The sequence below is a fragment of the Alteromonas sp. IB21 genome, from assembly GCF_016405965.1.
Classification (GTDB): Bacteria; Pseudomonadota; Gammaproteobacteria; order Enterobacterales; family Alteromonadaceae; genus Alteromonas.
Genome location: NZ_JAEFCD010000011.1, coordinates 9,394 through 67,064, shown reverse-complemented (window position 1 = coordinate 67,064; position 57,671 = coordinate 9,394). Strand labels below are relative to the sequence as shown.

51 protein-coding genes and 1 pseudogene (1 of these 52 running past the window's edge) are annotated in these 57,671 nt (G+C 45.3%); 22 read left to right on the top strand and 30 right to left on the bottom strand.

The window, feature by feature from the left end:
• Both JC525_RS09550 and arfB read right to left on the bottom strand, forming a co-directional pair.
• Nucleotides 1-181, bottom strand: the 5' portion of a protein-coding gene (locus JC525_RS09550) for a SurA N-terminal domain-containing protein (RefSeq protein ID WP_198815631.1). Its footprint begins 497 nt before the window's first position; the window shows 181 of its 678 coding nt (coding positions 1-181); its start codon is at nucleotides 179-181; its stop codon lies beyond the left edge, outside the window.
• A gap of 126 nt (nucleotides 182-307) precedes the next feature.
• The gene (gene arfB / locus JC525_RS09545) at nucleotides 308-724 is read right to left on the bottom strand and encodes an alternative ribosome rescue aminoacyl-tRNA hydrolase ArfB (protein ID WP_198815630.1); all 417 of its coding nucleotides are present in this window, start codon (nucleotides 722-724) and stop codon (nucleotides 308-310) included.
• Nucleotides 725-866: 142 nt separating this feature from the next.
• Between arfB and JC525_RS09540 the strand changes: the two genes are divergently transcribed.
• The gene (locus tag JC525_RS09540) at nucleotides 867-1,802 is read left to right on the top strand and encodes an alpha/beta fold hydrolase (RefSeq protein ID WP_198815629.1); all 936 of its coding nucleotides are present in this window, start codon (nucleotides 867-869) and stop codon (nucleotides 1,800-1,802) included.
• Nucleotides 1,803-1,805: 3 nt separating this feature from the next.
• Here the strand turns inward: JC525_RS09540 and JC525_RS09535 are convergent, their stop codons facing one another.
• The 4 genes from JC525_RS09535 to JC525_RS09520 form a co-directional block, all read right to left on the bottom strand.
• A complete protein-coding gene (locus JC525_RS09535; protein WP_198815628.1) occupies nucleotides 1,806-2,240 on the bottom strand; it encodes a hypothetical protein in 435 nt (144 codons plus the stop codon).
• Between the two features lie 76 nt (nucleotides 2,241-2,316).
• Nucleotides 2,317-2,760 (bottom strand): hypothetical protein, encoded by a 444-nt coding sequence (locus JC525_RS09530; RefSeq protein ID WP_198815627.1) that lies wholly within the window; start codon nucleotides 2,758-2,760, stop codon nucleotides 2,317-2,319.
• A 122-nt stretch (nucleotides 2,761-2,882) separates the two neighbouring features.
• Complete coding sequence (locus tag JC525_RS09525) at nucleotides 2,883-3,446, bottom strand: CBS domain-containing protein (protein WP_198815626.1); 564 nt, start codon at nucleotides 3,444-3,446, stop codon at nucleotides 2,883-2,885.
• A gap of 46 nt (nucleotides 3,447-3,492) precedes the next feature.
• Nucleotides 3,493-3,813 (bottom strand): hypothetical protein, encoded by a 321-nt coding sequence (locus tag JC525_RS09520; protein WP_233095091.1) that lies wholly within the window; start codon nucleotides 3,811-3,813, stop codon nucleotides 3,493-3,495.
• A 286-nt stretch (nucleotides 3,814-4,099) separates the two neighbouring features.
• On the opposite strand from JC525_RS09520, the gene JC525_RS09515 reads away from it, so the two are divergent.
• Both JC525_RS09515 and JC525_RS09510 read left to right on the top strand, forming a co-directional pair.
• On the top strand, nucleotides 4,100-4,627 hold the full coding sequence (locus tag JC525_RS09515; protein ID WP_198815625.1) for a cytochrome b: 528 nt from the start codon (nucleotides 4,100-4,102) through the stop codon (nucleotides 4,625-4,627).
• Between the two features lie 22 nt (nucleotides 4,628-4,649).
• Nucleotides 4,650-5,216, top strand: coding sequence for a YceI family protein (locus JC525_RS09510; protein ID WP_198815624.1), 567 nt, complete (start codon nucleotides 4,650-4,652; stop codon nucleotides 5,214-5,216).
• Nucleotides 5,217-5,332: 116 nt separating this feature from the next.
• Here JC525_RS09510 and JC525_RS09505 read toward each other — a convergent pair whose 3' ends face one another.
• On the bottom strand, nucleotides 5,333-6,625 hold the full coding sequence (locus JC525_RS09505; protein WP_198815623.1) for an NAD(P)/FAD-dependent oxidoreductase: 1,293 nt from the start codon (nucleotides 6,623-6,625) through the stop codon (nucleotides 5,333-5,335).
• A 193-nt stretch (nucleotides 6,626-6,818) separates the two neighbouring features.
• The gene (locus JC525_RS09500; protein ID WP_198815622.1) at nucleotides 6,819-8,888 is read right to left on the bottom strand and encodes a TonB-dependent receptor; all 2,070 of its coding nucleotides are present in this window, start codon (nucleotides 8,886-8,888) and stop codon (nucleotides 6,819-6,821) included.
• A 312-nt stretch (nucleotides 8,889-9,200) separates the two neighbouring features.
• Here JC525_RS09500 and JC525_RS09495 point away from each other — a divergent pair, with 312 nt between their 5' ends.
• Nucleotides 9,201-9,644, top strand: a complete 444-nt coding sequence (locus tag JC525_RS09495; RefSeq protein WP_198815621.1) for a DUF2721 domain-containing protein — start codon at nucleotides 9,201-9,203, stop codon at nucleotides 9,642-9,644.
• Nucleotides 9,645-9,922: 278 nt separating this feature from the next.
• Nucleotides 9,923-10,807, top strand: a complete 885-nt coding sequence (locus JC525_RS09490) for a LysR family transcriptional regulator (RefSeq protein ID WP_198815620.1) — start codon at nucleotides 9,923-9,925, stop codon at nucleotides 10,805-10,807.
• Between the two features lie 117 nt (nucleotides 10,808-10,924).
• Here JC525_RS09490 and JC525_RS09485 read toward each other — a convergent pair whose 3' ends face one another.
• Nucleotides 10,925-12,280 carry an OmpP1/FadL family transporter gene (locus tag JC525_RS09485; RefSeq protein WP_198815619.1) on the bottom strand — a complete coding sequence of 452 codons (1,356 nt, stop codon included), beginning with the start codon at nucleotides 12,278-12,280 and terminating at the stop codon, nucleotides 10,925-10,927.
• A gap of 386 nt (nucleotides 12,281-12,666) precedes the next feature.
• Here JC525_RS09485 and JC525_RS09480 point away from each other — a divergent pair, with 386 nt between their 5' ends.
• Nucleotides 12,667-13,665, top strand: a complete 999-nt coding sequence (locus tag JC525_RS09480; RefSeq protein ID WP_198815618.1) for an NADP-dependent oxidoreductase — start codon at nucleotides 12,667-12,669, stop codon at nucleotides 13,663-13,665.
• 62 nt (nucleotides 13,666-13,727) lie between these two features.
• Here the strand turns inward: JC525_RS09480 and JC525_RS09475 are convergent, their stop codons facing one another.
• From JC525_RS09475 to glmU, 8 genes are all read right to left on the bottom strand, one after another.
• The gene (locus JC525_RS09475; RefSeq protein ID WP_198815617.1) at nucleotides 13,728-14,792 is read right to left on the bottom strand and encodes a GGDEF domain-containing protein; all 1,065 of its coding nucleotides are present in this window, start codon (nucleotides 14,790-14,792) and stop codon (nucleotides 13,728-13,730) included.
• A 95-nt stretch (nucleotides 14,793-14,887) separates the two neighbouring features.
• Nucleotides 14,888-16,789 (bottom strand): ATP-binding protein, encoded by a 1,902-nt coding sequence (locus tag JC525_RS09470; RefSeq protein WP_233095090.1) that lies wholly within the window; start codon nucleotides 16,787-16,789, stop codon nucleotides 14,888-14,890.
• A gap of 43 nt (nucleotides 16,790-16,832) precedes the next feature.
• Entirely contained in the window at nucleotides 16,833-17,855 is a 1,023-nt protein-coding gene (locus tag JC525_RS09465) for an ABC transporter substrate-binding protein (RefSeq protein ID WP_198815615.1), read from the bottom strand.
• 124 nt (nucleotides 17,856-17,979) lie between these two features.
• A complete protein-coding gene (locus tag JC525_RS09460; RefSeq protein WP_198815614.1) occupies nucleotides 17,980-18,966 on the bottom strand; it encodes an LLM class flavin-dependent oxidoreductase in 987 nt (328 codons plus the stop codon).
• Nucleotides 18,967-19,267: 301 nt separating this feature from the next.
• Nucleotides 19,268-21,100, bottom strand: a complete 1,833-nt coding sequence (gene glmS, locus JC525_RS09455) for a glutamine--fructose-6-phosphate transaminase (isomerizing) (RefSeq protein ID WP_198815613.1) — start codon at nucleotides 21,098-21,100, stop codon at nucleotides 19,268-19,270.
• Nucleotides 21,101-21,102: 2 nt separating this feature from the next.
• Nucleotides 21,103-21,918 (bottom strand): DeoR/GlpR family DNA-binding transcription regulator, encoded by an 816-nt coding sequence (locus JC525_RS09450; RefSeq protein WP_198815612.1) that lies wholly within the window; start codon nucleotides 21,916-21,918, stop codon nucleotides 21,103-21,105.
• Nucleotides 21,919-22,118: 200 nt separating this feature from the next.
• Nucleotides 22,119-23,159 (bottom strand): Gfo/Idh/MocA family oxidoreductase, encoded by a 1,041-nt coding sequence (locus JC525_RS09445; protein WP_198815611.1) that lies wholly within the window; start codon nucleotides 23,157-23,159, stop codon nucleotides 22,119-22,121.
• Nucleotides 23,160-23,410: 251 nt separating this feature from the next.
• A complete protein-coding gene (gene glmU, locus JC525_RS09440) occupies nucleotides 23,411-24,769 on the bottom strand; it encodes a bifunctional UDP-N-acetylglucosamine diphosphorylase/glucosamine-1-phosphate N-acetyltransferase GlmU (protein WP_198815610.1) in 1,359 nt (452 codons plus the stop codon).
• A gap of 233 nt (nucleotides 24,770-25,002) precedes the next feature.
• On the opposite strand from glmU, the gene JC525_RS09435 reads away from it, so the two are divergent.
• On the top strand, nucleotides 25,003-26,424 hold the full coding sequence (locus tag JC525_RS09435) for a sensor domain-containing diguanylate cyclase (RefSeq protein WP_198815609.1): 1,422 nt from the start codon (nucleotides 25,003-25,005) through the stop codon (nucleotides 26,422-26,424).
• 1 nt (nucleotide 26,425) lies between these two features.
• Here JC525_RS09435 and JC525_RS09430 read toward each other — a convergent pair whose 3' ends face one another.
• From JC525_RS09430 to JC525_RS20230, 3 genes and pseudogenes are all read right to left on the bottom strand, one after another.
• Entirely contained in the window at nucleotides 26,426-27,310 is an 885-nt protein-coding gene (locus JC525_RS09430) for a DMT family transporter (RefSeq protein WP_198815608.1), read from the bottom strand.
• Nucleotides 27,311-27,385: 75 nt separating this feature from the next.
• Entirely contained in the window at nucleotides 27,386-27,877 is a 492-nt protein-coding gene (locus JC525_RS09425; RefSeq protein ID WP_198815607.1) for a methylated-DNA--[protein]-cysteine S-methyltransferase, read from the bottom strand.
• Nucleotides 27,878-28,152: 275 nt separating this feature from the next.
• Nucleotides 28,153-28,320: pseudogene (locus tag JC525_RS20230) on the bottom strand (Ada metal-binding domain-containing protein); the annotation flags it as partial.
• A 246-nt stretch (nucleotides 28,321-28,566) separates the two neighbouring features.
• On the opposite strand from JC525_RS20230, the gene JC525_RS09415 reads away from it, so the two are divergent.
• Nucleotides 28,567-29,715: a serine hydrolase domain-containing protein gene (locus tag JC525_RS09415; protein WP_198815605.1), complete on the top strand. Its 1,149-nt coding sequence runs from the start codon at nucleotides 28,567-28,569 to the stop codon at nucleotides 29,713-29,715.
• A 64-nt stretch (nucleotides 29,716-29,779) separates the two neighbouring features.
• On the opposite strand, the gene speA is transcribed toward JC525_RS09415, so the two are convergent.
• From speA to JC525_RS09390, 5 genes are all read right to left on the bottom strand, one after another.
• Nucleotides 29,780-31,690, bottom strand: a complete 1,911-nt coding sequence (gene speA, locus JC525_RS09410; protein ID WP_198815604.1) for a biosynthetic arginine decarboxylase — start codon at nucleotides 31,688-31,690, stop codon at nucleotides 29,780-29,782.
• Between the two features lie 156 nt (nucleotides 31,691-31,846).
• Nucleotides 31,847-32,272, bottom strand: coding sequence for an arginine decarboxylase (locus JC525_RS09405; protein WP_198815603.1), 426 nt, complete (start codon nucleotides 32,270-32,272; stop codon nucleotides 31,847-31,849).
• Nucleotides 32,273-32,460: 188 nt separating this feature from the next.
• A complete protein-coding gene (locus tag JC525_RS09400) occupies nucleotides 32,461-33,849 on the bottom strand; it encodes an NAD(P)(+) transhydrogenase (Re/Si-specific) subunit beta (RefSeq protein WP_198815602.1) in 1,389 nt (462 codons plus the stop codon).
• 11 nt (nucleotides 33,850-33,860) lie between these two features.
• Entirely contained in the window at nucleotides 33,861-34,142 is a 282-nt protein-coding gene (locus JC525_RS09395) for an NAD(P) transhydrogenase subunit alpha (RefSeq protein ID WP_012520065.1), read from the bottom strand.
• A 2-nt stretch (nucleotides 34,143-34,144) separates the two neighbouring features.
• Entirely contained in the window at nucleotides 34,145-35,302 is a 1,158-nt protein-coding gene (locus JC525_RS09390) for an NAD(P) transhydrogenase subunit alpha (RefSeq protein ID WP_198815601.1), read from the bottom strand.
• 541 nt (nucleotides 35,303-35,843) lie between these two features.
• On the opposite strand from JC525_RS09390, the gene JC525_RS09385 reads away from it, so the two are divergent.
• The 5 genes from JC525_RS09385 (at nucleotide 35,844) to JC525_RS09365 (ending at nucleotide 42,269) form a co-directional block, all read left to right on the top strand.
• Nucleotides 35,844-38,750 (top strand): TonB-dependent receptor, encoded by a 2,907-nt coding sequence (locus tag JC525_RS09385; RefSeq protein ID WP_198815600.1) that lies wholly within the window; start codon nucleotides 35,844-35,846, stop codon nucleotides 38,748-38,750.
• 84 nt (nucleotides 38,751-38,834) lie between these two features.
• On the top strand, nucleotides 38,835-40,403 hold the full coding sequence (locus tag JC525_RS09380) for a tryptophan halogenase family protein (RefSeq protein WP_198815599.1): 1,569 nt from the start codon (nucleotides 38,835-38,837) through the stop codon (nucleotides 40,401-40,403).
• 27 nt (nucleotides 40,404-40,430) lie between these two features.
• Nucleotides 40,431-41,174 carry a SapC family protein gene (locus JC525_RS09375; RefSeq protein WP_198815598.1) on the top strand — a complete coding sequence of 248 codons (744 nt, stop codon included), beginning with the start codon at nucleotides 40,431-40,433 and terminating at the stop codon, nucleotides 41,172-41,174.
• Entirely contained in the window at nucleotides 41,153-41,854 is a 702-nt protein-coding gene (locus tag JC525_RS09370; RefSeq protein WP_071960221.1) for a DUF6445 family protein, read from the top strand. Before JC525_RS09375 ends, JC525_RS09370 begins: the two co-directional genes overlap by 22 nt.
• 232 nt (nucleotides 41,855-42,086) lie before the next feature.
• Complete coding sequence (locus tag JC525_RS09365) at nucleotides 42,087-42,269, top strand: DUF6435 family protein (protein ID WP_020746822.1); 183 nt, start codon at nucleotides 42,087-42,089, stop codon at nucleotides 42,267-42,269.
• Nucleotides 42,270-42,306: 37 nt separating this feature from the next.
• On the opposite strand, the gene JC525_RS09360 is transcribed toward JC525_RS09365, so the two are convergent.
• Complete coding sequence (locus tag JC525_RS09360; protein WP_233095089.1) at nucleotides 42,307-45,471, bottom strand: TonB-dependent receptor; 3,165 nt, start codon at nucleotides 45,469-45,471, stop codon at nucleotides 42,307-42,309.
• A gap of 210 nt (nucleotides 45,472-45,681) precedes the next feature.
• On the opposite strand from JC525_RS09360, the gene JC525_RS09355 reads away from it, so the two are divergent.
• The 3 genes from JC525_RS09355 to JC525_RS09345 all read left to right on the top strand — a co-directional run bounded on the left by JC525_RS09355 (nucleotide 45,682) and on the right by JC525_RS09345 (nucleotide 48,296).
• On the top strand, nucleotides 45,682-46,272 hold the full coding sequence (locus JC525_RS09355) for a sigma-70 family RNA polymerase sigma factor (RefSeq protein ID WP_198815597.1): 591 nt from the start codon (nucleotides 45,682-45,684) through the stop codon (nucleotides 46,270-46,272).
• Nucleotides 46,265-47,371: a FecR family protein gene (locus JC525_RS09350; RefSeq protein WP_198815596.1), complete on the top strand. Its 1,107-nt coding sequence runs from the start codon at nucleotides 46,265-46,267 to the stop codon at nucleotides 47,369-47,371. The genes JC525_RS09355 and JC525_RS09350 overlap by 8 nt, the downstream gene beginning before the upstream one ends.
• Nucleotides 47,372-47,549: 178 nt before the next feature.
• A complete protein-coding gene (locus tag JC525_RS09345; protein WP_198815595.1) occupies nucleotides 47,550-48,296 on the top strand; it encodes a hypothetical protein in 747 nt (248 codons plus the stop codon).
• A gap of 151 nt (nucleotides 48,297-48,447) precedes the next feature.
• Here the strand turns inward: JC525_RS09345 and ppiC are convergent, their stop codons facing one another.
• The 4 genes from ppiC to JC525_RS09325 all read right to left on the bottom strand — a co-directional run bounded on the left by ppiC (nucleotide 48,448) and on the right by JC525_RS09325 (nucleotide 51,658).
• Nucleotides 48,448-48,729: a peptidylprolyl isomerase PpiC gene (gene ppiC / locus JC525_RS09340; RefSeq protein ID WP_198815594.1), complete on the bottom strand. Its 282-nt coding sequence runs from the start codon at nucleotides 48,727-48,729 to the stop codon at nucleotides 48,448-48,450.
• 135 nt (nucleotides 48,730-48,864) lie between these two features.
• Nucleotides 48,865-50,502 (bottom strand): chaperonin GroEL, encoded by a 1,638-nt coding sequence (gene groL, locus JC525_RS09335; RefSeq protein WP_198815593.1) that lies wholly within the window; start codon nucleotides 50,500-50,502, stop codon nucleotides 48,865-48,867.
• A 40-nt stretch (nucleotides 50,503-50,542) separates the two neighbouring features.
• Nucleotides 50,543-50,833 (bottom strand): co-chaperone GroES, encoded by a 291-nt coding sequence (locus JC525_RS09330; RefSeq protein ID WP_012520088.1) that lies wholly within the window; start codon nucleotides 50,831-50,833, stop codon nucleotides 50,543-50,545.
• Nucleotides 50,834-51,136: 303 nt separating this feature from the next.
• Nucleotides 51,137-51,658 carry an FxsA family protein gene (locus JC525_RS09325; RefSeq protein WP_198815592.1) on the bottom strand — a complete coding sequence of 174 codons (522 nt, stop codon included), beginning with the start codon at nucleotides 51,656-51,658 and terminating at the stop codon, nucleotides 51,137-51,139.
• A 211-nt stretch (nucleotides 51,659-51,869) separates the two neighbouring features.
• Here JC525_RS09325 and cutA point away from each other — a divergent pair, with 211 nt between their 5' ends.
• The 6 genes from cutA to accC all read left to right on the top strand — a co-directional run bounded on the left by cutA (nucleotide 51,870) and on the right by accC (nucleotide 57,551).
• Nucleotides 51,870-52,184: a divalent-cation tolerance protein CutA gene (gene cutA, locus JC525_RS09320; RefSeq protein WP_198815591.1), complete on the top strand. Its 315-nt coding sequence runs from the start codon at nucleotides 51,870-51,872 to the stop codon at nucleotides 52,182-52,184.
• A gap of 66 nt (nucleotides 52,185-52,250) precedes the next feature.
• A complete protein-coding gene (locus JC525_RS09315; RefSeq protein ID WP_442859537.1) occupies nucleotides 52,251-54,122 on the top strand; it encodes a protein-disulfide reductase DsbD in 1,872 nt (623 codons plus the stop codon).
• A gap of 124 nt (nucleotides 54,123-54,246) precedes the next feature.
• Nucleotides 54,247-55,026: a M23 family metallopeptidase gene (locus tag JC525_RS09310; protein WP_198815669.1), complete on the top strand. Its 780-nt coding sequence runs from the start codon at nucleotides 54,247-54,249 to the stop codon at nucleotides 55,024-55,026.
• Nucleotides 55,027-55,273: 247 nt separating this feature from the next.
• Nucleotides 55,274-55,714 carry a type II 3-dehydroquinate dehydratase gene (gene aroQ, locus JC525_RS09305; protein ID WP_198815589.1) on the top strand — a complete coding sequence of 147 codons (441 nt, stop codon included), beginning with the start codon at nucleotides 55,274-55,276 and terminating at the stop codon, nucleotides 55,712-55,714.
• A 14-nt stretch (nucleotides 55,715-55,728) separates the two neighbouring features.
• Entirely contained in the window at nucleotides 55,729-56,193 is a 465-nt protein-coding gene (gene accB / locus JC525_RS09300) for an acetyl-CoA carboxylase biotin carboxyl carrier protein (protein ID WP_014951276.1), read from the top strand.
• A gap of 14 nt (nucleotides 56,194-56,207) precedes the next feature.
• Nucleotides 56,208-57,551 carry an acetyl-CoA carboxylase biotin carboxylase subunit gene (gene accC, locus JC525_RS09295; protein ID WP_198815588.1) on the top strand — a complete coding sequence of 448 codons (1,344 nt, stop codon included), beginning with the start codon at nucleotides 56,208-56,210 and terminating at the stop codon, nucleotides 57,549-57,551.
• The last annotated feature ends 120 nt before the right edge of the window (nucleotides 57,552-57,671 follow it).

Sequence of the window (57,671 nt, the reverse complement as noted above, 5' to 3'; positions counted from 1 at the left end):
TATCAGTCAAAATAGACTGAAAACGATCGACGTCAGCCTGTGATGGCTGAAGTTCGGAATTTGAAATAGATGTATTGAACAACCGAGCGATGATCTCGTTTGCGGCTTGCGGTGTGTTAATCCCAAGCGAAACCACTATGGCTGCAAATAGCACCATAGGAATAACGTTCGAACGCGTCACTTTGTATGCTTCCCTAAGTTCCAATATTTAGCATAAACACAAGACACATTCATTTATTGTTGTAAGAATTTTCCGTTGTCTTGCGAAATGACCTTTTGTGAGCCTCATACTTTAGATTAGTTTTGATTAAAATTCCACTTTCTTACGCATAGATTTTTTAACGCCCTGTTGTTTTTTTACATCAACCCGACGTGCTTTTGCCGCTCGGCTTACCTTGGTTTTTATACGCGGCTTTTGCTCAATCGTTGCTGCTTTTATCCAAGCGACAAGTCGCGCCAACGCATCTTCTCTATTTTGCTCTTGAGTACGGTAATTCTGCGCTTTTAATACAAATACGCCTTCATTTGTAACCCGCTTGTCGTTTAACTGAAGTAATTTCTCTTTTAACCTTTCAGGCAAAGAAGAACTATAAATATCAAATCGTAAATGGATGGCACTGCTAACTTTATTAACATTTTGCCCTCCACTGCCCTGCGCTCGAATAGCTTGTAAATCCGCTTCACTATCATCTATTGTGATACTTCGCGTTATTTGTAATTCCATCTTAATTCCTAATTATCACTCGCTTTTTATAGCAATGCATAACCGTATGCATCTAAACTATAAGTCATCATCACCAAGGCTTACTTGACCATTATAGAGTTAACCGCTAGGTTAAATTTCACTCTTAAACAGGAAGCGCTACATGATTGTTGTTCTGGTATTCGTAATTTCTATCTTTGTTGGACTGATTTGGTTTACTACAAAAATGGACAACAACATTGAATCAATATTCACACCAACTGGAAAACTCACTACTGTGTCCGGTGGAATCATTCACTGGCAAAAACAAGGCAATGGACCTGCCCTGATACTTATTCACGGTTTACTAGGCAATAGTAACAATTTTAATGCGTTAGCAAAAACGCTCGCCGACCGCTATACGGTTTACTCTATTGACCGGCCTGGCAGCGGATTCTCCACACGCTACAAAGGCACTTCAGCAAGTTTTGAACAACAGAGTAAAATGATTTTGGAGTGGATGCACAAAGAAAACATTGTAAGTGCGAGTGTTGCTGGACATTCAATGGGTGGAGGGATTGCGCTACGAATGGCTATCGATGCGCCGGAAAAAATTACGTCAGTCTCGCTTCTGTGTCCACTCACTACGCCTTTACAGAGTGGCGCGGGCCCTTTATCCGTGCTTTATATACCTAACGAGTTCGTGCGAAAGAGTGTGTCAAAAACCATTTCAAGTCCGTTAAGAGCAAGATTTGGCCGAAAGCAAAGTGCACAAATATTTCATCCCGAGGCAGTTCCGCCTTCATTCTCAGTGGATGGAGGGGGCATTTTGGCGCTTCATTCGCGTAGCTTCTATGAAGGTAGCAGGGATACAGTGTCTGCGCAGGGCAGTTTATTTAGGCAACAATCTAGATACAGCGAAATCGCTTGCCCAGTAGGTATACTGTACGGTGAAAATGATGTGATACTAAAGCCTGCCGACCACATAAACACCATTACTAAAGCGATTCCAAGTGCTAAAAGCAATATTATTCCTAATGCAGGTCATATGATCCCCGTAACACAAGTTCAGGCTTGTGCAGACTTCATCTGCGCTATCGACGCTAGGAATATCGCTTAAAGGCTAGTGAACACTTGCTCCTTTCCTGACGTCCCTTTCTTGATGGGCAAATTCAACGATGGCCAGTGCACTCTCGCCTCCCGAGTAAGATTGCTTTAATTTGCGTAGCTGATCAGCCACTCGCTCAACGCCGTCATATTCTTTGCACATGTTTAGTGGTGACATCTCAAGGCTTACATTGTAGCTAGTGAACCACACCTTCATTTGTTCAGTGTCCCCTTCTGACAATGTAATGAGTAAATGGTACATACGAATGAACGCAAGCTGCTTACGATACTCTATTGTTCCGCTTTCAAAACCTAATAGCGTAGTTTGAGCAAGAGAAGACGGAGAAATACCTAATATTTCAGAAGCTTGCTTGATACTCAAACCCAGTTCCTGGTATGCCCATGTAAATGCTTTTGTCACAACACTGGTTGGAAATAATGATCTGTTCATGGTATCGCCTCGTTTAAATGCACAATGTAACGTTTGTGTAATGGTTAGTTGCGAAATGCGTACCAATTTTATTCTGCTATTTTAAAGCCACTCTCTTTAGATGATCAGAAATGCCTTCTTGTTCAATTGAAAAACCTTTCTCTGTTAACCATTCAACAGCTTGGGTAAGCACATTTACAAAAAAAGTATCAATATTAAGATCTCGATACACACGTTTAAGTTGAGCTGTCGTGGTCGCTTTCACGCTGGAATCTCCCATCACTAAAGCAATGTGAGTAAGGCCGAGTGGATGCATAGCAGCCGTACGCTCGCGAAGTGAAGCCTCTGCGTCAGGTACAAGCAGCGACTCTCCAGATACGCAAACGATATTACACCAAGTCTGACCAAATAGGCTCTCAGCTTTCTCACGATAGTCCTTTGCAAAGAGTGTGACACACTCTCTATTCCAAGGACCATAAGCCTGCGTAACAATCGCGCTTCCACATCGAGTAACGATAAATTCGCCATGAGCATACTGCATAAAACTACTTGCCTTTTGTCACGATTTACAGATTAGGGATATACCTATATACGTTTTTCACTGCGCATTGCTAAATGACAATGCGCAGTGAAAGTATGGTTCAAAATTGGCGGAATTAAAAATTAAGCAGCAAGAATAGTGATAAGTTCTGCAAACGTCGGGCGTCCCTGAATATCAAGAGGTAAGCGCAACTCTCTAGCAATATCACTGACGCTAATTACGCCGCGAATTTCATGACTATCCCTGTCCATGACAAGACAGTGATGCTGACCATAGTCTTTCAGCGTTTCAATCACATCTCCCACCGATGAGTGAGTGAGCTCGGTAAAGTCGAAAGACATTAAAGACGTCTTCGGGCGCATGAAGTCATAAACGGTCAATTCATCGCGGTTTATTTTAAGCTCACTAAGGCGCTTGATAATACTCTGCTCGCCAACATCGTGACTTGTAACAATACCAACAAAACGGTTATGACTATTAACCACAAGCATCATTCGCACGTGAGATTGGCGCATAATGGATTCAACTTTAGTGGCCGGAGTGCGCCCATCAATAACGTGCGGCAAGTGTTGTTTGAAGTCAGTAAATACCGCCATTGCAGACGAGTTTAGAGTAATGGTGTTTTCAATAACCGGCCATGCCAACGTGTCGATAGCTTCGGTTTTGTATAGATTTAAGGCGTGCATACCTTCTCTCCTAATCAAAAATAAAAATAGTTTTTTTTAAAAGTGATTAAGTATAAGAAGGGGGTCCTCGTATGATGTTAGCGCGCAGCCTTGCGTACGATTTTGCATCAGCAATGTTGCCAGTGCAAAAAACATACTTTTCTACGCTGACATTAATGTAGAGAGACGCTAAACCGTCATCCAGGTCGTCATCAACATCATGAACTGACCGTTCCCACTCTTCAGCAAGGGTTGCTAATGCTGTGGTTTTGCTGAACTCGTTGACACTATTTTGCACACCTCGACTCTCTCCCAATGCAGAGACGGTAACCAGTGATGAAAATAGCGCTGGCAATATGACTGCCAACAAAACGTATGAAACGCGCAAAGCGTGAAACCTCAACTGTAAAGACTAGTTCTATGGGTGGTCAGCCACCTTTGTGGCTCCCTGTTTAAACTATAAGTGTATTTTGCACGTTTAATAGAGGCGCTTGGCGCATTTTATCCTCCATTAAACGACACAATATTTGAATTTAGTAAATTATGAGTCGTCGCTGTGGTCGCCTACGGCATTCTTTATTCTATAAAAAAGAACAAATGCTCTCGTTAAAAGTGATGTTTGATCGAAGAAATTGGAATTACACTAGTGACAACTTTCGTTATATGGAAATGAAATGAAATCTAGGTGGCCCCGACTTATTGTATTTTTTCATTGGATAAGCGCATTAACTGTAATTGGTATGTTTGCATCTGGCTTGTGGATGGTCGACCTTACCTATTACAGCGACTGGTATAAAACCGCTCCTCATTGGCATAAGAGTGTTGGCTTGCTCTTGCTAGCCATCACTTTACTTCGTTTAGTCACTCGGGCTTTTATTTCACGTCCTCCCTCATTTGGTACAGCCACGGAAAAGAAACTGAGTCACCTAGGCCACATACTTCTATATACGTTAATGATTGCGCTGTTTGCCAGTGGCTATTTGATTTCAACCGCCGACGGAAGAGCCATCGATGTATTTAACTGGTTTGCAGTTCCTGCCGTTGGCGAACTATTTAACAACCAAGAAGATCGTGCCGGAGATGCACATTTTTATATTGCATGGTCCGTTATTATATTAGCGGTAGTTCATACGCTGGCCGCCTTAAAACACCACTTTATTAGCAAAGACGATACACTGAAGCAGATGTTACGGCTTCGATGACATTAAGGAAACAGGAGAGATTATGAAGAAGTTAACACTTGCCCTAGCCGCTGCGCTGTCTTTAAGTACTGCTCAGGCCGCAGATTATGTAATTGATAGTAAGGGCGCACACGCATCTATCAATTTTAAAATTCAGCATTTAGGTTATTCATGGCTTGCGGGTCGCTTTAATGATTTCAAAGGCACTTTTAGCTACGATGATAGCTCACCAAGTGCAGCAAAAATCATGGTGTCTATTGATACAGACAGTATCGACTCCAACCATGCAGAACGTGACAAGCACCTAAAAAGCGACGACTTTTTGAATGTGGACGACTTTCCCCAAGCAAAATTTGTAAGTACGAAGATTGTTGATAAAGGCAATGGCATGATGGATGTGATCGGTGACTTCACGCTACACGGCGTGACAAAACCCATTACTATTGAAGCTAAAAAAATTGGTGAAGGTCAAGATCCTTGGGGCGGCTATCGCGCTGGCTTTATGGGCACCACCATTATTGCCCTCAAAGACTATGGTATCGACTATGACTTAGGTCCGGCGTCGCAAACCGTAGAACTTGAACTTCATGTTGAAGGTGTGAAGCAGTAATAGATCGTGTAGACATTTTTTGAAGTAAACGAAAGCCCCTAGTGAACAAGGCCCCAGAGTTTTGCTACTTAAACCCTGGGAGGAATCACATTTCGGGGCTTATCGCTGTATAGCGCTTAGTGCAGTTTCAGTTTTGGGCTTATCGCCTGGCTCAACTTTTTCACAATGAGCTTAAGCGCCCCTTTTATTTTCCCATGGACCGCAAACTGGTGCATGTTGTACAGAGAAACATAAACCAGCTTTGCTAAGCGCCCTTCGATAAACATACTGCTATTTGATAGCGAGCCCATTAAGCTTCCCACTGTACTGTACTTGCTCAAATGAACCAGCGAGCCGTAATCTTGATACGTAAAATCTTTGGTCTCTTTTTGATTAAATAACGATGTTATATTATGAGCGACGATATCGGCCATTTGATGCGCCGACTGGGCACGGGGTGGCACCCATTTACCATTGTCTTGCTGGAAACCGCAGCAGTCGCCTAGTACCCATATATTCTTATGCGTAGAGCTTCGCAGTTGCTTATCAACTAAAATTTGATTGGCGCGATTGGTTTCAAACAAATCTAATTTCGTAATAAAGTCGGGGGCTTTAACCCCGGCAGCCCATACCATTAGGTCAGCATCAATACGGCTGCCGTCTTTGGTGATTAATCCTTTTGAATCTGCCTCAGCAACCATGGTTTGCTCTTTTATATCTACACCCAACTTGTGTAGCGCTTTTCTGGCTGAATTAGCAATGCGCTCTGGCAATGCAGGCAATATACGCTCGCCGGCCTCTACGATCGTAATTTTCAATCGTGATGCGGACATATCAGGCATTCCATAGGCTTTCGACAAGTTAGCCACATGGTGAAGTTGAGCAGCAAGTTCAGTACCCGTGGCACCCGCTCCCACAATGGCAACATCAATTCTTGCATCTTTGTCTTCTTGCTGGTTTATGCGAATAAGCTGATTGAGCAGCGCGCGGTGAAAGCGCTCGGCTTGCTTTAGAGAGTCGAGAAAATAGCAATGGTCTGCCACACCCGGTGTACCAAAATCGTTGCTTACACTTCCAATAGCTAGCACCAGCTGATCATAGTGTATCTCACGTTCGGGCAAGACCTGTGTGCCTTCATCGTCAATCAGTGGCGATAAGGTTATGGTTTGCTCTTGCGCATTAAGCGAGCACATTTCACCGAGTTGAAAGCGATAATGGTGAGCCGCAGCATGGATTGCATAGTCCACGCCGTCTGAATGTTTATCTATTACACCGGCGGCCACTTCATGAAGTAGCGGCTTCCATATATGAGTTCGACTGCGGTCGACAAGGGTGATTTCGGCTTGCTTTTTTCTCCCGAGGGTGCGGCTTAAGCGACTGGCTAACTCGAGGCCTCCAGCACCGCCACCAACAATTACTATTTTTTGCATGGGTATACCTATTAACAATCATTCCATGTATATCGCCTGCTTCGTATGTACAATAAAGCGTTATATATGGCGTGACTGCGACCCATGCCGATTATTACAGACTACGCCCGAAGCTTTATAGGCACAAGCTAATCGCGGCCATAGTCTGTATTTTCAAGATTAATAGTTACTTATTTATAAAGCTTATTTGGCGTTACAACATAAATGATGCGGAAAACATAAAATTGCGGGGTCTACCAGGGAAGTAGCGTGGGCCTGAAAAACTTGTAAAATCTGCGCGCTCAGCGTACTCAGTGTTAAGCATATTGTTGATGCGCGCATATAGGGTAATGCTATGTGTTAACCCCCAGCTTACTCGCGCATGGATTAAGTCATGACCGTCATACTCATTAAGGTTTTCAGCGTCAGTGTAATAGCTAGCCACATGCTGCCATTCCAATTGAGCCTGCATTTCCTCTGTAATGTCATAGCTTAAACGGGTATTAAATAAAACATTAGGTGCCGTATCAATGTCGTTACCCTTGATATCGAGTTCCCCCGATAGTTGACTGTGCTCGTAAGTATGCCTTGCGTAAGTCCCCGCAAAATCAACGCGCAAATTGTCACTCAGCTTCTGGTCAAAAGTAAGCTCAACGCCTCGATGCCATGTCTCTCCATTGCTAACGTTAAAAAAATCGCTGTCGCGGTAGATTACATTGTCTTTTTCCAGGCTATAAAACGACAGCGTATAGCCACCTTTAAGCAATGGCCCCGTAATACCTAGTTCAACATTATCTGCTGTAACTGACTCAAGTTCAGCCAACGTTTGAGCACGCTGTAAGCGATAGAGTTCGGTAGCTTGGGGCGCGCGATAACCGCGAGCTATCCCCCCGAATAGCTGAATTCGGGGGGATAGCTGATAGCGCAATGAGAGTTTGGGGCTGAAATTGTTATAATTATCCTCACTGTCTGCTGGTCGAGTGTACCGGCATCCGCCAAATTCACACTCAGTTCCATCTTCTCGTACACGACCTGTGTTCATGTTATTGGCGTAGTCGTACTGCATAGTTTCAAAGCGTCCGCCTAACTGAATCGCCCACTTATCATCCTGCCAATTCAACGCGAAAAACGGCGCGAGTAAGGTTGCGTCTACGTCATAATCGTAATGTTTACCCTCAGGTATGGTTTCGACTAAAAACGCTGAACCTTCGGTAGCACCCTGTTGAGCTTGCGTTAACTCTCCCTCGGTGTATTCCGCATCAACGCCAACATCTAACGATATCCTGTCGTTCACCACATAGTTAAACTGTGACAACACGCCCACGCCTTTTTGAGCGTTCTCTTCAAGGGGCTTGCCCGGGAGAAAGTGCATACGAAAACGCATATCCTGATTGCGTATGTAGGGTGTCACTGATAATCGGTGGCCTTCCTCAAACGTTGTATCAAATTTGCTCCATAGCCTTAAACTTCGGGCTTTTCGAAACGCTTCAGGGTTGGGATTACCTCGTGCTATTTCCGTGTCTCTATAACTTTCAAACCCCTCTATATATCCCGCCGTTTCTTGGTCTAAGTGTGTGTAGGTCAGGCCGCTAGTGATAATAGTGTTATCCCCTTCTATTCTATAACGCAAAGACACTTTTTCTTGATCTACACCTTCGTCATCTCTATAACCCGTATCCCGGGTTAAGCTAGCCGCAATACCTACGCCGCTGTAGCCAAAATCTTTACCTTCTTGGATCTTCACCCGATGAAAGCCGTATGAACCATAATCAAAACTCAACGACCCATCGCCTCGCGTTGTATCTGGGGTAATGACGTTGATAACACCGTGTATTGCATTTGAGCCATACAGCGCAGATGCAGGACCTTTGATGACATCAATACGCTGTGCCACTTCGCCATGAGCTTCAAAAAGTTCGTTAATGTTACAAAAGCCTGCCGCACGTAACGGTATTCCATCTTCCGCTGCTAATATTCCCCCGCAGGCGCCAGCCCCTGTAAGAACAGGTGAGCGAAGGGCAGGCAAATACTCTTGCCCGTTCCCTCGCTGAACGCCAGCTCCAGCAATATAGTTGAGCGACTCTTGAATGTGTTGGAAAGAGAGCAGTGATAGCGTTTCCTCTGAAATTGAGGAAACGGCGTAACCCGAGGCAGTTATATTGCCTTGAATACGAGAAGAGGTGGTTTCTATTCTTTCTATTTCTAACATGTTCTGCGCCCCAGCTAACAATGGCGAAAGAGAAACCGTTAATAATGAAAGTGGAACCAATGGGGAAACGCGCATTATCTATCCTTGTGCAAAAGAAAAGGTGTCGTAAGGAGTAAACACTATTGTACCGTTAATCGAGTCTTGAATGGGTTAAAAAGGGCTAAACTTAAGCAAAGTACTAAGTTAAACCACCGTTATCTGTTATAAGCATTGGCTTACACTTTGCTTTTACTTTAATTTTTAGATACGGGTTTTGCTTCTACCTATATCGTTCTGCGCTTTTGTGTTAATGAAGTAAACCATAAATATGAGTTTACGATTGGGTAGAGGCATAAACGCTTTTTACCTCATATAAATTTGAATTTGCCTAGATCTCTGGAGGAATTGTTGGACACGCTTATACCTAGCCTTTCACAACTTATCGAATTTGCCGTGGCACCTGTGTTTCTACTTACCGGTATTGCGGGTTTCCTTAACGTCATGTCGTCACGACTGGGGCGCATCTCTGACCGGGTCAGAGTAGCAGAAAGACAAATTCATACTCTTTCAGACCCGCACATTGTAGACCGCTCTAAGAAAGAAATTAAAGTACTGTGGCGCAGAGTGAAAGTCATTAACTGGGCTATTGGTCTTTGCGTTGCGTCAGGGCTATTGGTGTGCACCGTAATCATGGCCTTGTTTTCCGGGTCACTTTGGGTTGTTGACCTTAAAACACCCATTATTGTTTTGTTCATTTTGGCAATGATGTTTCTAATCAGTGCGCTTATTGTTTTCCTTGTTGAAGTGAAACTTGCAACAAACACCATTAATATGGTTAGGACCATTCGGTAGTTTGACTGCTTATGGCACAAGACTGGTGATGTAAAAGTACGTAAAAAGGACGGGGATAGAAGCCTATCTATCTTCTTTACCCGTCTTTTTACTATTTAGTTTAAAACTGCTTACTTCGTCGTAAAGCCCATAAGTAGTAATGTAAGTATTGAGTAAAACATCACTTGAAAAACGATCATTAACTTTTAAATAAGATAGACTTCGCCCCTTCACGTCATTAATTTGCTAAAAATGTCCACTTCAAAATCTACGGCCAATGGAAAGGATTAAACTGCGCCATGAATACTAAATTACTTCGCTCTCTTCAGGTATTTACCGCAGTGACAGACAGTGGGAGCATGAGTGTCGCCGCGCGAGAACTTCACATGACGGTCTCTGCTATCAGCCAACAATTAAGAAAGCTAGAGCATGATATAGGTTTGAGCCTTTTCAATCGGAATACGCGAAGTTTGAGCTTAACCGAAGCGGGACGCATCTATTACGAGACTAGCAAGCAAATGCTACAAACCGCAGAGCTTGCTCAGCAAAAGATAGAAAGCCTTCAAGACGATCCTACGGGAAAAATTAATATTGTTGCGCCAGAAGGTTTTGGTGGCGGCCTACTTAGTGAGCCGTTGAAAAAGCTTTGCGAGGAATTCCCTAAAATAACGATTTCTCTTACCGTCACCGACGAGCCTAAGGATATTATTGCGTCGAGCGCCGATTTAGTCCTTTGCTTCGCCCCAGTTTCCGATACTAATTTCAGTAGCTTACAGCTAGCTACATGGGCGCGTATTTTGTGTGTATCTGCAGAACACCCACTAGCGAATACGAAGCTTTCAAGCCCAGAGCAACTGGTTGATCACGCTTATATTGCTCATCGACATGTTGAAGATTACGTAATGGCTCATAAAGACGGCAGAGATTATGAACTCGACACTCAGCGTATTGATGTGAACTCGATGCAAACCCTCATCAAGCTTACGCAAGATGGGTTAGGTTATGCAGTACTACCAGAACCTGAAGTAAGACATCTTCTGAGATCGGGCGATATGAAGCAACTCTTTGTTGATTGGACGCTACCTGATTACACGGTTTATGCAGTAACGCCAAAACGAGATTTAGTCCCTGCTAAAATCAGCGCAGCAATTACTTGCCTACAAGGCTTATTTGCTCAAATTTAAGCATTAGCACTATTCACTTCGATAAGCTATTTGTAGCAGTCCGCATAGATAATTACCGAGCTTTAAACAACAATGGCAGCGTAAAAGCTGCCATTTTTTTGTGAACAAGGTTACTTATTAGAAACGGGTATTAAGCTGAACACTAAGAATATGTGCAGTCGCTGACTGAGTACCTGTGAAGTTAGTGGTGAAGTCAGTCCCAGGAAGTACATCGCTTAAGATGGTTCTATCTTTGTTGATGTCAGCTTCGCGGCCATCAATAAATACGTACGCCACATCAACTGAGGTGTCTTCACTCATGGTGTAAGTCATACCACCAGAGAACCAGTGACGGTCTGTATCAGGAATACTTAGCGAGCGGTTCTCTACCGAAACTACTCCATCGTCGTAAGCATAACCTGCACGAAGTGTGATTTCGTCGTTCAAAATGTAAGTCACGCCAATTGACGCGCGCCATGAATCATCGAAGTTCTCTTCCTTGATTAAGAAATCGACGCCATCTTCTAGGTTGGCTTCAAGCTTTTCGAACGTACTCCAATCGGTAAACGTTAAGCTCGCTTGCACAGACCATTGGTTATCGATTTTCTGATCAACCGCTAATTCAGTAATAGCAGCAAGATTCAAATCAAGGCTACCAGGCTGGTTAAGATTAATAGGAAAAATAGGCGTTTCTGAAGATACTGCACCTTCAAGCTCTAGTTTTGTTTCAGCGCGGTATGAAAGCGCGATATTAGTCATGTCAGTTGGCTGCCAGAAAACACCTGCGTTCCAACCGAAGCCTATATCATCACCTTCCATGCTAAACAATGAATTACCAGTAGTAAGCTGTGGCAATGTAACGCCTAGCGCGTCTGCGCTTGGTGCGAAAGCAACCAATGTGTCAACAAGGGTGTTTGAAACGCCAGAGCCAATTTCAGCCTCTGCATACGTAATATTCAAACCAAAGCCAACCATAAGCTGCTTGTTTAATTTATATGAAACAGCTGGGTTTACCGTTACGGTTTTCACTTCTGCTGTGTCAGCGAAGTGAAGCGCACCGAAGTCATCCGAATAGTCTGAACGAAGGCCATAGGTAGTGAAAACGCCAACACCTGCAGACAGTTTATCGTTGATAGGCGATACATAGAAGAAACCAGGGACAATTGCTGTATCAGCAATGTTGTCTTCTTGCGCAGCATCACCACCAACGGTATTGCCGCCGAGGTCATAGGTAACTGCACCATTGATATCTACATTGGGGTCAATAAAGCTGACTGATGCACTGAACTCAGCGTCTTTAAATACACCAATTGCTGCTGGATTGGTTGCTAAGATAGAGGCGTTCTCTGGCTTTGCCGCCTGACCAGCCATGGCGCGGCCTAGGCCGTTCGCACTGTGTTCGTTAACTTGGAAACCAGCTGCCAGCGCAGAAGAAGAGGCTAAAGTAGCAAGCGCTAGGCAAACTGAGGCACGTAAGGAAAACTGTTGCTTCATAAGATACTCATTGTAGTAGGGGAAAATTGCAGCCGGCATTCTACGGATGTGAGTAGTTATGTTCAATGCAAGTAAACGCCATTTACGCACATTTATCGCATTTTTTACAATTATAGCAACAGTTTCGCCGCATTTATAAGCAACATTGATAATTCACAGTTAATATAAGATCACAATATTGTTAATAGCTTTTTGCAATTATCACTAACAATCATTGGAACTAATCTAATATTTAATTCAAATTCATGAAAAAGTGGCTTGAACGGTTGAGTTAGTTCCAGCAAGCCCCACCCTTTACCAAGTAAGTGATAGCGCCAACAAACTACGGCGGTGTAACTTAATATGCCAAGAAGGCAGACACTTTTTAATTGTTACTGGAGGATACAATGTCAACATACAAAGCAATAACGCTGGTTCAACGTCCCGACGATAGGAAGATTGGTCCCCACCTCTTTGAAACCAAAGAGCTAGAAATCCCTGCCCCGAAAGACGGTCAAATTCTAATAAAGCAAACGCATATGTCCTTAGACCCTGCGATGCTTGGTTGGATGAGCGAAGACAGAGAAAGCTATATTCCTCCGGTAGAACTTGGCGACGTAATGCGTTCAAGCGGCGTGGGTGAAGTTATTGAGTCGAAAAATCCTGACTTCTCCGTTGGCGATAAAGTCATGGGTATGACTGGCTGGAGCGAATATGTGCTCAGTGACGGCTCTGGATTTAATAAGCTTCAGGACGGCGTGACAGAAGAAATGGCGCTATGTGTGTTTGCATTGCCGGGTTTAACCGCCACCACTGGGCTTTATAAGTTTGGCGAGCCTAAACAAGGCGAAACACTTATTGTAACTGGCGCAGCAGGCTCAGTGGGTTCGATGGTAGGCCAGCTTGCAAAAGCTGACGGCTTGCGAGTTATAGGTGTAGTAGGTAGTGATGAAAAAGCAGACTGGATAGTTAACGAGCTTGGCTTTGACGGTGCAATCAACTACAAGACAGATGATTTAAAAGAAAAACTAGCAGAGCTTACGCCAGACAAAATTGACGTGTTCTTCGAAAATACCGGCGGCCCTATTCAACATCACATATTTAACAGAATGAACGCTCATGGCCGTATTGTTGTATGCGGCATGATTGCCGATTATCAGTCCGAAGAACCTTCACCGGGCCCAAACTGGATCCCATTAATTAAAAAACGTATCAATATTCGCGGGTTTGCTATGCCTGATCACTGGGGTGAAATTCCTCAGCTATTACAAAAGCTCACGCCCTACGTACAGCAAGGTAAAATTAAGTACCGCGCACATACGATAGAAGGTTTAGAAAATGCTGAGAAAGGCTTAAACATGCTTTTCGAAGGTAAAAATACCGGCAAAATGATTGTAAAACTTTAGTAAGCACGGGCAATAGAATTGGTGGGCGTGGCGCACGTCGTTTCGCCCCTCTTTCTGTAAAACTAGGCCTCTGTTAACACGAACTGAGCTTTACCTCTTTCCTTAGCGTCATAAAGCGCTTTATCCGCTTCATCAATAAGCCAGTCGATGGAGCAATTATTAACAGACTTCGCAAACACCACACCAATCGAACAACTTACAAGCGGGTGCTTCGCATCTTGTGCATGTTTTATCGCTACTTCTTTCCATTCATTTAATAACGCCTGACAGTGCTTTACCACTTGGTCTTTTTGGATATCGCTGAGCACGATAATAAACTCTTCGCCGCCATATCGCCCCAAGATATCTGTCTCGCGCTTAAATACCTGCTTCATAATGCGCGCCTGTATTTTAATTGCCTCATCACCCTGCTGATGGCCAAAAGCATCGTTGTATTTTTTAAAATCGTCTAAATCGAGCATTAATACTGCCATTGAAACCTTGTGCCGTTTACTTAACGCCAACAGTTTTTCGCTTTGCTCTCTTAAAGCACGCCGATTCAATAAGTCAGAGAGCGGGTCGTATTTACTCAGCTTAAGCAGTCTGTCGTTGGTGTGTTTTAGCATTTGCACACTCCGGTCTAAACGGTAGCGAGCATATACACAAATAAATAGCGACCCCGAGACAAATGCTGCGGAAATTGGCACCCTATCCCCATAAACAGGCGCTATCCACATCAGACCGAGAAAACCCAGTATATTAATAAGGTTGACAGTTATCGCTAATTTAAAGGGAATACCCAGTGCAAAAACACAGAAGAAGGCATATAAGATAGTCCCCTCGTAGGGAAAAATAAAATCATGCTCGGCCCAACATACCCATATGAGCCAATAGTTGCTATATGAAAGAGCGAAAAGCAAGGTTGCAAAGACGATAGCTCTATATTGAATAAACTTGCGCCAATAGGATATCGCTATGACAGTAAGTATGATGGGGAGTTGGATGAGTAAACGGTCAAATATGTACACTCGATGCATGGTGCTTGGTAGTAACATCAAGTCAGCGGCCATGAAGATGAGCACGAGTGCAGCGCCGATAATGAGCGCAATACGCAGGCGCCTCAATTCACTTGGTTTATTAAATCGCACACGCCATCCTATGCATCAAGATTGAATGTAGACCTAAGCGCCCTATTCGTTATGCGTTCATTCACTTATGAAACCTACAAAGACACTCAGTAACTCTACTTATTATCAGCGACTTCTTGCTCGAGCGCCAGTTTTACTAAGCTTTCTTGTAACGCTTCAACAGTGACAGGTTTGGTTACAATATCGTCCATTCCTGACGCCTTAAATACTACATGGCGCTCTTTGAACGCTTCTGCAGTCAAACCTATCACCGGCGTTTGGCCTAAGTCGCCATTCAGTTTACGAATGCGCTTCGTCGCTTCTATCCCATCCATCACTGGCATGTGAACATCCATAAAGACTACGTCAATACCACCGTCCTCAACCCGTGCCGCCGCTTTAAGTCCATTGTCAACGTGCTCAACAACACAATTGAGTTGCTCTAGAAGCGCTTGTGCTACTACTGCGTTAATCGCGTTATCTTCTGCCAGTAGTACTTTCAATCCCGCTGGCAAACCCCCATCGCGAGCCTTTTTTACAAGGCATGAAGCAGCTGAAGACTCAACGTTTAACCGAGACTGCACATTGGCAGTAACGGTAAAACACGACCCTTCGCCTACCTTGCTTGCAACTTTGATATCTCCACCTAATAACTGAGCGAGCTGTCTCGCTATGGCAAGCCCAAGACCTGTCCCTCCGTATTCTCGGGTAATTGAAGAATCAGACTGTGTGAACTTATCAAAAATGTGTTCTAACCTATCTGGTTCGATACCAATACCGCTATCTTTTACAGCAATGACCAAGCGGTTCTCGCTCACTGTTTCCGTTGACGGCTTTTTTAGCTTAGCGGAAATACTCACCGTGCCTTTATGCGTAAACTTGATGGCGTTGCTTACCAGATTAATAATGATTTGACGGAGCTTGGTGATATCACTCGTTACCACCACAGACTCAAGGTTTTTACTTGTGTATACCAAACGCGTATTGTTACTGCTGGCATTGGTACCAAGTAGCGTGACCAGTTCTTTCAACATAACGTTAAGATCAAATTCAGTAACGTCTACTTCCGACATGCCAGACTCAATTTTAGACAAATCCAGCACATCGTTTATTACCGTTGCAAGAATAGACGCCGATGACTTCAAATCACTTGCATATTGGTGTTGTTTATCTGAAAGCGGCGTGTCCAGCAGCAATGTTGCCAACCCTTGAATTCCGTTAAGCGGAGTACGAATTTCATGGCTCATCACAGCAAGGAAATCGGTTTTTGCTCTATTCGCCTGCTGCGCTTGAGCGACATACTGCTCTATTTCACCAGACATTGCCTCAACATCGCGCGCAAGGCCCCCTAGTTCATCGTTTTGCTGTAAATCGATGGTGACCTTTTTATGGTCTACCGCAATTCGGCTAGCGGCCGACTTTATTTTTTCAATGGGCGATACAACCAAAATCTGGGTTACGCGCCCCATTAGAAGGCTAACAATAACAACGGCAAACAGCGTTACGAGAAAAGTGAGCCACGCTATCGTAAACAAGGAAGACTGCAAAGGTTCAGCTGGCTGTAACACAGTGACTTTCCAGTTCCACGGATTGAACTCTGAACAGGCAAAAAGTACGTCTATATCGTTGACGTTAGACTCTCCAAACGCCACCGTGCGATTGGCAATCGTAGCAATGCTGGCGCCCTCTACATTTAGCAACACGGGGGCGTTCATAGTGCTGAAAACAAGGGTTTCGGTACTTTTATCACTTATCGCAAAGTGTCGGTTGGTTGCCTGCTGTAAGGATTCAAGCTCTTCAAATACCTCTTTTTGATAGGCATCTCTGAACACGGGTACGTTTTCAAGACCTGACTCAATAAGTAATTCACGTCGTTCGTTGATAATTTCCAAAACGTTCAATGTGAGTGTTTGAGTAAGAAGCTGATATTCTCGTTCACGCACTGAATCATAGGCTGTTAAATAAGCCCAGTAGCCTGTCACTGCCATTCCAATTAGCAATATTGGAATGTATATCATCAATAGTTTCGTTTTAATCCGCATATTAACTTTTTATCTGACCCTACTGATAGACATGTTGTTTCGCGAGTTTGAGGTAATTTGAGGGGATCGGTAGTTGCAGTTTTATGGCTGTAGAAACATTTACTGCCACCGTATACGTATCCATTTTTCCAACAGGCATATCTTTCGCCGAACTGTTCTCAAGTATCAACTTAGCTTTTCTTGCCGCTGATTTCCCGATACTAACTGGCTCGGATACCACCCCAATGAGCGCCCCCTCTTTCACAGATGAAATACTCTCTGCAAATAAAGGAAATAAACCTGTTCTTTCTTTTACTTTAGCCACCAGCCCATTTGCTTCAGCAAGGGGCCCCGAAGAAAGCCAGTAACCGTCTAATTCGGATTTTCTTTGCTGCAATTTTTCAACAATGTTACCAGTCATTGCCACGAGCCCTTCATCGCCCTCTAAATAAGGAGTATTAATGGCTACAAGATTAATGTGTTTGTAGGTTCCGTTAAGCGCAAGCAGCTGGTTAACTAAGCTGCTCGAAGATGGATAGGTCGAATGAATTAGTCCAATGGTCAAAGGCGTAGTCGGGTTGGACGCCTTAAGTACCCCTTCTAACATGTCGAGTTTCACTTTTGCATCGAGTACGTGTGACTCACCCGTTATGTTGCGTTTGCTGCTTGCGCCAATGGCAGGCACAATGCCTTCTTCTACGGGCGAAGAAACCGCCATAAAAAGTTTTGGTACATCAAGAAAATGGTTAGACCCATTAAGTGCTCGTGTAGCGAGCGTAGCGACCGAAACAATTAGATCGGGGGCAGGTTGTTTAGCTAACTCGGCGAGTATTTCCGTAGCGCGAAGTTCCGAGCCCTCTGCATCGTAGGTAGTCACCTTAATGTCGTAGTCGGGCATAATACGCACCAACTCTTTTTCAAACTCAATGCGTGACTCGGTAACAATCGGGACAGGTAGAGTTTCAACTATAACGACATTATACACTTCTTTAGCCAGCGCTAAGCCCGTGCTCAGCGTCGCTGCAACAACGGCAAATAACGTGCAAACTATGATCCTTGCCATTCTCTACGACCTGCTATAACTCACTGAGAAATCACTACTAAAGTAGTATCATAAGGTTATTCGAAAGCAATGCATAGAAGAAGTTATAGCCAACTGTTATGAAAGAGTAATAACGTGACAAATACTAAGACGCTAACTCCGCAAAAGTTTTAACACTAAACAATCTGGCGTCTATATCGTAAATGGGCATAGACACAATAATTTCATCAATTTGTGTCGCATCTACAAACTTACTGAGCTTTGTTTTGACCGTTTCTTTTGAACCCACCAACGCATACCTCAGCACATTTGATAGCATAGCTTCATCCGTTGCTGTGCAATACTCGTTGAAGTTATGCATAGGCTTGGCAAAAGGCTTGTTAAGGCCACGTCGCATGTTCATAAATTGCTGTTTTACCGACGTGAACAACAATTCTGCCTCCTCGTCAGTATCGGCGATCACTACCATTACGCCCGCCATCGTTTTTGGTGTTGATAATTGCGCTGAAGGTTGGAACATACTGCGGTACACATGCAGGGCATCAAACAAGGCATCGGGTGCAAAATGAGAAGCAAACGAATAGGGCAAACCCATTCTCGCCGCAACCTGCGCACTGTATAGGCTAGAACCTAAAAGCCATAAAGGCACATGGGTATTTGCTCCAGGTACTGCGACAATGGGCTGCCTTTCTTTCGGCTCACCAAAATAGTGTTGTAACTCTTTGATATCTTCTGGGTAGCTGTCAACGTCACTTTGTAAGTTTCGACGAAGCGCTCGAGCCGTTGCCATATCCGTGCCCGGCGCTCTACCCAGCCCAAGTTCAATACGGTTAGGGAATAACTCAGCCAAGGTGCCAAATTGTTCAGCAATAACCAAAGGCGCGTGATTAGGCAGCATAATACCGCCCGCACCAACCTTAATTATAGATGTGGCATTAGCAATGTGCGTTAACACTACCGACGTGGCGGAACTAGCTACACCACGCATGCCGTGATGCTCCGCTAACCACACACGTTCATAGCCACTGCGCTCGGCTTCCATAGCCATCAACGTTGAATTGTTCAACGCGTCTTTTACGCCAAAACCTTCAGATATCGGCGCTAAATCTAGCAGTGAGTAAGGTATAGCCATTTTGCCTCGCTTGCGTATTAAACCATCTAAAGAGATGTAAGTATGAACTAGCTGCCGCTTTACAACCACTAGCGTGGATAAAGTAAGATGAATGAAGACGCGTTAGCGATAAGAGGATAAGAGGATAAGAGAGCCAGATTTCTCCGTCATTTACATGCTTTCCACAAAAAGCAAAAAGGCCTGATTTCGACATATTATCGATATCAAGCCTTAGCAATCGCTTGTAGATGAACCCAGCTTATGAAATCACGTTACAAGTTAGTGACATTAAGCGTTTTTCAAAAAGCGTTCAAAACTAACCCTATTCCACCGTAACAGACTTCGCCAAGTTACGCGGTTGGTCAACGTCCGTACCTTTAATTAACGCCACATAGTAAGACAACAACTGGAGCGGCAGCGTATAAATGATAGGTGCAATAGCCGCTTCGCAGTGAGGCACGTCGATAACACGCATGGTTTCGTCACCCGCAAACGCCGCGTCTTTATCAGCAAATACATACATGATGCCGCCACGGGCGCGCACTTCTTCAACGTTCGACTTTAGCTTTTCAAGCAGTTCGTTATTTGGTGCAACCACAATTACCGGCATTTCGTCATCGATAAGCGCAAGGGGGCCGTGTTTCAATTCACCTGAGGCATAGGCTTCAGCGTGAATGTAAGAAATTTCTTTAAGCTTTAACGCCCCTTCCATAGCAATAGGATATTGGTCGCCACGACCTAAGAATAAGCTGTGATTTTTATCAGCAAATTCTTCGGCTAAATCTTCAATACCGCCAGTAATTGCCAGTGTTTCTTCTAGCTTCGCCGGCAAGCTATGAAGCGCAGAAATAATGGCCTTACTGTCGGTTTCTGTCATGCCGTTCTCTTTACCCAGTGCTAGCGTAAGCATTAAGAAAGCAGCGAGCTGTGTGGTAAAGGCTTTGGTAGACGCCACACCTATTTCTGCGCCCGCGCGGGTCATAAACGCTAGGTCAGATTCACGAACCAGTGACGAGCCCTGAACGTTACAAATGGTCAAACTAGACATATAACCCAGCTCTTTTGCCAAGCGAAGCGCCGCTAACGTATCGGCTGTTTCGCCTGATTGAGAAATAGTAATAAGCAAGCTGTTTGGGTGTACCACTGACTTGCGGTAGCGAAACTCTGAAGCAATTTCTACGTTACAGGATATATTGGCATACTGTTCTAGCCAGTACCGTGCTGTCATACCAGCATGATAGCTAGTACCGCAGGCAATAATTTGTACGTGTTGAACTTTTTTGAATATCTCGTCAGCACCTTGACCAAAGACATCAACGGTAAGTCCGTTTTCATCAATACGGTCTTTCAATGCGTTGCGCACTACCGTTGGCTGCTCGTGAATTTCCTTAAGCATATAGTGGCGGTAACCCGCTTTATCGCCAGCATCGTGCTCGATGTTCGACTCAATGATTTCGCGCTCAACGGCATTGCCGTCTTTATCGAAGATCTTAACGTCGCGACGTGTGATTTCCGCCACGTCGCCTTCTTCTAAGAAAATAAAACGGCGTGTTACTGGCAACAATGCCATTTGGTCTGACGCAATAAAGTTTTCGCCAAGTCCTAAGCCTATAACTAGCGGGCTGCCCGAACGTGCAACCACTACGCGGCTTGGATCTTCCTTATCCATAATCACTGTGCCGTAAGCACCATGGAATGTCTTAACCGCACTTTGTACTGCATCTAGAAGGGGCTTACCCGCTTTAAGCTCTTCATGCACGGTGTGTGCAATGGTTTCCGTGTCGGTGTCGCTAGTGAAGGTATAGCCTTTTTCTTTTAACTGCGCTTTTAGATTTACGTAGTTTTCAATAATGCCGTTGTGAACAACGGCGACGCGCTCGGTAGAGAAGTGAGGGTGAGCGTTTGCTTCAGTTACACCACCGTGGGTCGCCCAGCGAGTGTGCGCAATACCTGTTGAACCTAGCGCTGCACCTTCTGCTACCGCGTCAGCCAGCTCTTGTACCTTACCTGTACGACGAATACGGGTGAGGGTACCGTCGTTTTGCAATAGCGCCACACCGGCTGAGTCATAGCCGCGATATTCGAGTCTTTTTAACCCTTCTAGAAGAATTTCTACCACGTTACGTTCAGCAACAGCGCCAACAATTCCACACATAATTATTCTCCACTCGGCGCTGCAATAAGCACGGTCACGCCCTGATTTTCAATATTAAGTTTGTCTTCATCACTAATGCCTTCATCAGTGATTAAAACAGAGATGTTTTTCCAGCTCAGCTCTAGGTTAGGCATTTTATGGGTGAGTTTTTTTGAGCTGGCTAATACCACCACTTTACTGGCCGCCGCGGCCATCGCGCGAGTAACACCAATTAGCTCGTTAAAGGTGGTGGTGCCTCTGTTTACATCTATGCCCGCAGCGCCAATAAACGCAATATCAAAACTATAGGCACTAACTAACTGTTCAGCCATGGCGCCTTGAAAGGACTGAGACTGTGCATCCCAGGTTCCCCCCACCATCAAAACAGTAGGTTCATTCTCGCATTGGGTAAGAAAATTGGCGGTAGATAGTGTATTGGTCATTACCACCAAGTCATCGAATTGTGATAAATGGGGCAACACTGATGCGGTTGTAGAGCCGCAATCTATAACTAACTTGCTGCCTGGTTTCACCAAGCTTGCTGCTCGTTGACCTATGGCATTTATTGTCGAGCTAGCAGCCTGATTCGTGAAACCATTTAAGGTGGTGGATTGATAAGATTCAGTGTGTGCGGCTGTAGCTATAGCCGGTACGGGTACTGCGCCACCAAACTGACGAATAAGCAAACCTTGCTGGGAAAGGGCGGCTAGATCTTTTCGGATAGTCACTTCAGACGTAGCAAAACGCACGGCCAAATCTTCAACGTGCGATTGGCCATGTTCTTTTACCCACGCCACTATCTGCTGGCGGCGCTGTTCAACTGACTTACTACTTTTCAATACAACCTCGATGCTCTTGCGGACTTCTCGTTAAACCTTCCCGTAAGCATTGCTCCAATTGAGCACAAGCCGTTGAAAAGTCGACCGAAGCCGCCGCAAACACGCTTTCAACCTTCAAGCCATAACTTTCAAAACGAAAGATATAAATTTTAAAGTGAAAGCATCGTAAGTTAAATTGAAATGTTGATCAAGGTAATTGTTTAATTAAACGTCAGCGATACCTTTTGGGCACTCGCTGTTATAGCTAGCTCGATAACTTTGATAACAGGTATAACCGTACTCGCATCTGCTGGCGAGAATTTACCGTCTTCAATAGCATGAGCAAGACGATTGAAGAACGTGATATATTCGCCTTTTAGCGTTGCAACCGTTTCTTCCACTAGCTCGCCGCTTTCGTTGGTAAAAGCTAATACGCCATTTTCCTTGTTATTGGTTAGGGCCCAATTCTCATCATCAAAAGACAGACCTGCTCGCAGCTGATCTTCTTGAGGGTCTAAATAGAATTTTCGAAAGCTGCCTTTTGTACCTTGCAAATCGTAACGCAGTGTTGCCCCCGCTTGGAAGGCTGAGCTGCCTAGCTTCACAACCTTGTCACTGTAATGAAGCGTCACATCGAACGTATCATCTGATTGCCCATTTTCGCGCAATGTCTGTATGCTTGCCGACACTTCTTTCGGCTCGCCAAAAAGCTGCAAAGCTTGGTCGATTAAGTGGGGGCCCAAATCCCAGAATATGCCGCTGCCAGGCCCTGCATTTTCACGCCATCTGTTGCGTGGAATGGGGCGAAAACGATCAAAACGGCTTTCAAGGCGTCTAATTTCACCAAGACGTCCATCATCAATTAGCTTTTTAATAGTAAGAAAATCACCGTCGAAGCGCCTGTTGTGATACACACACAGCTGTTTATTCTGCGCGTTAGCGAGGTCAACCAAGGCTTCTGCTTCTTCACTGTTTAATGTGAAAGGTTTTTCTACCAACACATGACAACTGTGCTCTAACGCTACCCTCGCTTGCTGGCTATGAAGATGATTAGGGGTGGTAATGATCACTAAATCAACATCGTGAATTTTTAATGCTTCTTCTAACGAACTGTAGATTTCTGCGTGAGGCAGCACCGCTTTGACCGCATCCGGTTTTGACGAAATAACCACATCTACAGAAAACTGCGGTAGATAATTGAGAAAAGGTAAATGAAAGGTGGTTGCAGAAAATCCAAAGCCAACCAGTAAAGTAGATATCATTGTAGCTCCTTTTTAGATAGCTATTTAAAGGTAAGTGAATACACACTATAAAAGAGATAGAGTGATACATCGGCCAGAGGTTCATTATTTTTCAGCACCGCACTTGCGAATGCCTGTGAAAAATAGAGGGGACGATACTCTTGACTGGATTGCGGGCTAAACCAGTTTGTTTTTAAATAATAATGCTGGGGAAATGGGCTAACAGAATGTTTTGTACTTCTGTTAAGCCCATTAGAAAGCGAGGGGTGCTTTTATTTTTTCGTCGGACGCGGCCAGTTCGGAATATTGCGCTGTTTACCACGTGCAACAGCCAAAGCGTCGTCGTCTACCGTTGAGGTGATCACTGAACCCGCCCCCACTGTTGCTCCTTTACCGATGTTTACAGGTGCTACAAGTGACGAGTTCGAACCGATGAAAGCATTTTCACCGATCACTGTCTTTGATTTATTCACGCCATCATAGTTACAGGTGATGGTGCCTGCACCGATATTGGCTTTAGCACCTACTTCGGCATCGCCCAAATAGGTTAGGTGATTAGCTTTTGCGCCTTCACCTAATACCGCTTTTTTCATTTCAACAAAGTTGCCTACTTTGGCATTTTTTTGCATAACGGCGCCTGGTCGTAGTCTGGCGTATGGCCCTACTGTACAACCCTCTCCAACACTCGCTTCTTCGACTATAGAATTTGGTTCTATAACAGCGTTATCGGCAATAGTGCAGTTGCGTAGAATACAATTAGCGCCAATGATAACGTTATTGCCAAGAGTAACCGTACCTTCAACGATGACGTTCACGTCTATAACCACATCGTTGCCGTTATCTAACTGTCCGCGCAAGTCAAAACGAGCAGGGTCTAATAGTGTTACACCATTAGTCATTAATTCGTCAGCGTGGCGACGTTGAAGTGCACGTTCCAGGTTTGCCAGCTGTAACCGGTTGTTCACACCTTCCACTTCAACTGCAGATTGAGGCTGAGCAGACTGGATACGCTTGCCTTCTGATGCTGCCATTGCAATTACGTCGGTGAGATAGTACTCGCCTTGCGCATTATCATTACTTAATTCACCTAACCAACGTTTGAGGTCTGATCCGGACATCATCATCATGCCCGTGTTGATTTCTTTGATTTCACGCTGTTCATCAGTCGCGTCTTTGTGTTCTACGATAGCCGTTATATTGTCGTTTTCACGAATGATGCGCCCCATACCTGTGGGATCATCCAAGTTCACGGTAAGCAACGCTAAATCGCAGTTTTCTTTTGCAGCCTTCAACGCACTCAGGGTTTCTTCACGAATAAGTGGTGCATCTCCTACAAGAATCAATACATCTTCATTGTCTTTGATATGCGGAGCCGCTTGTTGCACTGCATGGCCTGTTCCCAACTGCTCGGCCTGCAAGCACCAGTTCAGATTCTCCTCAACGACCGTTGCCTTTAGCTGGTCGCCGCCATGACCGTATACTAAATGAATGCTATCAGCGCCGAGCGACTTAACCGTATTAATAATGCGCTGTACCATAGGTACGCCGCCTACCTTGTGTAAAACCTTAGGTAACGAAGACTTCATGCGAGTACCTTTACCCGCCGCTAAAACAACCACTGAGAAAGCCATATAATTCCTTTATTTCGCAAAGAGAATGAAAATCGGAGCATAGTGTAACCAAGGCCCACCAATATGTCAGCGATTGATTCACTTCGAGGTCCGACCGGACGACTTCACATTGCGCTTTTACGCTTCGTTATTTAGTCTAAACTTACGGTGAGCCACCTAGTAGTTCATAATTGCAACGGGTATACTCGCAGTCTTAGGTAAGGTTCAGTCAGGCAAGGGAGCATGCGCAGTCTGTGAACACATTTCGTACATTACATAGAAGTATTTTGGTGTTATTTGCGGTAGTGGTTATCGCAATCGTAACACTTGTCCATTTCAGTATTTCAAAAATTGTTGCCGAGCAAAGCCGCGCGCAACAGCAGTCGTTGTCGCCTGCAATTTCATTAATTGTAGAGCAATTGCTGAAACCTCTGCACATATCAGACGCCCTTGGTCACTCTACCGAGTTGGTAGAACTTATGAATGGGGAAACCATTGATAAAGACGCGGTATTCAAAACATTGGATCGACTTGAAAATGAGTTTGGCCTATCGTTTTTTATCGCTGCGGAAGCCGATAGAAAACAATACAATTCTGACGGCAGCATTATCAATCTCATTGAAGGCGAAGTTAGCTGGTATTTTAAGTATCGTGATTACCCGGCAGATGCGGTAGCAGACATTGGCAAGTGGGAAGACACCCATTTCTATATCGATATTAAAATTCACGATGAAGACGGACGATTCTTAGGCTTTTTCGGTGTAGGCAAAAGTCTGCGCAGCTTTATCGAGATATTTGACACTTACAAGCAAGAGTATGGCTATGACTTTTTGTTTGTAGACGGTCAGGGAGACATTATGTTGTCCTCCGATCCCAGCCTAATCGCCTCCTATTCAGACTTTACCAATTTATCTGAGTTACCATGGTATGCGAGCCTTCCACTTGTTGTTCAAAACGAACAGGCGTTAAACAATAAGCTCGTCACAATCGACCAAAAAGACTTCCTCATTGCAGAGGTAAAACTCAACCAGTTTGGTTGGACCGTCTTCCTGTTGAGCCCGCTTGAAGATCGCCAAGCAGAAATTTCTCAAGCCTTTATTTTCAGCGTGGTGACCTTATTAGTTGTCGTGTTTTCGTTATTCCTGCTGATTTACAACTTGCTCTATTACTTCAGAAAAGACATGCAGCCAGATCTGGTAGTTCGTCACAGCAACCGGCTACCAGAAAAAGACAATTTGCAGCTTATCTATAAAACCTTGTTAGCTGAGCACAAGTCATTGAGCGTAATGCTGATTAGCGTAGATGAATTTTCAGATATCGTTGATGCGCATGGACGCAACGTAGGTGATGATATACTCGATAAGCTAGTCTCTTACTTGGCAGAACATTTAAGAGAGCAGGATATCTTAGGCAGGTGGAGCAGCGCTGAGTTTCTTATTTTACTGCCGCAAACAGGTCCTCATGTAGCGTTTGATATAGCTCAAAACCTTCGCCACGGCATAGCGACATTACCACCATTACAAGAGTTACCGGACCTCGTGATCACGGCATCTATTGGGCTTTCCTTTACTGCATCGCCTCGGGCTATGCACGAGGTCACGGCTCACGCTGAAGACGCGCTGTATCAGGCTAAACGCGACGGAAGCAATCTAGTAAGAATGCAGCTTATCGACTAATTCACGCAGGCTTTACTTTAAGGCGTTTTCGTTTGAGAACGCCTGTTGTTAACGCTACACCGAATAAAATCATTAAACCGCCCACAATGGTCTGCAAAGACAGATGTTCTTGTAAAAAAAGTACGCCCCAGATAATACCAAACAGCGGTACTAAGTAAGCCACTGTAATGGCCTTGGCTGGGCCGATATCGGCAATGAGCTTAAAATATAAAATATAAGCAATGCCTGTTCCACCTACGGCCAATGCCACGGCATTTAGCCACGCATTAGCGCTTGGCATAGCTTCAGGTAAAGTAGCAAGAGCAAAGGGCGCGAGCATTACGCTGGCCATGGCCTGACTTCCCGTCGCCACCACCAAGGGCTTTACCCCTTGCAGCCATTTTTTCATCATACAGGCCGCAATACCGTATCCCGTCGTAGCAAGAAGTGCCGTAAGAATAGGCAAAAAGCTGACATCTCCCTCGCCTAGCTTTTGCTGGCTAATCACAGTAACACCGATAAAACCCACAAAAAGGCCAGCTATTGCTGATTTATTCAGTTTGTCACCGAGCCAAAGCCAAGCCACAATCGCGCCGAACATGGGCGCTGTAGCGTTTAAAATGGCGTTGACTCCAGCCTCTAAATGCAAACTACTATAGTTAAATAACACAAAGGGAACGGCGGTATTTGCCATTCCTACTAGCGCTATGGCAAACCAATGATGCTTAATCTCTCGCACCGAGCCGCGTATCAACAGTAAAGGCAATAACACCGCAGTTGCTAGCAAGGTACGTATTGCCACCAACACATAGATGCCAAATTCTGGGGCAGCCACCCGCATAAAAATAAATGAGCCGCCCCAAATACCCGCTAAAACTAAAAGCGAGATAATGTCTCTTATTGCCATTCTCTTGTCACCATTCTTTTATGACTCACTCTCTTATGACCATTCTTGTATGGCCATTCTCTTATGACCATTCTTTTATGGCCAGAGCACCCCTTGGGCCCCTTCTAAATTCAATAAGTATTGCTTACGCGGTAAACCACCTGCGTAGCCGGTTAGGGTTTTGTTGCTACCAATTATACGATGGCAAGGCACTATAATCGCAATAGGATTGCGACCATTTGCCATACCAACGGCACGCACCGCTTTTGGATTGCTTATGGCATTCGCAATATCTAGATAACTGGCCGTTTCCCCATAAAGTACTGACTGCAACGCTTTCCACACTAAATGCTGAAAACGGGTTCCGTCAGGAGCCAGAGGTAGGTCAAACTCACGTAATCTTTTTTCAAAATAGGCGTTAAGTTGCCTGCACGCTTCTTTCGTTATGGCGTTACTATTCTCTTCGGTGCCAAACGCTACGTCTTCGTCTTTATGTGACGCTACAAATTGAACGCCGGTTATTCCCGAGTTATTGGCATTTACTCTAATCGGCCCTTCGGGACTGTTTACAAAGCTCGTAAATATCATGGTTATAATTCTTTTTGCTGGTTACTTAGTTGCCACAATTGAAGGGTTAAATAACTGCGCCATGGCGCCGCTTTATCCGGTTCAATTGGATACTGGGCTGCCATTTTACGTACGATCAAATCACCATTCAGATAAATATCAGGGTTTCGCTCACCCCGCATCTTTAAATAATCGAGAGTCCAATGCCCAACTCCCTTGATTGCTAGTATCGCTTCGTGGCTTGGGTTATTGCCGTCTAAAAATAAACCTGCAAAATGGCGTACCGCCTCTTTTCTCGCCTGCGTGGCATATTGATAGTAGGTGACGTTCTCTTCAAGGGGTAAACGTGCTGGGCAGATAGGCCTGCAAAAAATGCCGGTTGTTTTTACCGCAACGAAAAAGCGGCCATCAAAGCGAGGATCACGACTAAGTCTGGCTTTTGAGAAAACACTTTCATCTAACAGAGATGTTATTGAAGCAGCACTGTCTGCCATAAACTCGCCATGTGTTGTTACAGGTTAATCAATGCAGATAAGTGTATCGTCAATTAAGAAATTAAGTGCGACAAAATCAGAACTGAATAAAAAACTAATTAGTGACCACGAATAGCGACATTTGATCATTAGAGCGGCTAAACGCATAATAACGCGATAATAATAATGAACGCCTGGTGGATTTCTTTTTAACCCGCTGGCATAACGAGTGACTGTATGCTGAACTCTCTGCGCTTCTTGCTGTTGCGCCTGTCTCATTGCTGGCTAGTAGTTATGCTGCTGGTTGCTTCACAAAGTGTAGCCGCTGACTGGCTGGATGATTACGCCAGCCATGTGCAAAAAGAAGCGGCCAAATACAATGTGCCCGGGTATGCTTTTGTTTTTTATGAGCAGGGCAAAGCCCCACGGGTTTATGTATATGGGAAGACCCAAAAAGCTGGGGGTGAGAAAATTACGCCAGACACCGTATTTCGCTTAGCCTCGGTATCAAAAACGTTTACGGCATTACTTTCCGCAAAGCTTGTTGAAAAAAAGCAGCTAAACTGGGAAACGCCCATCACCACATTGCTACCTGATATTCCTTTCAAAGGAAAAGGTATGGGAGCACTACAATTACAACACATTGTTGGCCAGTCTAGTGGCTTCATGCCAAACGCCTACGACAACCTTATCGAAGCAGACTACTCACTAGAACGGGTTCTCAAGTCATTAGGTGAGCTTGAACCCTTATGTGAGCCAGGCGAATGCTACACCTATCAAAATGCCCTATTTGGTGCATTAGAGTATTACTTTAGTAACAACAACACCTCTTATTCTCGTCAGCTTCAAGCCAACTTGTTTGCGCCACTGGGGATGAAAACTGCTAGCGTCGGCAAGGGAGGGTTGCTTGCCTCAGACTCCTGGGCTCATCCTCATATCGCCATCGCAAGAAACAAATGGCGTGAAGGAAAAGTGGAGAGTAACTACTACCGGTTTTCTCCAGCGGCGGGCGTGAATGCCAGCATTTCAGACATGACGATATATTTACAGGCGTTGCTTGGAGAATTCCCCACCGTTGTTTCTGAAGAGATGGTCGACTATGTCACCACCGAACGGGTAAAGACAAAAAGGGAAACTTACAGAAGAGGCTGGCGCGGTTTGATTGATGATGCGCACTATGGATTAGGCTGGCGTGTTTATGACTTAAATGGCGTGAAGCTCAATTATCACGGCGGTTGGGTGAAAGGTTATCGCGCCGACGTAGCATTTTCACCCGAACACAAAGTCGGTTACGTAATGCTAATGAATGCAGAGTCTAATATGATTAATTCAACGACTGCCGAACTGTGGAAACGCTATTTGAAAGAAGCCGATACAGATATTTAATATCAGTATCGGCTCAATAAGCCTGTTGACCCTATACGCAGTAACAGAGCACAATCCACGGTTGTTACTGTTTAAGGTAAGTGTAACCTTCTAAACAACTTTCGTAGAAGTCAGTCCATCGTACGCCTTCTCGAGGGTTCAATTTTCCATCCCACACTTGCTTGTCGATAAGACGCTTCACGTCTGACGCCATTGCGCGTGGGTTGTACTGCATGATGTTCAATACATCTTCTACCGATGAGCCCTTCACCACTTCTTCAATATAAAAGTCTTCAGGGTCATCATCATAGCTGTAAATATGCACCTCATTTAACCGACCAAATAAGTTGTGCATATCACCCATTACGTCTTGATACGCGCCCGTTAAGAAAAGCCCCACATAGTAAGGTTCGTCTTTCTTGAGCGGGTGCATAGGCAGTATGTCGGTAATTTCACGACCGATGGTAAACTGGTCAATCTTACCGTCACTGTCACAGGTAATATCCACTAACGAGCAATTAATCGTGGGCTCTTCGTTCATGCGCGTTAACGGCACTACGGGCAGAAGCTGGTCGATGGCCCATGTATCCGCTGCCGACTGAAAGACAGAGAAATTACACAAATACTGAGACGACAGGCTGTAGTCTAGTTCTTGCAACTCTTCTGGTACATACTCTGCGTTGCGATACCACTGCTGTAACCGACCCATAATTTGCCAGTACAAGGTTTCTATTTTTCCGAGTTCTTCTAGCGACAACACTCGCAGCTTAAACGCATCAAGCGCTTGCTCTTTATACTGAGACGCGTCGTTATAAATCTCATGCATATTTGTTTGTTCATCAAACGTATCTGCAAGTTCACGCATGTTTTTCAGGAAGAAGTGCTCGCCCTCGGCTGCCGATGTGTCCATGTGCGATGCGTTAGACTTAATCTCACCCACAATCTCAGTGATAACACAGCTATGGTGTGCAGTGATAGCCCGACCGCTTTCGCTAACAAGGTGTGGATGTGGCACACCTTCTAAATCACACATTTCTTTCATGCCGTAGACCACGTCTGCAACATATTCTTGCATGCTGTAGTTGCGTGAAGACTCATTGGTTGAGTTACTGCCATCGTAGTCGATGCCCAAGCCACCACCTACGTCTACATAGTCGAGCTCGAAGCCCATTTTATGAAGATCGGCATAAATACGCGCACCTTCGGTGATCGCTTCTTTTACCGCGCGGATATCAGTCAACTGGCTACCAATATGGAAGTGAAGAAGCTTCAAGCAATGCGCCATGCCTTGCTCTTCTAAGTAGCGCGCTGCGTTGATAATTTCCGTGATAGTCAAACCAAATTTCGCACGTTCGCCACCAGAACTTTCCCATTTACCACGACCTTTCACTGTCATTTTCGAGCGCACACCAATGATAGGATCGATGTCTAGCTCTTTTGCTATTTTTACCAGCAGAAGAAGCTCGGTGTACTTCTCGACAACCACGACAACCCGGCGGCCTAGCTTTCTGCCTAATAGGGCAAGACGCATTACTTCATCGTCTTTATAGCCATTTAATATCGTCAGCGACTCTTCGTTAGTGTTCATAGCAAGCACAGTGAGCAACTCGGCTTTTGAACCCGCTTCTAAACCGTAGTTAAAAGGTTTACCGGCATCGACGATTTCTTCAACGACTTCGCGCATTTGGTTAACTTTAACCGGGTATACGCCTTGATACTGGCCTTGGTATTCAGCTTCTTCAATAGAACTTCTGAATGCTTTATTTAAGCCTGCAACTTGCGAACGTAGGATATCGTGGAAACGAACAACGACGGGGAATTGAACGCCTTCTTTGCGGATATCTTCAATCACCGAATTAAAGTCGATTTGAATGCTAGGATCTTCAGGAACAGGGGTTATATGGACATTGCCGTTTTCACCAATTTGAAAATAGCCACCACCCCATTGAGATACGCCATAGACGCGCTCCGCTTCTTCGATGCTCCAATCTGACAATTTATTCACCTATTTGTAAGTGGGCTAGGCTACTACCTAGCAGAGAAAGTGCGAAAATAAGCTGCGTATTATAGACAACGAAGGACTGAACGCGATAGTAGTTGCGACGTAAAATATCTATTGTCGCGACTAATTTTGTTTATCGAACAAGCGCCTTTAAAGCGCTATCCATGATCGAACATACTCCATAACCACGTCATCCGCTTTATCTTCACAGTGCGTTATAAAATCTGAAACGTTCTTAGTACGGAATAGTGTAAATCCCAGTTTAGTCGAAGGTGAATTAAAAAACCTTCTAGCAATATGTTCGGCGTCTGTCTCATCATTTTCTAACCACAGTTCGCTTAACTGGTTTCGCCTATCTAACGTTATGGATGATTTAATTTGGTTGAAATTATCTGATTTAGGTATTTGCCAGCCGCGCATATCTACGAATAAGTGAAAAGGCCTACCTTGCCGAGCTTTTAAGCTTTCCGAGAGCTTGGCAAGATATTGGATGTTGGTAGACATTGTCCACTTACCGCGAAGCGCCACCAACATACAGTTTCTAAACTGCTCTATCTGAAAGGGAGTCGTAGACATGTCTTCCTGAACCTCTTCGTCTCTATGCCGTGTTTCACTACTTCGCTAGCGACATACTAGAGATGAAAGGTCTGGATCTCAATTAAAGATGTATACTTTACAGTTAAGTTTAATACACTTTAAAAATAAAAGGCCTGGTTTTGAGCAGGCCTTTTAAATCACATTAATAATGTCAGAAGCACGTAGTTTTAATCGTCTCCAAACTCGCGAATGATGCTGTTAATAGTGTCTTTCGCGTCACCTAGCACCATGCGCGTGTTGTCTTTGAAAAACAGCGGGTTATCAACACCAGCAAATCCAGCATTCGCAGAGCGTTTTAATACAAAGACGGTCTTAGCACGGTATGCCTCAATGACCGGCATTCCATAGATGGGGCTGCCTTTCATTTCCTTCGCGGCTGGGTTAACAACGTCGTTAGCGCCAATAACAATGACCACATCGTAGTTTTCCATGCGTGGGTTAACATCGTCCATTTCGTATAGCTGATCGTAAGGAACGTCGGCTTCGGCAAGCAACACGTTCATGTGCCCAGGCATACGCCCTGCTACCGCGTGAATAGCGTAATCAACCGTACAGCCGTTTTCTTCTAGCAACGATTGAAGTTCGCGCACAGCATGCTGCGCTTGCGCAACCGCCATACCGTAACCCGGTACAACCAGCACCGCTTGCGCTGCTTCCAATACGTAGAAGGCATCTTGTGCAGACAGTACCTTAATTTCACCTTCAATCTTTTCACCCGCCTCCACTGGCTTAGCAAAGCCAGACAGAAGCACATTCATCAAGGAGCGGTTCATCGCTTTACACATAATGTTGGTAAGAATGAGCCCTGAAGCCCCTACTAATAAGCCCGTAACGATAAGTATGGTATTGCCTGTAGCAAGACCCGCTGCACACGCCGCCACACCTGAATAGCTATTTAGCAGCGCAATAACCACCGGCATGTCTGCCCCGCCAATGGAGATAGTAGCCCACAAGCCGAAGCTTAAAGACAACGCAATCGCACAGTAAATCCATACGGGGTTACTTGGGTCGGTAGTAAAGAAGTAACCTATAACCACCATACCGATTAAGTGCAAAACACTAAGTTCGCGAAGCCCGGTGAAAATCACCGCTTTTGAGCTCATTTTGCCCGACAGTTTACCCCACGCCACAACCGAGCCAGAGAAGGTAACGCCCCCCACTAAAATAGTGAAAAACAGGGTGATAAAGGTAAACGCGCTTTCGGTTTTAAGGGTGATCAGACTCATGCCTGCTAACGTAGCCCAACCCAAAAGCAATGACGCTGCGCCGCCAAAGCCGTTAAATAGCGAGACCATTTCAGGCATCGCCGTCATTTCAACGGTCTTGGCTTTCCACGCACCAAATGCACCACCAATAACAAAGCCTAAAAGGATAAAGTGATAACTGATGATTTGCTGGTCGAGAAGGGTAACAACTACAGCAACCAGCATACCAATAGCCGATATAAAATTACCTTTTTTCGCCGTATCAGGATGGCTAAGTAATTTAAGGCCCAGTATGAATAGTGCCGCTGCCACGACATACGCAAGATTTATTACGGTTACGATATCATTCACTTGCGTACTCCTTATTTTTGTTTTTTCTTAAACATGCCAAGCATGCGGTCGGTCACAAGATAGCCACCCACCACGTTTATGCTCGCCAGCGCCACAGCTGCCGTACCCAGTATCGTAGTGAGCAGGTTGTTATCGCTACCCGACGCGGCTAATGCGCCAACCAGCGTGATACCAGAAATGGCATTAGAGCCCGACATCAAGGGCGTGTGCAGCGTTGCAGGCACTTTTCGAATTAACTCAAAACCCAAAAACGCTGCCAAAAGCACAATGAAAAGTAGGTAAATGATTTCCATGATTAGGCTCCTTTGTATGCGTTGTTGAGCATATCGTTGATAATATTGCCGTCGTGAGTTATCACACAACCTGCGAGAATGTCGTCTTCTAAATTCAAACCAAAGGTTTTGGTTTCATCGTCAAAGAATTCGTCAATCAAGTTATAAATATTGTTGGCATACATATCGGTTGCAGCTCTGGCAACAAACTGACTCCAGTTGCCGTTACCAATAATGGTCACACCATTAATTTCAACGGTTTCGCCTGCCACAGAGCCTTCTACGTTTCCACCTGACGTCGCCGCCATATCAACCACCACACTGCCAGGCTTCATGAGTGCGAGCGTGTCTTTCGAAATAAGCACCGGTGGTTTGCGACCAAATAACTGTGCCGTAGTAATAACAATGTCTGAATCGGCAATAGCGTCGCGCTGTGCTTCTTGCTGCTTCGCTTTTTGTTCGTCAGTCAGTTCTTTCGCGTAACCGTCTTTGGTTTGACCGGTTTCGCCAATATCAATTTTTAAAAATTTCCCACCCAGCGACTCTACCTGCTCGGCAACAACCGCTCGGGTGTCGTAAGCAAGCACGTTTGCCCCTAAGCGCTTCGCGGTTGCAATAGCTTGTAGACCCGCTACGCCTGCGCCAATGATAAATACCTTCGCTGGTTTTATTGTTCCAGAGGGCGTCATCATCATAGGTAATATTGATGGCAGCTTATTCGCTGCCTGCATTACCATCACGTAACCAGCAAGGCTTGCTTGAGAACTTAGTGCATCCATTTTCTGAGCACGTGAAGAACGGGGGATCATCTCTACAGAAATAGCGGTTAATCCCTTCTCTGCAATAGACTCTATCAGCGGTTGCTGAAAGAAAGGGTCAAGATGGCCTACCACGACGGCCCCTTTTTTCATCAACGCTAACTGCGCATCAGAGGGTTTATTCACAGCGACCAGCATATCTACGGTTGATAACGCCACATTCACGTTATCAATAATAGTTGCACCAGCTTCTTCGTATTCTTTATCTGAATAACCTGCGTGCAACCCCGCTCCTGCTTCAAGCAGTAGCGTTGCTCCCTTTTTCACCAGGCGTTGTGCGCTGCTTGGTGTAGCTGCGCATCGCTTCTCCACATTATTTAGCGGATCTGGCGCTTTTGACTCATTTAAAATTATGATTTTCACACGCTTCTCCTCACATTCCGGCTATCTGAGAATGACACTCTTTAAACACGACCAAGTCATTTTATTCACTTATGCCTAGCATTCCCTCACGAAATTAAAAGCAAATCACGCAATGTTTGCTTTTATTTCACCTTAAATAACACCGCTTGTTTCGCTTATTTTTCAAGCGAGAGTAAGGCAAAGCTACGCTATAAGCACATACACCACTAGTATCTTTTGCTTACGAGTCATAACTAATATTTATATAGAAATGGCATACATAAAATAAATGGAGCAGATTATTATACATTAACCTTATGAATATGAGTTTATTTGTACAAAATTCAAACAAACGTAAAGGTGAGAAGTGTCTGTCTCCGGTTAACAAACAACGTCACGAGAGCACCTTTAACTTAACAATTTAAAAAAATGTTAAATAAATTTGGGGGATTTTACATATTGCGTCGTCTTGATGAATTAACAGCGACATGCTGCGAAATAAAGCGTTGTGGGGTGCACACCACAAAGCACATTAAAATTAACCATTAGGACACACACCATCATGTATAGGAAAACCAAGCTTGCATGCTCAGTGGCAGCAGTTTTAGCGTCGGCTATTTCTGCCAATAGTGCATTTGCCCAAGACGCGCAACCCAATAATGACGTAGAAGTGATTGAGGTAAGTGGTATCCGTTCATCGGTTGCAAAATCAATGGATGTTAAACGCAGCTCCGCCGGCGTAGTTGATGCCATAAGTGCCGAAGATATCGGTGACTTCCCTGATACCAACTTAGCTGAATCACTACAGCGTATTACCGGCGTCTCTATCGACCGCTCTGGCGGTGAAGGTCAGCTTATTACCGTGCGTGGCTTTGGCCCCCAATTTAATACGGTATTGGTGAATGGCCGTCAAATGGCGTCAGAAAACGACTCGCGCGCTTTTAGCTTCGACACGATAGCTTCTGAGTTAGTAAGCAGCCTAGATGTACATAAAACGTCAACAGCGACTATGCAGTCTGGTGGTGTGGGCTCAACGATTAACATAAATACCGCACGCCCATTTGCGTTAAACGGTTTTAAAATGGCGGGTTCGGTAAAAGGCGTGTACGACGAAAATAGCGAAGAAACCACGCCCCAATTCTCTGGCCTTATCAGCAATACTTTTAACGACGATACCTTCGGTGTATTGCTTGCCGTCTCACACCAAGAGCGTGAAACTCGCTTAAATCAGGCGCAAATGGACGGCTGGTTAGAAAACGTTGGGGTGCCAAACCCCGTTACTCAGTCAGGCGAAGCCTGGACAGGCAATGTATTTTCACCGCGCAACTACGATCACAAAGTGACGTTTGAAGAACGTACCCGCACAAACGCTAACCTTGTATTCCAATATGCGCCTAACGACCAACTGGTTGTAACTGCAGACGCACTGTACTCAGATTTTGACGTAGAATCTGAAGCGACGTCGTACGGCCACTGGTTTACTGCACCAAATCTTCAAGGTGTGGGTGATGATGGAAGCTTGTTCGATGAAAACGGCAATCGCCGCAGCCCAACAGTGGATGCAAACGGTACTATTGTCGACTTGTACCAAGAGGTGGGTTTGGCGACAGATATGCACGCCAAAACGTTCGATCGTCTAACTGATACTTATGCCATAGGTCTGAACTTTGATTATCAGTACTCAGATAACTTAAACCTATCATTCGATTTAAGTCATTCAGAAGCCGAGCGCGAAGCCAACAACGGCGGCGGCGATCAGCTATCACTTATTGGCTATGCCAACCGCGTACGTTTCCAAGTAGACGACAATATCCTGCCTGTTGCAAGCATGTTCGCCTCGCCTAATGGCAATATTTATAGCGGCCAACAAGAGCTAGATGGCGCGATTGTTACAGGTCCTGACGGCTTCCCTATTTACAATCCAGCACTTACGCCTGATGGTGTCAGTAATCACCTTGATGAAGCTAACAGCCGCGCCCACGTTATGCTGCGCCGCGGATGGGCAGTAGAAGACGAAGTGAGCCAACTGCGATTTGACGGTGAGTACGTAACCGACGGCAGCGGCTTAACCGAAATTCGCTTTGGTGCACAATACAGCACCGAAACCAAATCACTTACCCGTTGGGACAATGAAGGTGTAGGCATACACTGTACTTACTGTGGTTATCCAGATTTACCGGAAATACCAGCAGGTAGCCAATACGTTTTTGACGCGGGTAGCGATTTCCTTTCTGACGTAAGCGGAAGCGGCCGTATGCCAACCTCTTGGCTTGCCCATGATGGCGAAGCCAACTTTGCGTTTTTAGAATCTTACTATCAAAGCGTAAACGGCGAATCTATTAGCTTTGATGCAGTACGCCGTAACAATAGCTTTGAAGTTGAAGAAGACATTCTCTCTACCTACATAGAGTTCGATTTTGAAGGCGAAGTAGCCGACATGTTCTTAAGCGCAACTGCAGGCGTGCGCTATGAATCAACCGACGTCACGGTTAACGGAACGCAAGCGCCAATAACGGGCTTAACCATTCTGGATCAAACCGAAATGCTCGCGGGCTTTGGTGATGCGCAAAGTATTGCCACTGAGTCTGATTACGACGTTTTGTTGCCTAACTTCAGCGTACGCTTGGAAATTACCGACGACCTAATTGCGCGCTTTGCGGCAAGTTCAACCATTACCCGCCCCACGCTAAACAGCATGTCGCCGGTAACGGTAATTACGACTACCCGTCAAGGTGGTGACTTAACCTCTACCAGTGGTAATCCTGCGCTAGAGCCGTTTAAGTCAGATAACTTAGACTTGTCGCTTGAGTATTACTACGACGAAGCAAGTTACGCTTCAATTGGATACTTCAGAAAGCTTGTATCAAACTTTATTGTTAATAGCCAAGAAGACAAAACTTTCGAGCTTGCTGACGGCAGCCTGCTAACAGACCCATCTACAGGAGCTAACGCCAGTGCGCCAGATGCGGGCGACGCCGTGGCGGTGTTTACCAATACGCTACCCAATAACGGTGAAGACGCAACGGTAGATGGCTTCGAACTTGCGCTTCAACACACCTTTGATAACGGTTTTGGTGTACTGGCCAACGGTACCATTGTTGACAGTGATGCCGAGCTAGACCCGTTCGATATTAATCAAGTATTTGCGCTAACCGGGTTAAGTGATTCTTACAACTTGGTGGCATTTTATGAAACTGACGACTATCAAATTCGCCTTGCCTATAACTGGCGTGACGAGTTTGTTCAGTCGTTGACACAAGGGCAGGGTGACGGCCCAACCATTGTTGAGTCTTATCAACAGCTTGACATTAGCGGTAGCTACAGCGTGACAGACAATGTAGAAATCTTCTTTGAAGGTATTAACCTTACAGAAGAGTTTGTACATAAACGCGGTCGCTTCTCTAATCACTTGCTGTTGGTTGAAGACAGCGGCAGACGTTGGGCCTTCGGTGTGCGCGGAAACTTTTAGTTTCGCGTAATTGGGGCCGGCATTTGTTGGCCCCACATTCGTGGCTACCCTTTGGTAGCCACAGTTTTTATTCAGGAACACAGTATGACAACAGCAACTCCCATAACGCACATTGTAGTAGTCGGTGGCGGCAGCGCAGGGTGGCTTACGGCTGGTCGTATTGCAGCGCAGCATCAGTGCGCTACCCGCAAAGACATTAAAGTAACCTTAGTAGAAAGCCCCAATGTGCCTATTATTGGCGTGGGTGAAGGCACCTGGCCTACCATGCGCTCTACGTTAATTGCATTCGGTATTAGCGAAACTACATTCATCAAAGAGTGTGACGCCACATTCAAGCAAGGCGCAAAGTTCGCTAAATGGACCACTGGTGAAGAGAGCGATTTTTACTACCACCCTCTTATGCTGCCGCAAGGGTTTTCGCAAACAAATTTAGGCCCTTACTGGCAGACGGTAGCACCAGAATTAAACGAATCTTTTTCCCATGCTGTGTGTGTACAAGAAGCAATATGCGAAGCAGGCTGTGCACCTAAAAGCATACGCCACGCAGAGTTTGCAGGCACCGCAAACTATGCTTATCACCTAGACGCAGGAAAATTTACCGCCTTTTTAACCAAGCATTGCACTGAAAAATTAGGCGTACAACATGTGCTGGCCGATGTTAACCACGTCGAAAGCTTTGATAGCGGCGATATTAAAGCCCTTCATACCGAGCAAGGTGTGACAGTAGAAGGCGACCTTTTTGTTGACTGTACCGGCTTCAAGTCTATGCTGCTTGGCGAACACTACAAGGTACCGTTTATTCCCTGCGACGATGTGCTTTTTATCGACCGCGCGTTGGCAGTACACGTACCTTACGACACGCCACAAAGCCCTATCGCCTCACACACTATTTCCACCGCACAAGACGCCGGTTGGATTTGGGATATTGGTTTGCAGTCGCGCCGTGGCGTAGGCCACGTCTATTCCAGCAGGCACCAAAGTAAAGATGACGCCTATGCTCGCCTAGACACATACGTTCGCCAAACCAGTTCTTTAAATGGTATAGACGATATAAACGTAAAAGATATCACCATTCAAAGCGGACACAGACAGCGCTTTTGGCAGAACAACTGCGTGGCGGTTGGTTTAGCGGCGGGTTTTCTGGAGCCTTTGGAAGCCTCGGCCCTTGTACTGGTTGAATTATCGGCCTCAATGATTGCCGAGCAATTGCCAGCAAACCGAGCTGTGATGGATATTGTGGCGAAGCGCTTCAACGACACGTTTTCTTATCGTTGGCAGCGAATTATCGACTTCTTAAAGCTGCATTACATGCTGAGTAAGCGAGAAGACAGCCCATTTTGGCGAGACAATCGCGATAGCCACACCATTCCTGACTCATTAAAAGAATTACTTGCGTTGTGGCAATACCACCCGCCTAGTGACAAAGACTTCACCAGCAATAATGAGGTATTTCCTGCGGCAAGCTATCAGTATGTGCTGTACGGTATGGGCTTTACCTCTCAGCTAGGTACGCATCAGCAGTGGGTAAATGCCGACTTTGCCAAACAGCAGTTGATGCAGAACAGGAAAGCGCGCAGCATGGCGGTGGAGAAACTGCCTAAGCATCGCGAGCTTATCAATAAAATTCACCAATTCGGCCTGCAGGCCGTTTAACAGTAAAACAATAAAAAGGACTGGCGTATGACAAACATGGTTGCCATTAATAACAAGCTGCATTCAGGCCTTAAAGTGACCGACGACGCATTATCCCTAGGGGCCAATCAGCACCTTGTGCCGGTAGTGGTGTCAGAGCTTAGCAAACTTATCGTGCACTACCCCGTAGTCATTACCAAATTCAATGATTCTGGACAATTTGGCTTATCTGCCTTGCTAGGTTTTGAAGAAAACGAAAACCTCTTTTGGCAGCAAGGTGAATGGGATGCAGTTTATATTCCCGCGCAGTTTGAACGCTTGCCTTTTTATGTAGGAACAGAAGCACAAGGCGCTGACAGCAGTGACCGGGTGCTGTGCATTGATATGGATAACGCTTCCGTAAGCGAAGAAAAGGGAACGCCGCTTTTTGATAACACAGGAGAGCCCAGCAATTATTTGTTAGAGAAGCAGCAAGTACTCGCCCAGCTTCTTGACGGTGAAACGCAAAACCAACACTTTATTGCTGCACTACAACAGCATAATCTTATTACACCGCTTACCCTGGATATTACCTTTGAAAACGAAAGTAAAACGTCTATAACAGGGTTATATACCATTGACGAAGATAAGCTAGCCGCGTTAAGCGCTGACGCGATTGCCGATTTACATGCACGACACATGCTGCAAAGCATTTACACGATGGTAGCGTCGAACGCACAAATCTATGCCCTTATCGACAAAAAGAACAAGGCGAATAAAAACGCAGACGCATGGTTTCAAACTACGAATTAATAAGGGTTGGCGAGAGCGCCACCCCCGTTGTTGTAATTGATGATTTTATCCCAGACCCGCATGGCTTGGTTGAGACCATAGCCAGTCATCATCAATTCATAAAACGAGAAGGCGATTTTTACCCTGGCGTGAGAAGTCACGCACCTGTGGGGTATGAAGCACACCTAAACACCTCGTTACCCGCACTTTTCAGCCAGCTTGTTTCGCATAATGATATGCAGGATGTTGGGGTAGAAAAGCCGCCACAGATAGCGTTAGTACAACTATCTATTGCTAATCAAGACCCAAAAAGTCTATCGCCCATTCAATGTATTCCGCACATTGATACGCAAAAGGATAACGAGTGGGCATTGGTGCACTATCTTTTCAACGACCCCTTGGGCGGCACCGCATTTTACCGGCATATTGAAACCGGCTTAGAACGCGTTGATGCAGCCCAGTACGAAGGTTATTTCAAAACCTTAAAACGCCAGGCCACCACCGTCGGACTGCCGCCTAAAGCCTATATCAATGGTGATTCCGCCATGTTTACTCAAATTGGCCGCATTGCGCCTAAATACAATCGCGCCGTATTGTACCCCGCCAACCTGCTACATAGTGGGTGTTTACCCAACGATATTTCGGGCGCTGTTGATGTAAAAAAAAGCAGATTAACCGCAAATGCCAGTGTTATTTTTTAACCCGTAGCTTCACTTATTTAAGGCCAAAGGCTGCTACTGAAGCCTTATTAGTAGCAGCATTCGCATCAACCTTTGTCTGTTTGAACCTGTTAAACATGAAGGTTTGTTCACGAAAAAAGGTGATCGAAAGCAGCTGTCTCAACGTTAAGTCGCTAACAATCGTTTTAAGCGCGCCTACTTAGCCCCCTTTCTTTTAGGGCGCGTTTCAGCACTTTTTTCTAGGATTATGAAGATGTTTGGACTATTTAAAAGCAACCCATCAAAGAAGATGCGCAAGCAGTATGACGCCTTGCTTGAGAAAGCCATGCATGCCCAGCGAAACGGTGACATAAAAACCTATTCTTTGCTTACTGCCCAATCTGAGCAACTGTGGAAAGAAATAGAAGCGTTAGAAAAGGCTTCACCGAAAAGCTAAGACGCCAAGCGCTGTTAGCGTCGCATGCAAGATACACTCAGTAAGTAATGTTAACGCCTAACGCATAGCGGGCTCCAGCATCTTGCACTAGTAAAAGGTGGTTACTGAATCTGCCACGTTTATGCACGGTTTCGTTGGTAATATTTATGCCTTCAAAAAATACCGCGACCTTCGGGCTGAACTGGTATGAAATGCTCATATCCCATTGCTCGTAAGGACTCACAAAGGTGGGCTCGGTGCTCTGCGTTTGATTAAGTGACTGTAAAAATCCCTCTCGCTGATTCCAGGCCACACGCCACTGCAGGGCGTCCTTCTCGTAAAACAGCACCATATTTTTCGCGCCAGATAGCCCAGTAAGCGCAAAGGTTGAACGAATGTTGGCGGTATCTAACTCTGCGTTACTGTCTACAAAGCTCGCATTGGCCTGTATTCCCCACCCTGACTCGCCAAACAAATGCTGCATTGCAATCTCGACGCCTTCAACCGTTGCCGATTCGCCGTTGCGAGGAGATATTACGGAAAATTGCGCTAACGCATCAGCATCGTCAGCCGCGTTTGGATCTGCGCCTGTACTAGGGTCGGTCACGTTATTAAAGGTTTGTGTACTGCTCTCATTAACAATAAAATTATCTACCGTTTTCCTAAAATACCCCGCCGATAGATAGCTATTTTCCTGGTAGTAGTGCTCAATGGCCACATCAATGTTTTTTGCTTCAAAGGGCAATAGCTGTGCATTGCCTATACGAGCTCGCAAGTCTCCCCCTTGTCGCGTAGTGGTATAGGTAACACCTGGCGCCATTTGCTCTAACGTTGGGCGAGTAAGACTGTGATTATATGCTCCGCGAAATACCCAGCTATCTAACCAACTGGCCTTAACGCTCACACTCGGCAAAAAGTTGGTATAACTTGATGTTTCATCAATACTTACTGACGCACCAAACTCTTGCCCCAGCTCGGTTTGATCTAAAATAACCAACGCAGATAGCTGCTCGTCAACACCACTAACCGCGACGTCGGTATATTCAGTGCGAAGCCCTGCATGCACATCAATAAACCAAGGCGCATAATCCTTTTCAATGGCGGCTTGAATATACCCCGCATACACCGTTTCTTTAACCGCGAAAGAACTGCCTCGTGTTTCAGCGGCTAAACTGACATTCCCAGCGTTCTCCAGGTAATGAAACAGCGTATCGCCATCGTGCCGCAGCCACTGATGAGGAATATTTTCATGCCCACTTACCGACCCGAGAAAGTCGTCGCCTGCATCAAATAGGGTTTGAAAGCTATCTGGAATATCTGGTGAATCGAAGTAGCCACAAAAACTGCAGTGCCTCGCATCCGCTTCGTTATCTCTTCTTTCATTGGCTTTTTCTCGCTGAGTTAACGCAGCGCCAACGTCAATTTTACTGAACCAGTTCTCATCACCAAGCACACTTACGTTGATTTTTGCTTGGCCTATATCATCATCAATACTCCATCCTCGGCGCAGCATAACGTGGGAACGGCCGTTGGCTGGGTCTAAATAGTGGGACACACCCACAGCCTCCCCAAGGGCATTGACCTGACGCGGGTTGACTTGTTCAAAGCCCGATATAGCGGGCAGAATATTTTGCTGAGTATGGTCGAAGGAAGAACGATTGAGATAACCGATAAGCGAGAGTGAATTGCCCTCTCCGTTATTGTCATCGACATTGGCCATTGAGTAAGACAAATCAGCATCGACAATTACTCTATCGCTTGCGATATAGTTTGCTGCAAAACCGAAGCTTTTTAAGGTCGATGAACGGTTAAATGTACGGGCGTGAAAGTCGGTGGCATGGCCACTGTTTTGTGAGAAAGCCACCGCCGTGCCGTTTTCATCAACCACAACATCTTCTAAGTTACTTGAAGTAAACCAATGCCCCATCGAGGTTGCCGAGGTCTCTACATCAAATGTCGACCCCAAATAATCGGCGGTAAGCTCTAGCTTGTTGGTAGGCCGATATTGTAGAACGAGTGCAGCGCCCGTTCGAGTTCTATCGTCGAAGCGCACTCTTTGATCGTAATTTCTAGGCACATACAGCGTAGATGCTTCGTTAGATAGCTGATTTTCGGGTACGTTAGTATTTACCAACCAGCCATCGATCTGGGCTTCCTCTAGCCTAGCCTGCCGTTTGTGTTGGGTAAATGAGGCTAATACGCCAAATGAATTGTCTAAATAAGTGTTGCTAAACATAGCAGAAGTAGAAGGCGCATATTGTTGCGAATTGGTATCGTACTGCATTTTGACGCTACCTGCTGCCCGCATCCCTTTAAACGACAGGGGTTTTGCCGTTTGAACATCAATCGTTGCGCCAATGCCGCCCGATTGCATAGTCGCTTGGCTTTGCTTGTGTACGGTTACACTACTGACGATTTCAGAGGCTAGTGTGTCAAAGCTGAACTCACGCCCAAGTTTATCGGTTGCCATGGGCCTACCGTTTAGCAGAACCCGGTTAAATTCAGGCCCAAAGCCTCTTACTGTAACGAGCTGCCCTTCTCCTTCTGCGCGGTCAATAGACACCCCGGTAACTCGCTGCAGCGCCTCAGCCAAGTTTTGATCGGGAAACTTGCCCATATCTACCGACTGAATGGTGTCAATAATAACGTTTGCATTGCGTTTAATGCCAACCGATTGCGCGACCCGTGCGCGCAACCCCCTCACTTCTATGTATTCGATATCGTAACTGCCTTGTGCATCAGGGACTGTTACCAAGCTATCGTCTTGTGCAGTAATGACGCTTAAAAGGCGACCGAGTAAGTGACTATTCTTATCCCTATCACCAGTAGACACTATTTTAATGCGGGTACTATCTATGATTTCAGCACCAAGGCCTGTTCCCAACAAAAGCTTTTCAATAGCAGCTTTGGGCGTATAGTTACCACTTACTTCATTAGCAGAAATATGCCTTACTTTATTGAAAGGGAATATAACGGTTAGGTTCGCTTGATTGGCAAAGGCGATAATCGCGCCGTCTGCGCTTTGAGCAGGGATAGTAAAATCTATGGCCGGTAGCGGTGACGCGTCCTGAGCAATCACCTCATCTTGTTGATGGGGCACTACTGACTGCGCACTACTTGAATAGCTTGTACCCAACGACACCATACAAAGCGCCACCGTTAAAGCCTTGGGCTTAAAAGGTAGCATGATTAATGAGTTGTTTGGGTTATTAGCCGCAGGCATATTTGTACTTACGCTACTGTTGTTATGATTTTGGGGGAGTTTTGACGCGCCTGCGTCATTCTACTCTCTTTTGAATGCTGTTGTTGTAAACCAGCGACGCATTATATACAACCTATTAACAAATTTATTTTTTAGCGATAACGATTAAAATACTGGGGGAAAATAGTGTGGCTGTCGTCTTAACAAGTAACAACGAAAAAAAATAAAAATATGCCCATAGAAACAGCCATACATAATGCCTATATGTCGGCGCGCGGCTCGATGGCCAAAATGCTATCGCGTCTAGTGCCGCCTAAAGAAGTCGATGACATACTGCAGGATACATATGTGCGCTTGTGTCAGGCGAAAACGACTGAACATATTAAAGAGCCCAAGTCGTTTTTATTTAGAACCGCAAAAAACTTAGCTTACGACCATTTAAAACGTGCAGAAACACGCATGGTAGACGACAGCGTAGAAGTTGCGGCAGCGCTGGAAAGCGCAATTAGCGGTGTTGAAGACGAGATATTTCACAACAACGCTACCCAGCAAGAGTTTAAGTTGTTTTGCGACGCAGTGCGCGCCCTTCCCAAACAGTGCAGGCGCGCATTTGTGTTAAAGAAAGTGTATGGCTACTCTCTTAAAGAGATTGCCCAAGAATTAGAGATAAGCGAAAAAACCGTGGAAAAGCATATTGCTGAAGGTATAAAACGATGCACTTTGTTTATGCGACGACAAACGACGTCGCAGACACGGACGAATGTTTATCAAAGTGGTGGGCAACAAACCGCGGCGGAAATTAAGAGAGACGCCCATGAATAGTTCAACGAACGATACAAATTTCAAAAAATCGGATAGCAACAGTAACGTAGTTCACTTTAACAGCGATGAACGTACACTTGATGCCGCCAGCGAATGGCTTGTGAAGTTAGACAATGGGCTTGATGACAGCGAAACTCGTGCACTAAAAACATGGCTTGCTACGCCTTTGCATCGCGACACCTTCTTGGAAATGGTTGCCTTGTGGGACAAAATGTCTGTGCTTAGCGAGTTGTCTGATATCGTGCCTCATACTCCTGAGCTTAACGTAAAGCAAAAGGCAGACAACACAATGTCATGGAAGGGTCCATTAGCTATCGCTGCTTCGTTTCTAGTAGTGGGATTCTTGAGCTTTCAGGGAATAAATTTATTCTCCCCTTCTCATCAAACAGCACCTGCTGCACAAGCCGCTAACTACTCGTTACAAGCCTCGACCAAAGCGGGAGAGCACAAGAATATTGCTCTAGAGGATGGCAGTACACTTTGGCTCAATACGAATTCTCAAGTGAACATTGCCTTTACGGATACGTCCCGGATTATTCAGCTCGTGAAGGGCGAACTTCATATCGAAGTAGCGAAAGACAAATCCCGCCCGCTCAATGTACTTGCAGCAGGTAAAGCTATACAGGCAGTTGGTACTGCATTTAATGTGCAATATCATCGCGGCGACCTTGAACTGGTAGTTACCGAAGGCGTAGTAGAAGTCGCTAGCTATACACTTCACAAAGCGAATGGCGAAAGCATTATTGATCCAATTATTAAACCGCAGGCTCAGCCACTGACGTTAGTTCAAGGTGAAAAGTCGCTTTTATCTTTGCCTAACAGCACCATCGAGACAGTGTCAGATGAAGATATCGCGAATGATTTAAGCTGGCGGGAAGGCAAAATTGTGTTTCGCGGCGAGCCTTTAATTGACGTAATTGAAGAAGTTAGCCGATATACCGATAAAACCGTTGTATTAGGCGATGCTGCCCTTGCCAATATGCAAGTGGCGGGGCTATTCAATACCAATGATGTAGACGCGCTTATTGCAGCCCTTGCCGACAATTTACAGATATCTACCGACTACGCTAGCGACACCATTGTCCTTCGCCCACGTTAACGGCGGACTTGGCTCGTAAGCTCTTACTTAGCTTAATTGAGCTACGAACTAAATTTAAAGCGCGTTCCAAAGCTTAGCTCGCGCTTTTACCCACTACCCCTTACAATGACGCCGATACCATTAGTCCACATGGATTGGTATTATACATAAATGCATCAAACAATAAGGCGTCGTTGATATGCAAATAGGCAGTGCTGTAACAGCATTTAAACCGCTTTTCTCTCGGCTAATGCTATTGGCCACCTGCGCAGTACTCTCTAATGCAGCCTTCGCCATTGAAGCGGGCCTATATTACTATTTCATTTCTGATAAGTGCGTAGCCAAAGGGCCCCTAACACCAGAAGAGCGCGGGGCTGTAACGCCCGATGTTATGCTTTTTGAAGTGGTGCCTGCTGGAATTAGCGATTACTACGTGAACGTTAACACCAAAGCGCTACTCCACTATGGGGAAGAAGGACAAGCATACCTTTCATCACTGGAGTCTGAACAAGCCTACACCGCGGGTAAAATGCCTTCAGAAGAAAGCTTAAGAAAAGACGGCAATGCTATTCATCACGACTTTATGCTACAGCGCGAAGCCATCGACGTAAAAGCGTTAATAAATACCTTAAACGGCTTTTCACAGCTTCAAACTGATAAAGGCTACTTTTTTAAGAAAATAGTAGGTCTGTCAAACCCTAACGCTAAATTTAAAGCTATAACTCAAGTTCGCTTAAGCGATTTCGGTCACGATAACCGCATGATGTTGACAAGCTATACCAGTAACTATTTCATGCTAGATGAACAAGGAAAAGCGTCCGAGACTCCATTTATCTCTGTGGATCACGGCGCAGCACTTCGCAGCCAACTTCACAACGCTAACAGTCCTTACGCCATATTCACAAAAAAAGCGGTATGCGGCGAAAAGTGGGAACCGGGTAATTAGCCTAACCCCAGTCACTTATTTTAAGCTCCTTGAAAGCGCTAACCACCCCTGCATGTTTAATAGTTCTAGATTGCGCTACGTATTTGAGACTAGAACTTAAATACGTACCTTGAACGGCATTTCTTAACTAAGCACGTTGCTTACTTCGGCTTTATTTGCTGCGATAAAGAGTTTTAATAAGGTGAAAGCCGAAACGGGTTTTCACCGGCCCATGAACTTTTAGCACCTCTTTTTTAAACACTACATCATCGAAGGCTTTTACCATTTGGCCTCGGCGAAATTCACCGAGATCGCCGCCACGCTTGCCCGAAGGACAGTTAGAATAACGCTTTGCTAACGTTGCAAAATCTTTGCCCTTTTTAAGCTGCTCTAGAATAGAAAGCGCTTCTTTCTCTGTTTTTACCAAAATGTGAAGTGCGGATGCCGTTGCCATATTTGCTCTTATTTACTGATAGACCTATTTGTTTTCATTATAACAACGATAATCACTTTTGTTTTGCGATGCTATATACAAAAAAGCGCAGCTCTAAGAGCTGCGCTTTTCTTTTAAACGTTAAGCTTGGGATGATTACATCATGCCGCCCATTCCGCCCATGCCGCCCATATCAGGCATTGCTGGGCCATCTTCTTTAGGTAGTTCAGCTACCATTGCTTCAGTTGTGATCATTAGTGAAGCAATTGATGATGCGAACTGAAGTGCAGAGCGCGTTACTTTTGTTGGGTCAAGGATACCCATCTCTAGCATGTCGCCGTAAGTGTCGTTACCTGCGTTGTAACCGTAGTTACCTTCGCCGTTCTTCACTTCGTTAACTACTACAGATGCTTCTGCACCTGAGTTGATAGAGATTTGACGTAGAGGCGCTTCCATTGCACGTAGTGCAAGCTTGATACCTACTGTTTGGTCTTCGTTGTCACCAGTTAGGTCAGCAAGTTTAGCTGCTGCGCGAACTAGTGCTACACCACCACCAGGTACCACACCTTCTTCAACCGCTGCACGAGTTGCGTGTAGTGCATCTTCTACGCGGTCTTTCTTCTCTTTCATTTCAACTTCAGTAGCTGCACCAACTTTAATTACTGCAACGCCACCTGAAAGCTTAGCTAGACGCTCTTGAAGCTTCTCTTTGTCGTAGTCTGACGTAGACTCTTCAATTTGACCTTTGATTTGAGCACAACGGCCTTCAATCGCTTCTTGGTCGCCGTTACCGTCAACAACAGTTGTGTTGTCTTTGTTGATAACTACGCGCTTAGCAGTACCTAGGTCTTCAAGCTGAACTTTTTCAAGGTCTAGACCAATCTCTTCAGAAATTACTGTACCGCCAGTTAGGATAGCGATGTCTTGAAGCATTGCTTTTCGACGGTCACCAAAACCAGGGGCTTTAACCGCTGCCGTTTTAACAATACCGCGCATGTTATTTACTACTAGTGTAGCTAGCGCTTCGCCTTCAACATCTTCAGCGATGATCATTAGCGGCTTACCAGCTTTCGCTACGCCTTCAAGGGTAGGAAGTAGCTCGCGGATGTTAGAGATTTTCTTGTCAACCAATAGGATGAACGGGTTGTCTAGTTCAACTGTGCCGTTTTCTTGGTTGTTGATGAAGTATGGCGATAGGTAACCACGGTCGAACTGCATACCTTCAACAACGTCTAGTTCGTTTTGAAGTGCCTGACCTTCTTCTACGGTGATAACACCTTCTTTACCTACTTTTTCCATTGCTTGTGCAATGATGTCGCCCACTTCTGAATCAGAGTTTGCAGAGATAGTACCTACTTGAGCGATAGACTTGCTGTCTGCACAGTCAGTAGAAAGGGCTTTTAGCTCTTCAACGGCTGCAATAACTGCTTTGTCGATACCGCGCTTAAGATCCATTGGGTTCATACCCGCTGCAACACTCTTAAGACCTTCAGTTACGATTGCTTGTGCTAGTACAGTTGCAGTAGTAGTACCGTCACCCGCTTCGTCGTTCGCTTTAGACGCTACTTCTTTAACCATCTGCGCGCCCATATTCTCGAACTTGTCTTCAAGCTCGATTTCTTTCGCTACAGATACACCATCTTTAGTGATGGTTGGAGCACCAAATGACTTGTCTAGAACAACGTTACGGCCTTTTGGACCTAGTGTTACTTTTACTGCGTTCGCTAGAATATTTACGCCTTTAAGCATTTTACTGCGAGCGTCATCACCAAAACGTACTTCTTTAGCTGCCATGATTAAATTCCTCTAAAATTCGTTTTAACGTTAGTTGTAATTACTCAACAATCGCTAGAATGTCGCTTTCGCTTAGGATAAGTACTTCTTCACCATCCAGCTTTTCTGTTTTTACGCCGTAACCGTCGTTGAAAATAACGGTGTCGCCAACTTTAACGTCTAGCGCTTTTACTTCACCGTTCTCAAGGATGCGACCGTTACCTACTGCGATCACTTCACCGCGTGTAGATTTTTCTGCTGCAGAACCAGTCAGAACGATACCGCCTGCAGATTTGCTTTCTTGCTCTGCGCGCTTAAGGATTACGCGGTCGTGTAAAGGACGAATTGCCATTTTCAAGTCTCCTGAAAATTCCACTATTCAAAGTTATGTAGTTACCAACACTCAGACTGCCTGAATGTTGTGTGCTTGGGTTGCTCATTGCTGAGCAGTTAAAATCGTTTCTGCACGGATAGATGGGGTAGTACCCAGATAACTTCAAGGGTTTTTAAATAAAAAAATGTAAAAAAATTGGTTTTTTCACTAAATATTTATTTTTTCGAAAAATTTAACGTGGCATGAGGTCATGGGAATGCCATCTATGGCGATAAATGGCATAAGGTTGGGGTAAAAAAGTAGATAAATGGGAAAGAACGTCTATTTCAATCGTTTATCGGGGTCGTTGGTGGTGTGATCGGTATATTCACCCTCGATAATATCGTCACCGCGTTGATTTTCGCCGGATCTGTCGCCAAATGGGCTCTGACCAAAAGGTGATTGACCTTGCCCAAAACCTGCTCCCGGCCCCATTCCCGGAGCCACTACACGCATTTTCATATGCTTACCGACTTGTGCAGCAAAGAAATGACGGGAACCCGGCATAGCTAACAGAAAGCCAAAAATATCGGTAATAAATCCCGGCGTAACCAATAAGATACCGGCTACCACCAGCATCAAACCTTCAACCAACTCTTTTCCCGGCACTTCGTTTCGCTGCATTTTTTCTTGTGCAGTCTGTAACGTACTTACCCCTTCGCGTTTAACAAAGTAAGCACCAATAAACGCCGATAAAATAACCAAACCTACGGTATTCCAACCGCCGATCACGCTTCCCACATTAATCAGCAGCGCAATCTCTAAAATAGGTAATAGGGCAAACAATAAAAATAAAACCCGCAAAACGTTTCCTCTTTCGTGTATTCATAACCCGTTATAGTGACTTTGTACGTAATAACAAGAAAAGGTGCCTATCATTTCGCTTAAATAGTCACTTAAAGCGACCGATTGCGACCGTGATATACTTTGTTTGTGAAAGAATGATGGTCCTATATAGGTCTATTTAGTTACGCCATAACCACCAAGTAACATGCGCAAATAGGTAAAAGATGCCATGACGATAAAGCTTGTATTGTGTACCGCGCCAGATGAGAACACGGCACAGTTAATTGCCAGTTCACTTGTTGAAGAAAAACTCGCCGCCTGCGTAAATATTATCAAGGGGATCGAGTCAGTGTATGAATGGCAGGGAAAGATAGAAAGCGACAGGGAATGCCAGCTTCTCATCAAGACCAACACACAAAATGTTCTTGAGGCATTTGATAGGGTAAGCGAACTTCATCCGTACGATGTTCCTGAGTGGTTAGAACTTAATGCCGAAGCAAGCAGCGCTTACGGCCATTGGTTACAAACCACGTTGCAACGTTAACTGAACAAAAATAATCAAAAAGAAAAATAGATAATAATGAAATTTGAACTTATGACTACGTTTCTCATGTCGACCAATCTGCCAGTAGCGCCACTGTACCGTCGTTTTACCGCATATGTTATTTCAGTGCTTTGTTTAATCTCGATGTTAAGTGCTGTTTCTTATGCGCAGGTACCCAGTGCATTCGATGATCCATTTGCAGACGAACCACAATTCTTAGACGTCGAGCAAGCGTTTGCTTTCGACTTTAATCAAAAAGAAAACACGTTAAAGCTCACCTTCGATATTGCAGACGGCTATTATTTGTACCGAAAGCAATTCAAGTTTGTGGCTAAAGAAGCTGAAATTGGCGAGCCCGCATTCCCAAGTGGCGTGATGATCGAAGATGAATTTTTCGGCGAGTCTGAGGTATTTTACGACGGCGTATCTATTACCCTGCCTATTGAATCAGCGGGCAGTGATGGCGTCGTTAAAATTCGCTATCAAGGGTGTGCTGACGCAGGGCTTTGCTACCCTCCCACAGTGAAAGTAGTGTATTTAAACGAGGTAGGAAGCAGCGCACCGGCCAACACAGATGCGGCGTCGGGATCAAATAGCGCCACAAGCTTTTCGCAAAGCGAACAGTTTGACCTAGCCCAACAGCTTATCGATAAAGATAATCTTGCCCTTACCCTCGCCCTGTTTTTTGCGTTGGGCATAGGCTTAGCGTTCACGCCATGCGTGTTCCCTATGTATCCCATTGTGTCAGGTATTGTTATTGGTCAAGGAAAGCCGAAAACTGTGTCACACGCTTTCTGGCTAACCTTTGTTTACGTTCAGGGTATGGCGATTACGTACTCGTTGCTTGGTTTGGTGGTTGCTGTGGCTGGCGCGCAGTTTCAGGCAGCGCTACAACACCCGGTCGTACTTGGCGTGTTTATTATTCTTTTCATCGCGCTCGCCATTGCTCTGTTTGGTGGTTTTGAAATTCAGCTTCCCGCAAAGTATCAAGAAAAGCTGACTCACATGAGTAACAATCAAACGCCCGGCAGTTTCGCAGGTGTTTTTGTTATGGGCGTATTGTCTGGCCTTATTGCCTCGCCCTGCACTACCGCCCCACTAACCGGCATTTTATTATTTGTCGCCCAAACGGGCGATATGACACTCGGATTCATCTCCCTTTATCTATTGAGTATTGGTATGGGCGTTCCGCTCATTCTGTTTGGCATGACAGGCGGAAAGCTGCTTCCTAAAGCAGGTAACTGGATGAATGTGGTTAAGGTGACCTTCGGCTTTATGATGCTTGTGGTGGCTATTGTGTTTATTGAGCGTCTCTACAACAGCCCTGCCACTGGTTTTCTTTGGGCCTTGTTAGGCTTTGGTCTATTTGGTTATTACTGGGTACTCAACCGCGCAAGTAAAAACTCTCTCGCGAAGCTAGTGCGTGCTGTGTTGGTTGCAGTAGGTATCATGGGCAGCGCAGGTCTTACCTATCAAGCGGGGCTTAACACTGGGTTGTGGGGCGAAAGTACCGACGGTAAACATGTGGGTCACCCAGACTTTGTTATTGCAAGAGATTTAGCGGATTTACGCAATAAAATAGATGCCGCCAACGCCAATGGAAAAACCGTAATGGTTGACCTTTACGCAGACTGGTGTGTGGCCTGTAAGGAATTCGAAAAATACACCTTCCCTGACCAGAAAGTGGTTACAGCGCTTAGCAACACGGTGTGGATGCAAATGGACCTTACCGATAACACACCAGAACGCCAGGAAATTTTTGATACGTTCAACGTCCTTGGTCTCCCCACCATTCTATTCTTTGATAAAAATGGTGATGAAATAGAAAAAGCCCGCGTTACTGGATTTATGAAAGCGAATGCTTTCGCTGGTCACGTTGACGAGTGGCTAAACAATCAGTCTAAAGCGAATGACGATGCAAACAATAGCTCCGACTAATGTATCTGAATCCGAGGCCTATCGCCTTCAAGCACAGCAGGCAGTGCAAAGCGCTGCCTTTTTTAGTTTGATTCGGTATAGGTTACAAACTAAAAGGCCGACCTTGCTTCAGGTCTTCTTGGTTATGTCACTCGTGTCTTCATTTTCGGTTTCGGCAAAAACAACAGGCTGTTTTGACAACAAGCGCTTTTGTTTTGAACTTACGCCCTCGTCTTCTTCGCTTTATCTTGTCTCTGTTCAACGAAAAATCTCCTTTCCTGTTACGCTTACCCTGTATTCCAATGAACTGTTTCAAATACCGTCTCAAGAAAATTCACTGAAGCCCCTGTTTCACGCCAACGCGTTTTTGAATACAGACAACGCTATACCTTTAGGCGTAATAGAAGAACCTGAAACATTTTGGGAAACCATGCGCGTTAAATGGACAGTGGGGCGAATAGATGCGAAGCATGACAATACCTATACCTACCTTTCTCCCCTGCAGCCGGCGAGCGAATACAGCATTGTACAGGGATTCAATGGATCCTTTAGCCATTCGGGTGCGTCAAGATATGCTCTTGATTTTGCTGCTCCTGTCGGAACCCCTATTTTAGCAGCCCGTGAAGGTGTGGTGATAGACACCAAAGATGACGGCAATAAAGGCGGACCAACCCCCGACTTTGCTGAATATGGTAATTATGTCGCCATTCTTCATAATGACGGCACTACCGGTGAATACTTTCACCTAAAATATAAAGGAGTAGTAGTAACCCGAGGGCAAACCGTGAAACGAGGACAGCTTATCGGTTATACCGGCAACACCGGTTTCTCTTCCTTACCACACCTCCACTTCGCTGTTTATGTGGCTAAGTTTCACGGCAAATATGTTAGCGTTCCCTTTTCTCTTGCCGACACCTCTCTTTAACTCGTGTAACCAATACCACTGAATCACACAGCTTGCTGCGGGTTTACGCCCAAAAATCTAACTTAAACTTTGCACCGAAAACACCTGATTAGACCAGTATTTTGCTGCGAAAACTTTATCTATCACTATAATCATCAGCTAACACAATAAATGAGAAAATTAATTGGCGTTTTTTCGTGCAACTGTCACAAAAATTTGTTGAAATGACGAAAACAGTGATTTTTTCCCGAAGATAGCAGCAAACTAGATGAACATTTTGTTACTGAACGGCCCTAACTTAAATATGTTAGGACAACGAGAACCCGAAAAGTACGGCACACAAACCTTGCAAGACATCGTTGATGATTTGCAGGCGCAGGCTGCCTCGAGCGAAGTGACCTTAACGCACTTTCAGTCTAACGCAGAGTTTGAACTGATTGAACGCGTGCACGCTGCTATGGGTACAGTTGATGCCATTATTATTAATCCTGCTGCTTTCACGCACACCAGCGTCGCCCTTCGCGATGCATTGTTGAGTGTCAGTATTCCGTTTATTGAAGTGCATTTGTCGAACGTTCACGCCCGCGAACCGTTTCGTCACCATTCTTATTTTTCTGATGTTGCAGCTGGCGTCATTGTTGGCCTTGGTGCCATGGGTTATTCGCTCGCGCTAACTGCAGCAATCAATTTACCGAAATCGTTAAAATAACGCAGAGACAGAACATGGATATTAGAAAGATTAAAAAACTCATCGAACTCGTGGAAGAATCTGGCATTGCCGAGCTAGAGATCACTGAAGGCGAAGAGTCTGTACGCATCCACCGTGGACCTACAGGTGTTCAAGCGCCAATGAACTACAGCTTTGCAGCGCCTGCAGCACCGCAAATGGCTCCTGCTCCAGCAGCGGCAGCCACTACTGCATCAGAAGCGCCAGCGGAGCCTGCACAGCCAGAAGGTCACGTTGTTAAGTCTCCTATGGTAGGTACTTTCTACCGTGCATCTTCTCCTACTGCAAAAGCCTTTGCAGAAGTGGGTCAGCAAGTAAAAGTTGGCGACACGCTTTGTATCGTTGAAGCCATGAAGATGATGAACCAAATTGAAGCAGATAAAGCAGGTGTGGTTAAGGCAATCTTGGTGGAAAACCAAGATCCTGTCGAATTCGACCAGCCAATGTTCATCATTGAATAAGCGAGTGCTTAACTATGCTAGATAAAGTACTTATTGCTAACCGTGGTGAGATTGCCCTACGTATTTTGAGAGCCTGTAAAGAACTAGGCATCAAAACCGTAGCCGTGCACTCTACTGCGGATAAAAACTTGAAGCACGTGTTGCTAGCTGATGAATCAATTTGTATTGGTAAAGCATCGGCAACCGAAAGTTACCTTAATATACCGCGCATCATCGCTGCGGCCGAGGTCACAAATTCAATCGCTATTCACCCAGGTTACGGTTTCCTAGCGGAAAACGCAGACTTTGCTGAAGCGGTAGAAAAGAGCGGCTTTATTTTCATTGGCCCTAAACCCGAAACTATTAACCTAATGGGTGACAAAGTTTCTGCTATTAATGCAATGAAAAAAGCAGGGGTACCCTGCGTGCCAGGCTCCGACGGCCCGCTAACAGATGACGTAGAGCGCAACAAAGCCATTGCTAAGCGCATTGGTTACCCTATCATCGTTAAAGCTGCGGGCGGCGGCGGTGGTCGTGGTATGCGCGTGGTTCGCAGCGAAGCGGAATTGGTTAAAGCCATTGAAACAACGCAGGCTGAAGCTGGCGCTGCCTTTGGTAACTCAACGGTTTATATGGAAAAATTCCTTGAGAACCCACGTCACGTTGAAATTCAGGTACTAGCCGATGGACAAGGTAACGCCATCCACTTAGGTGAGCGCGACTGTTCAATGCAGCGTCGTCACCAGAAGGTCGTTGAAGAAGCTCCGGCACCAGGTATCTCTGAGCAAATGCGCACCAAAATTGGCGATCGCTGCCGCAGAGCCTGTGTTGAAATTGGCTACCGCGGCGCAGGTACGTTCGAGTTCTTATATGAAAACGGCGAATTCTATTTCATTGAAATGAATACTCGTATTCAGGTAGAGCACCCTGTATCTGAAATGATTACAGGCGTTGATCTCATTAAAGAACAGCTTCGCATTGCTGCTGGTCAGCCACTGTCTATCGACCAGTCGCAAATTCAAATTCGTGGCCACGCCATTGAATGCCGAATTAATGCAGAAGATCCAAAAACCTTCATTCCAAGCCCTGGTCCTATCACCATGTTCCACGCGCCAGGTGGCTTAGGTATTCGCTGGGAGTCGCACATTTACGCGGGCTACCACGTACCGCCTTACTACGACTCTATGATCGGTAAGCTTATCACTTATGGTGAAAGCCGAGACGAAGCGATCGCTCGTATGCGCCACGCGCTTGAAGAGATTGTAATTGAAGGAATTAAAACGAATATCCCGCTTCAACGTGCCATTATGGCTGATGAAAACTTCTTCGCAGGTGGAACCAACATCCATTACCTTGAGAAGAAGCTAGGCCTAGCCTAATCCCCCCTTTGGGCTACACGGTGTTTTTTGTGCAGCCCAATTTTCTCTCTTTCATCCCGCTATTCGCTATTCGCTATTCGCTATTCGCTATTCGCTATTCGCTATTCGCTATTCGCTATT

Bases quoted from the DNA above. Each gene is read 5' to 3' on its own strand.
- arfB (WP_198815630.1), bottom strand. From the start codon at position 724: ATGGAATTACAAATAACGCGAAGTATCACAATAGATGATAGTGAAGCG.
- JC525_RS09540 (WP_198815629.1), top strand. From the start codon at position 867: ATGATTGTTGTTCTGGTATTCGTAATTTCTATCTTTGTTGGACTGATT.
- JC525_RS09535 (WP_198815628.1), bottom strand. From the start codon at position 2,240: ATGAACAGATCATTATTTCCAACCAGTGTTGTGACAAAAGCATTTACA.
- JC525_RS09530 (WP_198815627.1), bottom strand. From the start codon at position 2,760: ATGCAGTATGCTCATGGCGAATTTATCGTTACTCGATGTGGAAGCGCG.
- JC525_RS09525 (WP_198815626.1), bottom strand. From the start codon at position 3,446: ATGCACGCCTTAAATCTATACAAAACCGAAGCTATCGACACGTTGGCA.
- JC525_RS09515 (WP_198815625.1), top strand. From the start codon at position 4,100: ATGAAATCTAGGTGGCCCCGACTTATTGTATTTTTTCATTGGATAAGC.
- JC525_RS09510 (WP_198815624.1), top strand. From the start codon at position 4,650: ATGAAGAAGTTAACACTTGCCCTAGCCGCTGCGCTGTCTTTAAGTACT.
- JC525_RS09505 (WP_198815623.1), bottom strand. From the start codon at position 6,625: ATGCAAAAAATAGTAATTGTTGGTGGCGGTGCTGGAGGCCTCGAGTTA.
- JC525_RS09500 (WP_198815622.1), bottom strand. From the start codon at position 8,888: ATGCGCGTTTCCCCATTGGTTCCACTTTCATTATTAACGGTTTCTCTT.
- JC525_RS09490 (WP_198815620.1), top strand. From the start codon at position 9,923: ATGAATACTAAATTACTTCGCTCTCTTCAGGTATTTACCGCAGTGACA.
- JC525_RS09485 (WP_198815619.1), bottom strand. From the start codon at position 12,280: ATGAAGCAACAGTTTTCCTTACGTGCCTCAGTTTGCCTAGCGCTTGCT.
- JC525_RS09480 (WP_198815618.1), top strand. From the start codon at position 12,667: ATGTCAACATACAAAGCAATAACGCTGGTTCAACGTCCCGACGATAGG.
- JC525_RS09470 (WP_233095090.1), bottom strand. From the start codon at position 16,789: ATGATATACATTCCAATATTGCTAATTGGAATGGCAGTGACAGGCTAC.
- JC525_RS09465 (WP_198815615.1), bottom strand. From the start codon at position 17,855: ATGGCAAGGATCATAGTTTGCACGTTATTTGCCGTTGTTGCAGCGACG.
- JC525_RS09460 (WP_198815614.1), bottom strand. From the start codon at position 18,966: ATGGCTATACCTTACTCACTGCTAGATTTAGCGCCGATATCTGAAGGT.
- glmS (WP_198815613.1), bottom strand. From the start codon at position 21,100: ATGTGTGGAATTGTTGGCGCTGTTGCTGAACGTAACGTGGTAGAAATT.
- JC525_RS09445 (WP_198815611.1), bottom strand. From the start codon at position 23,159: ATGATATCTACTTTACTGGTTGGCTTTGGATTTTCTGCAACCACCTTT.
- glmU (WP_198815610.1), bottom strand. From the start codon at position 24,769: ATGGCTTTCTCAGTGGTTGTTTTAGCGGCGGGTAAAGGTACTCGCATG.
- JC525_RS09430 (WP_198815608.1), bottom strand. From the start codon at position 27,310: ATGGCAATAAGAGACATTATCTCGCTTTTAGTTTTAGCGGGTATTTGG.
- JC525_RS09425 (WP_198815607.1), bottom strand. From the start codon at position 27,877: ATGATATTTACGAGCTTTGTAAACAGTCCCGAAGGGCCGATTAGAGTA.
- JC525_RS09415 (WP_198815605.1), top strand. From the start codon at position 28,567: ATGCTGAACTCTCTGCGCTTCTTGCTGTTGCGCCTGTCTCATTGCTGG.
- JC525_RS09405 (WP_198815603.1), bottom strand. From the start codon at position 32,272: ATGTCTACGACTCCCTTTCAGATAGAGCAGTTTAGAAACTGTATGTTG.
- JC525_RS09395 (WP_012520065.1), bottom strand. From the start codon at position 34,142: ATGGAAATCATTTACCTACTTTTCATTGTGCTTTTGGCAGCGTTTTTG.
- JC525_RS09385 (WP_198815600.1), top strand. From the start codon at position 35,844: ATGTATAGGAAAACCAAGCTTGCATGCTCAGTGGCAGCAGTTTTAGCG.
- JC525_RS09380 (WP_198815599.1), top strand. From the start codon at position 38,835: ATGACAACAGCAACTCCCATAACGCACATTGTAGTAGTCGGTGGCGGC.
- JC525_RS09375 (WP_198815598.1), top strand. From the start codon at position 40,431: ATGACAAACATGGTTGCCATTAATAACAAGCTGCATTCAGGCCTTAAA.
- JC525_RS09370 (WP_071960221.1), top strand. From the start codon at position 41,153: ATGGTTTCAAACTACGAATTAATAAGGGTTGGCGAGAGCGCCACCCCC.
- JC525_RS09365 (WP_020746822.1), top strand. From the start codon at position 42,087: ATGTTTGGACTATTTAAAAGCAACCCATCAAAGAAGATGCGCAAGCAG.
- JC525_RS09360 (WP_233095089.1), bottom strand. From the start codon at position 45,471: ATGCCTGCGGCTAATAACCCAAACAACTCATTAATCATGCTACCTTTT.
- JC525_RS09355 (WP_198815597.1), top strand. From the start codon at position 45,682: ATGCCCATAGAAACAGCCATACATAATGCCTATATGTCGGCGCGCGGC.
- JC525_RS09350 (WP_198815596.1), top strand. From the start codon at position 46,265: ATGAATAGTTCAACGAACGATACAAATTTCAAAAAATCGGATAGCAAC.
- JC525_RS09345 (WP_198815595.1), top strand. From the start codon at position 47,550: ATGCAAATAGGCAGTGCTGTAACAGCATTTAAACCGCTTTTCTCTCGG.
- ppiC (WP_198815594.1), bottom strand. From the start codon at position 48,729: ATGGCAACGGCATCCGCACTTCACATTTTGGTAAAAACAGAGAAAGAA.
- groL (WP_198815593.1), bottom strand. From the start codon at position 50,502: ATGGCAGCTAAAGAAGTACGTTTTGGTGATGACGCTCGCAGTAAAATG.
- JC525_RS09330 (WP_012520088.1), bottom strand. From the start codon at position 50,833: ATGGCAATTCGTCCTTTACACGACCGCGTAATCCTTAAGCGCGCAGAG.
- cutA (WP_198815591.1), top strand. From the start codon at position 51,870: ATGACGATAAAGCTTGTATTGTGTACCGCGCCAGATGAGAACACGGCA.
- JC525_RS09315 (WP_442859537.1), top strand. From the start codon at position 52,251: ATGTCGACCAATCTGCCAGTAGCGCCACTGTACCGTCGTTTTACCGCA.
- JC525_RS09310 (WP_198815669.1), top strand. From the start codon at position 54,247: ATGTCACTCGTGTCTTCATTTTCGGTTTCGGCAAAAACAACAGGCTGT.
- aroQ (WP_198815589.1), top strand. From the start codon at position 55,274: ATGAACATTTTGTTACTGAACGGCCCTAACTTAAATATGTTAGGACAA.
- accB (WP_014951276.1), top strand. From the start codon at position 55,729: ATGGATATTAGAAAGATTAAAAAACTCATCGAACTCGTGGAAGAATCT.
- accC (WP_198815588.1), top strand. From the start codon at position 56,208: ATGCTAGATAAAGTACTTATTGCTAACCGTGGTGAGATTGCCCTACGT.